The organism is Rufibacter ruber (assembly GCF_014138425.1).
GTDB lineage: Bacteria > Bacteroidota > Bacteroidia > Cytophagales > Hymenobacteraceae > Nibribacter > Nibribacter ruber_C.
On record NZ_JACJIQ010000015.1, the window covers coordinates 1 to 57,671 of the forward strand.

Consider the following 57,671-nt stretch of genomic DNA (forward strand, 5'->3'; position numbering starts at 1 on the left):
ATCGCTTCCATTGAGTTAGGGCTTGGTGAGAAATGTTGTCGCAAACACTTTTACCTCCCTAATTCTTTGGAAGTTATTAAACTCTAAACAGCTTCAGTATAAAAATACAAGCCGAAGCCGCTGAACTTTCTTCTTTTTGCAATAAAACTTATTTTCTTGGATTTGGCCAGCCTTTCCCTTAGTGCATTCTATCTGGCCTTGGCTCCAGGCTAGCGATGATGGTGGCTTCAATTTCCAGCAGTTCTTTCAGGCGGGCATCTACTACCTCTTTGGGCATGTATTCCTTGGCTAATTTCACATAACTCACATAATGGCCTGCTTCTGAGACCATGAGTTCATAATAGAATTTCTGCAGCTCTTCGTCTTTGATGTTCTTCCAGAGCAACTTGAACCGTTCGCAGCTCCTGGCCTCAATGAGGGCGTTAACCAGCAGGTGGTCCATGAGCTGGCGCTCCCGCTTATCCCCTTTCCTGATGTGTTTGCTCAGCTGCACCACGTACTCGTCTGGGCGGTTGCGGCCCAACTCATAGCCGCGTTTTTTGAGCTCGTCCAGCACCCGCTCAAAATGGCTCCACTCCTCTGCCACCAGGGCGGTCATTTCTTCTACCAGCCTGGTTTTGTCTGGGTACTTCACTATGAGTGATATACCAGAAGAAGCCGCCTTCTGCTCACAAAAGGCATGGTCCACCAGAATATCTCTGATGTTCATTTCGGCAATGTTTACCCACCGCGGATCTGTTGGCAGCTCAAGTCTCAGGATAGTTTTGGCCACGATTTCTGGAGAAGTTAAGGGTGAAGGAGAGTTTTTATATGGGAAGAAAATGTCTTTCTGTTTTTGGCCTGTTTTTAAGAAAACAGGCCAAAAACAGAAACTGCACACTGGCTTGTTCTGGGAATTATAGTGAGGTGAAGACCTTAGTCATAGAAATTCCATTTCACCCCAAACTGGAAGCTGAAGGGGTTGGCAGCATAATACGGGGTGGTGAAGTAGCCTTGCTCCCAGCCGCTGGTTATGTTGTTGATGTGGCTTAGCTTCAGGAACAGGTTCACCGTTTTGATATCTGTGTTCAAGAAGACATCAAACGTGGGGTACCGGGTAATCAGGAAGGAGTTCTGCAGATGGAACTGCTGGGTCACGGGCATGTACCCGTCTGCATAGTAATCAGTATGCCAGTTCATCTCAAGGCCGGTCTGCAGGAAGATGGCTTTTTTGAAGAGCGGCCCTTCCCAGTACGCCTTGGCATTCACGTACCACTCCGGCATCCGGATGGCTTTTGGTCCGCTGGAGCTGTTGTAGTAGAGCGTGTTGTCAAACACAAAATGCTTCAGATTGAATTTATGCCGAAGCACCCCCTGCACCAGGTTGATAGCCCCGGACACCTGTTCTGGTTCAGCCCACTTTCCCCCAATAGAATCCTGGTAAAACACGTAATCACGTATGTTGGAGAACTGCAACTCAGCAAAGAAATAATGATTCTTCACCGTAGCCTCTGCGGTTGCGGCTGTCTGGTTCACAGACACGTTTTTAAAGCTGTTAGACCATTCAAAATGGTTGCTGAGCAGCCTCCGCTGCGTGAGTGTGGGTGAGTAAGAGGTACGGGTTTGCCTAAAGGCCAAGTACTTGTATTTTGCCTCGGCATTGATCCGGTAGTCCCCACCGCCAATCTGGAATTCTGCATCTGTGGTGACATAGATGTCATTTCTGAGCCTGAATTGCGCCTGCCCCCCTACAAAGTTATCGGCAATGTCCAGGGTGGATTTATCCTGTTCATACCCCGCAGAATCTGCAGGCAGCCCGTTACGGGTGATGGGAATCAAAATGGCATCCCTTGCCTGGGTTTCATACCGGCCATCCCTTCTTTTGGCATATGCCCTGTAAACGAAAAGCCTGGTTGCCCCCATTACCCCGAAGGTGTTTTCCATCTGCCGGAAGTAGGTATTGTCTTCGGTTTGAGCAGAGTCACGCAAAACGGAAGGATAAAAAATCAACTCTCTTCTTTTAGAGTTTTCAATGGACTGATAGGGAATGCCATTTTCTGAGAAATCATTGCTCTGGCTGCCGTAGTCTAAGGTATGGTACAGTTGCAGACCAGAACCAATTAACCTAAGCCATTGGGTGGCGTGCAGCTGGTACCTTTTCTCCTCAGAGGCCGCCTGCTCCAACCAAACCGATTCATCTTTGTAATCAAAAAGGCTGTCCCGGGTATCCCCTGGTTTCGGCCTGATCCCCCCTAGTTCAATCTGCTCATGACTGGTCTGGGCAAAGTTGGCTACCAGGCGGTACCGTTGGTTCGGGCTGAAGTAATGGGTAAACGCCTGCAAACCGTAATGGCTTAAGAACCCGTCCTGCCCAATACGGAACGCCCCAAACTGGCGCTCGGCGCTCAGCCGCTCATACCCAATGCCCACGTTCCAGTTAGGAGAGATGTTACGGGTGTGCTTTGCCCTGAACACCTGCTCCCCCAGGGTTCCCTGCAGGTAATTCAGATAGGTAAAGGGAGATTTAGTGTCATAGTACTCAATGGTTGCCGGATTCACGGCGTAGGCGTCAAACGCATTTCTCCCTAACCGGGAACCCAAGATGAGAGGCATCTTCCAGAAAAGGGGCTGGGCAGCAGTGCCTACGTTCCCTAAATCCTGTTGCAGGGTTTTGTCATAATACCAGTGCCTCACCACCTGCATATTTGTCAGCAATGTGTCAATGGGCGAAAAAACGGTGTCACCCTTAAAAATATCGCGTTCATAAATGACTTTGACCGTGGCAGAACCATAAATGGCCTTGGTAGAGTCATCTATTACTTGTGCCTCTGAGAAAGAAAAGGTCCCTGCCCAAAGAAGTATGACGGCAGCTATAAATTTTGAGTACTTCACGTCCAAAATTAAAAATTATTATCTGAACCTTCCGGGAAAACCAACTGCTTCATTGTTGGCTCAAAAGAAGGCTTTCTTGAAGTGAACGCCACCTCAATGGGAATATAAAATACCGGCAGATTCTGCCATACAGGAAGAAACGCTGGGGTCTGCCATTTTACGGCATCTTTTTGCGTCATGACAATACTTTCTGCCGGCTGGCCTGACTTGCCAAAAAAAGAAACCACCTCCTCCAGTTTAGAGTGAGTGAGGTCACTGTGGTCCGCCCATTCAAAATGGTGCACCACGTCATGCCCTTGCTTTTTCAGGTAGTCAAGTAATGGTTGGGCATTGGCGATGCCGGTTACTAAAACAAGCTTCTTCCCTAACGTAGCAGCAGCGCCAATTGGTACGGCCGGGGCGTATTGTATGTAAGAAAAGAAAATTGGGGTACTGGAGCGGGTATACCGGGCAATCTGAGCCGTAATCGCCTGCTGTTGTTGGTTTGAAAGAGCAGCAGGGCATTTGGTCACCACTACCGCATCTGCCCGTCCTGCCCCAGCCTTTGGTTCACGCAGAAGCCCCACAGGGAGTAAAAAGTCTTTGGTAAACAAACGGCCATAGTCAGTGAGCAGGAGGTTCACCTTAGCCTTCACCGCCCGGTGCTGAAAGGCGTCATCCAGCAAAATCAGCTCCAGGTCAGGGAACAGTTGCAACAGCTGTTGTATTCCCGCCGCCCGCCGCTCACAGACTGCTACCGCAGCCCAGGGCAGGCTTTGCACGTACTGGAAAGGTTCATCGCCCAGCGTAGCGGCGGTGGCAGAAGCATCTGCCAAAACAAACCCTTTGGTCTTACGCTTGTACCCCCGGCTCAGGATAGCCATTTTTTTACCCTTGAATAGTCTGGCCAGATACTCCACCTGAGGGGTTTTGCCGGTGCCGCCCACAGTCAGGTTGCCTACGCAGACCACCGGAATGGGTGCCGCAAACGTACTATACACCTGCCAGTCATAAAGTTTGTTGCGCAGCCACACCACGCCCCCATAGCCCCAGGCAAAGGGCAGCAACAGGAACCGGAAAGGACGCAATACAGACAGCATACCGTGCAAAAGTAGCTGAATTTTACCTTTCTTTGCGCTTCACGCCCTGAAACTAGCTTATGACGAAAATAAAAGAAGTGGTGCAGGTGCTGGAGCAATACGCTCCGCCTGCCTATCAGGAATCTTATGACAACGCCTCCCTGCAGGTTGGGGACCCGGAAACAAAGGTCACTGGCGTGCTGGTTACGTTAGATTGTACCTTAGAGGTAGTGCAGGAGGCCATTGAGAGAGGCTGCAATGTAATAGTGGCCCACCATCCGGTTATCTTCAAGCCCCTGAAGAGCCTGACGGGGAAAACGCCGGTTGAGAGAATCTTACTGAAAGCCCTGCAGCACCAGATTGCCATTTTTGCCTGCCATACCAACTTAGACCATGTGCACAACGGGGTCAATGCCAGGCTCTGTGAAAAACTGGGCCTCACCAAGACACGTATTCTGGCCCCCAAGACCCAGATCCTGACCAAGCTGGAAACTTACGTACCTCTTGAAGACACAGAGAAAGTACTGACGGCTCTGCACCAAGCCGGGGCCGGACAGATTGGCGAGTACAGTGACTGCAGTTTTAGGGTAACGGGCACCGGACGGTTTACCCCTTCGGCGCAAGCCAACCCGCATACGGGAGAGCCCTGCAAAACCGAGGAAACCAATGAGAACAAGATAGAAGTCATCTTTCCCGGTTTTAAGCAAAACCAGATCATGAAGGCGCTGCTACAGGCCCACCCGTATGAAGAAGTAGCCCATTACCTGGTAACGCTGCAGAACGAGAACCAGGAAGTGGGTGCCGGCATGGTGGGCGAATTGCCTGAACCCATGGCGGCAGAACAATTTGTGCAACACGTGAAAGAAGCCCTGAGCATCAACACCTTCCGCCACACGGCCTGGCCAGAGAAACCTATCAAAAAAGTGGCCGTGTGCGGCGGGGCGGGAAGTTTCTTAACCCGACCCGCCAAAGCCGCCGGCGCCGATGTATTCCTGACCGCCGACCTGAAATACCATGAGTTTTTTGAGGCCAGCAACCAGATGGCGCTGGTAGATGTAGGGCATTATGAAAGCGAAGTTTACACGAAGGAGCTTTTTTATGATATACTTACAAAATCTTTTTCTAATTTTGCAGTCGATTTGTCATATACTAATACAAATCCCGTTAGACACAGCTAAATAATACATGGAAAGTACTGTAGCAAGTAAGTTAGATGCACTTCTAAGACTTCAGAGCTTAGATTCCCAACTGGACAAAATTCTACAAGTGAGAGGCGACCTTCCTGAAGAGGTAAGAGACCTGGAAGATGAAATCGCCGGCTACCAAGTACGCGTAAACAAATTTGACGAGGAAATTGCCGAACTTCAGCAAACCATTGCCAATCGTAAGCAGGGTATCAAAGATGCCGAAAAGCTGATCAAAAAATACGAGGAGCAGCAGGAGAACGTGCGCAACAACCGTGAGTTTGACGCCATCACCAAGGAAATTGAGCTGCAGAAACTGGAGATCCAGATCAATGAGAAGAAAATCAGGGAGGCCAACTTCCAGATTGAGCAGAAGAACCAGGATATCCAGGAAACCAAAAACCGCCTGGAAGAGCGCCAGAAAGACCTGAACACCAAGAATGCAGAACTGCAGGTGATGGTAGACGAGAGCGAGGAAGACGAGCGCAAGCTGAACCAGGAGAAGGAAGAGGCCACCAAGCAGATTGAAGAGCGTCTCCTTTTCGCCTACAACAGAATCAGAAAGAACGTGCGCAACGGGTTAGCCGTGGTAACCGTGAAGCGTGACGCCTGCGGCGGATGTTTCAACACCGTTCCCCCCCAGCGCCAGTCAGACATTGCCGCTAAGAAAAAGATAACGGTTTGCGAGCACTGCGGCCGTATCTTGGCAGACGTTGAGCAGAAAGTGGTTGCGTAACGTACCTTCTATATTTGAATCAGGAAAAGGATGGCCTCAAGCCATCCTTTTTTGTTTAGGCTTTGTGTCTTTCTGTTTTGGGCCTGTTTTCCTGAAAACAGGCCCAAAACAGAAAGCAGATACCTCCCTTCGCGCGTTACAACAAGAACCTCCGGAATATGCCTATCTTTGCAGCCGTTTTTCACAAGCGTATGCAACAGCTCTCAGTGGCATTTGATTCTTTGCCCGTTCCTGTCTCCCTCTGGAAACAGAAAGCCCTGGCTTGGGCAGAAGCACACCATGAGGCGGTGGCTTACTATGAACCTAACCAAATCCCTTACCGCCACCAGGCTTTCCAGAATATATTAGGGGTTAGGGCGCGGGCAGAAGCGACTCCTGGCGTTGATTGCGCCCATTCCTGGCAAGACCTCAGCCTCCTGCTCCAGCAGCAGCAGCAAACGCCGTTGCTGGGCTTTCTGACCTATGATTTAAAAAACGGGCTGGAGCAGCTGCAAAGCCACCACCCAGATTTCATTGGGTTCCCCCCTCTCTACTTTTTCCGTCCAGAGACGTGGTTTGTTTTTGACAAGGCAAAGGTGACCATTTTCTCTACCGTAGCACAGCCTCAAGTCATTTTACAGACAATCAATGCATGGGCGTTTTTGACCTCTTTTTCTGAAAACAGGCTAAAAACGCAAGCCCGGGTATCTAAAGAGAAGTACGTGCAGACCGTGCAGCAACTCAGGCAACATATTCTGGAAGGCGATGTCTACGAGGTTAACTACTGCCAGGAATTTTACGCTGAAAACGCGCAGCTAGAACCCGCTTCGCTGTTCTGGAAACTGAATGCGGCCTCGCCCACTCCTTTTGCCGGTTTTTTAAAACTGCAGCAGAAGTACCTGCTGTGCGCCAGCCCTGAGCGGTTCCTGAAAAAAGAAGGGAACCTGTTGGTCTCGCAGCCCATCAAAGGCACCAGCAAGCGCGGCAGTTCTCCGGCAGAAGACCTGGCCCGGCGCAGGGCCCTGGCCAGTAACGAGAAAGAGCAGGCCGAAAATATGATGATTGTAGACCTGGTACGCAATGACCTTAACCGTGTAGCCGAAACCGGTAGTGTACAGGTTGAAGAGCTCTTCGGGCTGTATGGGTTCAAATATGTCTGGCAGATGATTTCTACCGTCACCGGTACGCTGCCCGCAGAGGTTTCTGCCGTTTCTGCGCTACAAGCGGCTTTTCCTATGGGCAGCATGACCGGAGCCCCCAAAATTAAGGCCCTGGAGTTGATTGAAACCTATGAGCAAACCAAGCGGGGGCTCTATTCCGGCAGCTTCGGGTATTTTTTACCTAACAGAGATTTTGATTTCAATGTGGTCATCCGGAGCCTGCAGTACAATGCAACCTCAGGGTACGTGAGTTTTGAGGTAGGCAGCGCCATTACCTATGACTCTGACCCCGAGCAGGAATACCAGGAGTGCCTGCTCAAGGCGGCTGCCATTCTAAAGATTCTTTCATAAAGGCTTTATCCCGTCCTGTACACTTTTGGGCCTGATGAAAGCGTTGCCTGGAACAGGAGCGCCTGCCTGTATTTCTGTTTTCGGGCTGTTTTTTGAAAAACAGCCCGAAAACAGAACCGGGCCACCCCATAGGCTCACAGGTACGTGCCTGCACCAGATAGGAAAGGACTGCCCTTGATTGCTTTCCCAGCATTGATGAAGAACATTCCTGGGAAAGCAGGAAGATCCCCCTACCCTCCTGTTTCACGGCAGCCATCATTTTATGATCTGCTTTTTATGCAAAGCGCCTGCTGGTCAAGGAACAGGCGCCTTGGATTAAAAAATCAACTGCCATTCTGTCACATTCGGGGAGAATTTGAGTATCTTTGCGTTTTAAAGTGAGAGCAATGCAAGCACCCATTCTGGACTTAGACTTTATAGATAACCGTACCCCTGACCAAGCCGCCGCTTCCTGTGACACCAAGGTGAGCGCAGAAACCAATACCGGCCATCAGCGCAAGCTGTACATTGAGAGCTATGGCTGCCAGATGAACTTCTCAGACAGTGAGATTGTGACCTCCATCCTCTTTGAGGCAGGTTTTGACACCACGGCAGAAGTCACGCAGGCCGACCTGGTTCTGCTCAACACCTGCTCCATCAGAGAAAAGGCAGAGCAGACGGTCCGGCACCGTCTTACCCAGCTGCAGCACCTGAAAAGGAAAAAGCCGCACATGGTGGTGGGGGTACTGGGCTGTATGGCAGAGCGCCTCAAGAAAAACCTGCTGGAAGAGGAGAAAATGGTTGACCTGGTGGTGGGGCCAGATGCTTACCGTGATCTACCCGCGCTTATCAATGAAGTGGACGGCGGCCACAAAGCAGTCAACGTGCTCCTTTCACGGGAGGAAACCTACGCTGACATCAACCCCGTGCGACTGAACAGCAACGGCGTGAGCGCCTTTGTCTCCATTATGCGGGGGTGTGACAACATGTGCTCCTTCTGCGTGGTACCGTTCACCCGCGGCCGTGAACGCAGCCGTGACGCCCACTCAGTGGTGCGTGAGGCGCAGGAACTGGTAAACCAGGGCTATAAAGAGGTGACCCTGCTGGGCCAGAACGTAGACTCGTACAAATGGCAGTCTGAAGACGGTGCCGAGAAGGTGAATTTTGCCCAGCTGCTGGAACGCGTGGCGCTGATCAGCCCAGACCTGCGGGTGCGGTTCTCCACCTCCCACCCCAAAGACATTACAGATGAAGTGTTGTACACCATGAAAAAGTATGACAACATCTGCAAGTACATTCACCTGCCCGCCCAGAGCGGGAACTCCCGTATTCTGGAACTCATGAACCGGACCTATGACCGCACCTGGTACATGGAGCGGGTAGATGCCATCAGGAGAATTTTAGGGGTAGACTGCGGCATTTCCACTGATATGATTGCTGGCTTCTGCTCAGAAACCGAGGAAGAGCACCAGGACACGCTTTCCCTGATTGATTTCGTGCAGTATGACTACGCCTACATGTTCTTCTACTCAGAGCGCCCGGGTACCCTGGCCGCCAGAAAACTGCAGGATGATGTGCCGCTGGAAGTTAAAAAGCGCCGCCTCCAGGAGATCATTGACAAACAGCGGGAATACTCGCACCTCCGGAACCAGCTGGCGGTTGGGCAGGTGCACAAAGTGCTGGTAGAAGGTTTCTCCAAGCGTTCAGAGGAAATGCTCAGTGGCCGCAATGACCAGAACAAGGTGGTCATCTTCCCTAAGATGCATTTCAAGAAAGGCGACTACGTGAACGTTCTGATCAATGAATGTTCAGTGGGCACCTTGTTTGGGGAACCGGTTCTTTAGTGTGCTGCTGAATCAAATCACTCACGGGCTACCAGTAAAACAGCCCTTCAGCACATTTCCACTCTAGCACATCAGAAACATGCGCGAATTTGATATACAGTCAGTAAAGCAGCGGTTTGGGATTATTGGTAATTCCCCGTTGCTGAACCATGCCATACAGGTGGCCGTGCAGGTGGCCCCCACTGAAATGACGGTCCTGATCACCGGGGAGAGTGGCAGCGGAAAAGAATCGTTCTCTAAGATCATTCACCAGCTGAGCCCCCGTAAACACGGCCAATTCATTGCCATTAACTGTGGTGCCATCCCTGAAGGAACCATTGACTCAGAATTGTTCGGCCACGAAAAAGGTTCGTTCACCGGGGCGCAGGAAGCCCGGAAAGGCTATTTTGAAGTCACCAACGGCGGCACCATCTTCCTGGATGAGATTGGTGAGATGCCGCTGGGCACCCAGGCGCGTCTGTTGCGGGTACTGGAGAACGGAGAGTTCATCAAAGTAGGGTCGTCTAAGGTGCAGAAGACAGATGTGCGGGTGGTGGCGGCCACCAATGTGAACCTTTTACAGGCAGTGGAGCGCGGCCAGTTCAGAGAGGACCTGTACTACCGCCTGAACACGGTGCCCATCAATGTTCCGCCGTTGCGGGAACGCGGAGAAGACGTGCACCTGCTGTTCCGGAAGTTTGCCAGTGACTTTGCAGAGCGGTACCACGTGAAGCCCATCATGCTGCAGCCCGAGGCGGTGCAAGAGTTGCTGCGTTACCGGTTCCCGGGCAACATCAGGCAGTTGAAAAACATTGTGGAGCAGATCTCAGTGCTGGAGCATGAGAAGGAAATTGACCGCGATACGCTGCGCAGGTACCTTCCGCAGGAGCAGATGAACCAGCTGCCGGCCCTCTTTCACGCTGCCGGGGCGCCTGATAACGCCAGCGGGATCTCAGAGCGCGACTTGCTCTACAAGGTACTCTTTGACATGCGCAAAGACATGAACGACCTCAAGCAGGTGGTGTTTGACTTATTATCACATCAGCAGGAAGACGCGGAACTCCTCAAGGCCAACCGGCATTTGTTTGATGAGGTAAGGCCGGCGTATGAGCAGCCGCCGGTGTACCGTGCCCCGGAACGCAGAGACGGGTATGTTCTCACGGTTGATGAACATGAACCCGATGAATACGAGGAAAAAGTAGAGGACATCTCCCATGAAACCGAAGAAGAGAGCCTTTCTTTGGAGCATAAAGAAAAGGAAATGATCCTGAAAGCGTTAAAGAAGCACGGGAACAAACGCAAGTATGCCGCCAAAGACCTGGGCATCTCTGAACGCACCCTCTACCGCAAATTAAAACAATATGACCTTGAAGACCTGTAAGCCCTTTTTACGCCTGATCCCCTTGCTTTGCCTGGTGCTGCTGCTAGGCGGCTGCTACTCCTTTACCGGCACCAACATCTCACCAGAGATCAAAACCATCTCCATCACCAACTTCAGCAACGCCTCTGGGCAGGGGCCTTCCAACCTTCAGCAGTTTATCACAGAAGATTTCAAAGACTATTTCCAGCGCAACACGTCTCTGCGTCTGGTGCCTCAGGGCGGTGACTTGCAGATTAACGGCCAGATCACCAGTTACTCATTCAGTCCGGCGGCAATACAACGCACAGACGTGCCCGCCGGAGGGAACATTGGCTTAGACCAGGCGGGAGCCAACCGGTTGACCATTGTGATACAGATCAACTATACAGATACAAAAAACCAGGCCAACAGCTTTGACCGGAGCTTTTCCGGGTTCTTTGACTTCCCCATTTCCCAGGACATCAACCAGATCCAAAGACCACAGATCCAAAGAATCACAGAGCCAATAATTTATAAGGTTTTTACCAGTACTGTGGCCAACTGGTAAGCTCAGAAAAGGCTTTTTTTTAGAGAAAAAGGACTTTCAAGACTTCTCAAATTATACTAATTTCACTTGCCTAAAGAAGGCTTGAGGCAAAGATTACATGAACAAAGCGGCATTTCTAAATATTGTACGGCAGGTGGCCCCCATTCAGGACCAGGAAGTGGAAGACCTGGAGAAACTGGTGGTATCGTTTCCGTATTGTCAGACCGCCCATGTTCTATTGGCCAAAGCCGCGTATGACCGCGGCAGCATGCTGTCTACCCAGAAACTGAGACGGGCAGCGGCGCATGTTTCAAACCGCCAGCTCCTGAAACGCCTGGTTTACTCCCAGCCCCATGTGCAGGAAGTGTTGGTGCCGCCGCCTGCGCCAGACGAAACCGCTGTTCCTGTATTAGAGCTGGTTTCTGAAAAACAGGCCGAAAACAGCTTCGTGCAGGCTGATGTGGAGGACGTGGTATTGGTTGCCGCAGAAACAGAAGAGCAAGCTGACGCGTATTTGCAGGACCCCATACCAACAGCCCCTTTCACAGAAGAGGAACTGCATAGCGAAGAAAAGCTTGCCATAGGCTATGACCCTTCTCTAGCGCCTGAAGCCGCCATTCTGGAGGCCCTTGCCTCTCTGGACGAAGAAGACCTGCAGGAGGTGTTACCCGAAGCACTGGAGGAACCCCAGGAAGCGGCTCCAGAACGTGCAGAGGTGGCAGAGGCAGCACCAGAAGTTACTCTGGTAGAAGACACCTTTCCCCAACATCCAGAATCACCCGACCTTCCTGAAGAGGATGTCTTAGAGGCTGTACCGGAGGGAACCAGTAAGGTTGTCTCTGAAGAACCAGAGACAACCGTTGCTTCAGAAGCAGAGAACATATCTCAGGATACCAGCCAGGAAGATGAAACTGAGCTCTTTGATTTAATCCAGATCAATAGCCTGTTTACCTATACGGCGCCTAAACCTCCCATCGCTTTTACCCATGAGGAGATTGTTTCTGAAATTGTATCTACCTCATTAAAAGCCGAAAACAACGCCTTACCTCCTGCTGCAGTGGAGGTAGATTCTGAGCCGGAGGCAGCGTTCACAGAAAACAGCACTGAGAACACAGCCGCACTTGAGGTTTCGCTTGCGCCCAATGCCTTTGTAACGGAGCAGCAGCCCACAGAACAACAGGCCTACCAGTACCCAACAGTGGCCTTCTCTGCTAACGGCCAGGTGGCAGTTGCCGGTACAGCGGCAGCTGATTCCTATCTGAACATATTCTACCAGAACAGCCTGGCCTACTGGATGGACTCCAGCCGCCTGGGTGAGAGCCTGCAGCTGAAAGATGAGTTAACGTCTGCCAAGCCCTACTACTTCCAGCCTGACCTGATTCTGGAGCATGTAAGGCAGAATGCAACGGAGAAGCGCGTACCTGCCGCTGAGGCCCCGGCTGCTAAACTGGACCAGCAGCTGGACATCATTAACCAGTTCCTGAAATCTAATTCCCGGTTAAAGACGCTGGCCAGTGTGCAGCAGAAGAATGAGCCGCAGGAAGACCTTTCAGCGAAGAGCTCTAAAATTAAGAAGAACCTTGCCTCTGAGAACCTGGCGCAGATTTACATCAAACAAGGCAAAGGCCGGAAAGCCGTTAAAATTTATGAGCAGCTCATTGTAAAGTTTCCCGAAAAAAAGAGTTACTTTGCACAACAAATTGAAAAATTAAGAAACGAACCTTAGTATGTACATTGCCCTGATCAGCGTTATCCTCTTCCTTTGTGTGTTGTTGGTGTTGGTAGTATTGTCTCAGAACTCCAAAGGTGGCGGGTTGTCCAGCCAGTTTGGCGGTGGCGGTACCAGCCAGTTGATGGGGGTGAAACGCACCGGCGACCTTCTAGAGAAACTGACCTGGGGCTTTGCCATTGGTATTATTGTTTTAACCCTTTGCTCCCACATGATTGTTTCTGATGGAGGCGCAGAGGTTCGCAGCGTAAACGAACAGCGCGCCGGGCAAGCACCTGCCCCTGCCCCAGCGGCTCCCGCTATTCCGCAGCAAGGCCCGGGAGCTACCGCTCCTGCCCAAACGCCGGCGGCTGCCCCGGCCACAGACACAGCCCAATAATCAAAACCGTTACTATAGCCCTTTATTGGAATCCGAACCTTTACCGGTTCGGATTTTTTTTTACCCTTTCTGTTTCTGGCCTGTTTTTCTGAAAACAGGCCAGAAACGCCACCTGGCTCACACTTAAACTGACATTTTTAAAGTCGGCGGGGCGGGTGGTGTCAGTACAAGCGTAATCTTGGCAGAGTGGCAGGGGCAGAAAAGCGGCAAAGATGGCAGAAATGCGGAGTTGGCACAGGAATCGCTAGTAGCCTTACCGTCTGTGGCAGGTGTGCTGCAGAACATTATCGTTAACTTAAATAAATCTTATAACAAACCTATGGCCTTAGATCTAAAACCATTGGCAGACAGAGTAATTGTGTTACCTGCTGCGGCTGAAGAAAAAACCAAGTCTGGTATCATCATCCCAGATACTGCCAAAGAAAAACCACAGCGCGGCGAAGTAGTAGCCGTAGGAGAAGGAAAAATCTCCGATCAAGGTGTTTTAGTAAAGTCACAGTTGAAAGTTGGCGACCAAGTATTGTACGGCAAGTATGCCGGTACTGAGATCTCCTTGGAAGGAGCCGACTACCTGATCATGCGGGAGTCTGACATCCTGGCGGTTCTTTAATCTCATCCTGTTAAACACATCAACCACCATAATCTATTTTAAGAAACTATGGCATCTAAAAACATTTCTTTCGACGTAGAAGCGCGCAATAAGATTAAAAAAGGCGTGGATACTCTGGCAAATGCCGTGAAAGTAACCCTTGGCCCTAAAGGCCGCAACGTGATTATTGACAAGAAATTTGGCGCTCCCAGCATCACCAAAGACGGTGTGACTGTTGCCAAAGAAATTGAACTCAAAGACGCCGTGGAAAACATGGGCGCACAGCTGGTGAAAGAGGTTGCCTCTAAAACCGCAGACTCTGCCGGTGACGGTACTACAACTGCCACCGTTCTGGCGCAGGCTATCTACGGTGCCGGTTCTAAGAACGTGGCCGCCGGTGCCAACCCAATGGACCTGAAACGCGGTATTGACAAAGCCGTTCTGAAAGTGGTAGAGAACCTGAAGGCCCAGTCTAAGAAAATTGAAAACTCTTCTGAGATTGCCCAGGTAGGTACCATCTCTGCCAACAATGACGTGGAAATTGGTCAGATGATTGCTGACGCCATGGACAAAGTAGGCAAAGACGGTGTGATCACCGTTGAAGAGGCAAAAGGAACTGAGACCGAAGTAAAAACGGTGGAAGGGATGCAGTTTGACCGCGGTTATCTGTCTCCTTACTTCGTGACCAACCCTGAGAAAATGGAGGCTGAGTTTGACAACCCGTACATCCTGATCTACGACAAGAAAGTTTCTACCATGAAAGAACTGCTTCCAGTATTGGAGCAAGTGGTACAAACCGGTAAGCCGCTGGTGATCATCTCTGAAGATGTAGACGGCGAAGCCCTTGCCACTCTGGTAGTAAACAAACTGCGCGGCTCTCTGAAAATTGCGGCCGTGAAGGCTCCAGGTTTCGGTGACCGCAGAAAAGCCATGCTGGAAGACATCGCCATCCTGACCGGTGGTACGGTGATTTCTGAAGAGCGCGGTTACAAACTGGACAACGCTACCTTAGATTACCTGGGGCAGGCTGAGCGTGTGATCATTGACAAAGACAATACTACCATTGTAAACGGCCGCGGTACCAAAGACGGTATTACTGCCCGTGTGAATGAGATCAAAGCTCAGATTGAGAAAACCACTTCTGACTATGACCGTGAGAAGCTGCAGGAGCGCCTGGCTAAGCTTTCTGGCGGAGTAGCCATCCTTTACATTGGTGCCTCTACTGAGGTGGAGATGAAAGAGAAGAAAGACCGCGTTGATGATGCCTTGCACGCTACCAGAGCTGCCGTAGAAGAAGGTATTGTGGCCGGTGGTGGTGTTGCCCTGATCCGTGCATTAGATGCCCTGGACAGCGTAGAAACCCGTAACGAGGATGAGAAAACCGGAGTGCAGATTATCAGAACTGCCCTGGAAGCTCCTTTGAGAACCATTGTGGCCAACGCCGGTGGTGAAGGTTCTGTGATTGTAAACCAGGTACGTGCCGGTAAGGCAGACTTCGGTTACAACGCCCGTGATGACAAGTTTGAGAACATGTTTGCCGCTGGTATCATTGACCCTACCAAAGTAACGCGCCTTGCCTTAGAGAACGCTGCTTCTGTGGCCAGCCTGCTGCTGACTACTGAGTGCGTGATTGCTGACGAGCCAGAGGAAGCCGGTGCTGGCGCCGGTGCCGGTATGCCAGGTGGCATGGGCGGCATGGGTGGCATGATGTAATCTGTCCCAGCGCACGCTGATAAATAAAAAAGCCCCGGCTGCAAAGCTGGGGCTTTTTTATTGGCTATGATTTCTGTTTTCGGGCTGTTTTGGCTAAAACAGCCCGAAAACAGAAACAGGCTATTTCTTCTCTTTTATCTTGATGTTGATTTTATGAGGGGCTGTCTCATCACCGCCAAAATAAGGGTATAATTGATAGCCGTTGCCCTCACCTGTGCAGCTACGGGAATGTTCCACTGCTTTTTTGCCGTCTACCTTGAACGTGTATTTAGAATCAGACAAAGACAGTTCACAGGAGTACCACTTGTTCAGGTCAATGGCGGTGATGAACGTGGATGTGTTCTTTCCGTCAGCATAAGAATACGCCATCAGCTCCAGCCTGTCTTTATACCATCTCCACCCAAAGCGGGCGCTGTTGGTGTGGTGAAAGCTGCCGCAGTCAGACATGCCGTAAAGCTTGTTGATGTCTGCCTGGTTTGTAGGGTTCTTGGTTTTGTAGATGGCGGTAGAGTCAAACTTCACCTCAAAAACCAGTTTGCTCTGCTTTAAGGTTCTCAGTGGATTGGTTGTCTCATGGTCACCTGACTCAATAACATAATTGACGCCCTCCTCTCCTGCGGCGGGTTCATCTGAAGAGATCAGGTCTTCCAGTGAACAGGCTGAAAACGCCAGACAAAGAGCCAGGAAGGGTAGCTTTTTAATAAAGGGGTACATGTGAATAGTTTTAGGTAGAATGTATGGATACCTAATCAAAAATAGCAGGGGCTTGGTTCCTTAATATCAAGAAGTTACAAAAGAATCTTTATGGAATGGTACCCAGGAAATAAAATTAAAATCTGGCGGGCTCATAGCACATATTGTAGAGGTCTTCCATGGTGCCGTTGAAGACGTTTAGGTCTAGATTGCCACGCACACCTTTCAGTTTTCCGGTGCTGGTATGCTGCCAGAAAACCCAATTGCGGTTGCCTATCTCATGACTCTTTTTAGGATTGTAATGGGCAATCCAGAGGGGATAATCATCAAAGTGCCCGGCCAGGTGCTTTTCATAGAAGGCATAATTGGTATAGATGATGGGCTTGAGGTCATACTCCTCTTCTACCAGGTCCAGCCAAAGCTGTACCCCGGCTACAATCTCCTCATCAGACTGATGGTTGGTCACCTCCACATCCAATACCGGCGGCAGGTCTCCCGCCTCCAGTTTTACTTTGTCCAGAAAGTTCTTCGCCTGCTTTTCAGCGTCTCTTGAGGGTAAAAAGAAATGATATGCCCCGCGCAAAACATCATGCTGCTTCGCCTGCTTCCAATGTCTGGCAAAGTAGCGGTCCTGGTGGGTAATACCCTCGGTGGCTTTAATAAAGGTGAATTTAATCTTTTGCGCCTTAACCTGTTTCCAGTTCACGCTGGGCTGGTGATGGGATATATCCAGGCCCGCCACTTCATAGCCGCTGGGGTGGAACTTGGTCAAGGTATTGGTTTGGGTAGCCTCGTCAATTTTATGTTTCAGGAAAGCCAGCCTCCCCCCCTCTTTGTAGTATTCAAGGGCCAGGCACAGCAGCAGAAAAGCAGCAATACCCGCAAGTATAGGCTTCCAGAGGCTGCCTTCTGCCGCCGCCTTCTTTTTAGAAGTGGATTTTCTGGTGCGGGAGGTGGAAGATGATCTGGCGGCCACTGCAAGTCAACTAAAGGTGAAACGATGGTAGAACCGAAAGATTTTTAGACAGTGCCTACCCCGCTGCAAAATTAAGAATTCTTCTGGCTTGCGGGGTTAAAATAAAAAAAGCCTCTGCCACCTAGGTGGCAGAGGCTTCCCTAAGGAGTGAAGCTAACTATTCAATACCGTGCATTTTTCTTTTCAAGGTTCCGTTCAAACCTAACATTACCAAGCCGGCCAAAATAGGCAGGGCGGTGAAGATCAGGAAGAAGGTTGTGATAGAATACGCCTCGGTGATTTTATCAATATAAGATCCCGTCCAACCGGCCAACGTGTTCGCAACGAAGTTGGCAACAAACCAGATACCGAACATTAAGCCTACCAGACGCGCAGGAGACAGTTTGCTCACATACGATAAACCTACCGGCGAGATGCACAATTCACCCAGGGTATGGAAGAAATAAGCCAGGATTAGCCAAATCATACTCACAGAGGCGGTTTTGGCACCCTGCGGAATATCAAGACCTCCAAATGCCAATATCCCAAAACCTAACCCCAGGAGGAATAAACCAATGGCAAATTTCACGGGAGCAGATGGGTTGTATTTGCTTTCCCAGATTTTGGAGAAGAGCGGGGCACAGGAAATGATAAAGAACGAGTTCAGGATCTGGAACCAGGACGCCGGCACCTCGGTCGCATCAGAGATGAACTCTCTCCTCAGCATCCAGATGATGATACCCCAGATTATGACAAAGCTGGTACCCAGAAAAAGGTTTGAAAAAGGAATACGGCTGTACGTCTCCTTAAAGAGATTACAGAGAACAACAGTCAGAATGAGCATTGGCACTACCACCAGAATAGCATTGGCCCATTTAAAGAGGTTAGCACTGTCTCCCTGCAACAGGCGGTTGGTATAGTCTTTGGCAAAGATGGTCATAGAGCCACCTGCCTGCTCAAAGGCCATCCAGAAGAAGATCACAAAGAAGGCGAGCACAGAGATCACAATCAGCCTGTCCCTAACAATATGAGCGGGTGCTTCTTCTGCTTTGGCAGCTGCGGCACTTCCTGAGTCTAACAGTGTTTTGGGGGATAATCCAATGTTCCCGAATAATTTCTTGGAGAAGGCAAACTGCAACATGCCAAACAGCATAAAGATACCCGCCAAACCGAAGCCCCAGCTCCAGCCTACTTTCTCGCCAATGTACCCGCAAAGAAGAATGCCCAGGAAAGCGCCTGAATTAATCCCCATATAGAAGATGGTATAAGCCGCATCTTTCTTTTCTGGGTTCTTTGTATACAGCTGACCCACCATGGTTGAAATATTTGGCTTAAACAACCCGTTCCCTAAAATGATCAGGACCAAACCAATGTAGAAGAAAACTTCTGTTTCAACAGCTAAGCTGGCATGGCCCAGAGTCATCAGCAATGCGCCCAGAATAATGGCCGTGCGGTAGCCGGTAAACCTGTCTGCAATAAAACCGCCAATAATAGGAGTAAGGTACACCAAGCCTGTATAAATACCGTACAGTTGCAAGGCAGAATCCCTCTCCCATGCCCATCCGCCGTCTGCCAGGGAGGAAGTTAGAAAGAGCACGAATAAGGCCCGCATCCCGTAGTAGCTAAAGCGTTCCCACATCTCTGTAAAAAAAAGTACGAACAATCCGCTGGGGTGCTTTTTCCCAAGATTCATTTCTTGCTCGCCATACGGAATATTATGCTTGCTGACTTGATCAGTAAGTGGATGATCTTTTTCAGACATAAAAAAAGAGTTGTTTGAATAGTAAGTGATGTTACAAAGAAGGTAAATATACCATATTCAGAATAGACACACAAAATTTACCCCCGCCTGTGCAACTTTTGCGTAAAAAAGATAACATGTGTTAGTTTTTTTATAATTTTGTCAGCTGAAAAGGAAAATAACGCTTTCGGTTTAAGAAATTAAAAATAAATACTTCCTTTATGAAAGAATTTGGCAACAAACGGACCGGTATGGATCTTAGTAGTTTAGGGATTACAGAAGCCAAAGAAATTCTTTGGAATTTGACTCCAGCAGAGTTGGTTGAGGCGGCTCTACAGAACGGCGAAGGGTTCTTAACTGACACTGGGGCTTTGATGTGCGATACCGGCAAGTTTACCGGCCGCTCCCCCAAAGACCGCTTTGTGGTGCGGGATGAGAACACCCAGGATTCAGTATGGTGGGGTGATGTGAACATAGCCTTTGAACCAGCCAAATTTGATGCCCTTTACCAGAAGATGGTGGCCCACCTCTCTGGCTGTACCCTTTATGTGCGGGATGCCTATGCCGGCGCCCATCCAGAATACCGGTTGAACCTTCGTATTGTCAATACCCAAGCTTGGCATAACCTCTTCTGCAACAATATGTTCCTGCGGCCTTCCGCCAAAGAACTTGAAACTATCACTCCTGATTTCACCATTATCTGTGCCCCTGAGTTTGAAGCTGATCCAGCCGTAGACGGAACCAGACAGGCCAACTTTGCCATCATAAATTTCAGCCGCAAGATGATCCTGATTGGGGGTACGGGTTATGCCGGTGAAATGAAGAAAGGCATTTTCTCAGTCTTGAATTACCTCTTACCGCATGAGAAAAACACCCTCTCAATGCACTGTTCTGCCAACGTGGGCAAAGACGGTGACACCGCTATTTTCTTCGGATTATCTGGAACGGGCAAAACGACGCTTTCTGCCGACCCTGAACGCGGTCTCATTGGCGATGACGAACACGGCTGGACCAAAGACAGTGTCTTCAACTTTGAAGGCGGCTGTTACGCCAAAGTGATTGACCTGACCCGGGAAAAAGAGCCCCAGATCTGGGATGCCATTAAGTTTGGGGCAATTGTAGAGAACACCCGTTTTATAGAGGGTACCCGTACCGTTGACTACACAAACAAATCAGTCACGGAGAATACCCGTACCGCCTACCCTATTTATCACATTGAGAATGCCGTTGAACCGTCACGGGCCGGTATTCCCAAGAATATCTTCTTCCTGACGGCAGATGCCTTTGGGGTGCTGCCTCCTATCTCCCGCCTGAACAAGTGCCAGGCCATGTACCACTTTATCTCTGGCTATACAGCCAAAGTAGCCGGGACAGAGGTGGGGGTTACAGAACCACAGACTACCTTCTCGGCTTGTTTCGGGGCCGCTTTCCTGCCACTCCACCCTACCCGCTACGCAGAGATGCTGGGCAAGAAAATGACAGAAAACAATGTGAATGTGTGGCTGGTGAATACGGGTTGGACAGGTGGTGCCTACGGAACCGGGTCCCGCATGAAGCTTAGCTATACCCGGGCCATGATCACTGCTGCCCTTAACGGTGCCTTAGACGAGGTTTCTTTTGTCAAACACCCTGTATTTGGCGTGGAGATGCCAGAAAGCTGCCCTCACGTTCCGGCCGACATCCTGAACCCGCGCAACACCTGGTCTGACAAAGAGGCCTATGACCATAAGGCCAATGAATTGGCCCGTTCATTTATTAAAAACTTCAGCAAGTATGCTGATTTCGCAAACGATGAAATACTAGCTGGCGCCCCTGAGGTGGCGGTTGAGGTATAAAGCTTTTTTTAATTACTTCCTTCACTTAATAAAGCCTTCCATTTAGTGGGAGGCTTTTTTTATAAGAAGGCACAACCTTTCTGTTTTTGGCTTATTTTTGGAAAAACGGCCCCAAAACAGCAACCTATGCATCTCTTTTATACACCAGACCTTGCGCCAGACGCCCAGGAATACACCTTGTCTGAAGAGGAATCAAAGCATTGCTCCAGGGTGCTGAGACTGGGAATGGGTGATCAGGTAACGCTTGTAGATGGCAAAGGCGGCTTCTATACCGCTGAGATCACAGAGGCCACTGCCAAAAAGACCAGGCTTCAGGTAGTACATAGACAGATGCAGTTTGGTCAGCGCCCTTACTCTATTCACGTGGCGGTGGCGCCCACCAAGAACATGGACCGCATGGAGTGGTTTGTAGAGAAAGCCGTAGAGATGGGCATTGATGAGATCACTTTCCTGCAGTGTGCCCGCTCTGAAAGGAAAGCACTGAACCTGGACCGGATTGAGAAAATCGCCGTCAGTGCCATGAAGCAGTCCTTGAAGGCTTATCTTCCAAAGCTCAATGGCCTAATACGTTATAAGGAGTTTATCCAGAACAACCACCACGGTGATAAGTTTATTGCCCATTTGGTAGAAGGCCAGGAGCGGCAGGCACTATCAAAACGTATCACAGGGCAGGGTGAATTTCTTGTTCTTATTGGGCCAGAAGGGGACTTCACCACAGAGGAGGTAGAACAGGCTTTACAGGCAGGTTTTGCCCCTGTCACCCTTGGCTCCAGCCGCCTCCGCACTGAGACGGCTGCCCTGGCTGCCTGTCATACCATACATGTACTACTGGACGTTTAACATTGTAGAGCCTTTCTACACTATAGATTTATATGTGACCATTAGGGGCAACATTCACCTGAGGTGTTTTTGGGCCTGGTGACAGCGCTGCATAGGTGGTGATTGGATGAGGGCAGTTATATACCAAACTTTCAGCCTGTAAATTAAAAATGGGAATAGGGTCCCTAGTTTTTTTACTGAATACAATGCACAAACAGCTTATACTTCTTTCGCTACTTTTACTTCTGGGCTGCAGTACCGGGTGGGCGCAACGGTCCAGCTTTGCCATAGCCCGTCTTAAGTATGGCGGCGGCGGCGATTGGTATGCCAATAAAACCGCTTTGCCCAACCTCATTACTTTCTGCAACCGAGAATTGAAGGCCAATATCAAGCCACAGGAAGAAAGTGTAGAGCCCGGCAGCCCTGAGATCTTTGACTACCCTTTTGTGCACATGACGGGCCACGGGAACGTGGTATTCACAGAAGCAGAGGTTCAGAACCTGCGCAAGTACCTCACCAGCGGAGGCTTTCTGCACATTGATGACAACTACGGCCTGGATAAATTTGCCCGGCGGGAAATGAAAAAGATTTTCCCCGATCTTGATTTCATTGAGCTTCCCTTCAACCATCCGGTGTACCACCAGAAATTTGATTTTCCCCGTGGCCTGCCTAAAATACATGAGCATGACAACAAGCCCCCGCAAGGCTTCGGGATCATCTACCAGGGGCGACTCGTGTGCTTCTACTCCTATGAGAGTGATCTGGGAAACGGCTGGGAAGACCAATCTGTGCATAATGATCCCATAGAAAAGCACCAGGCGGCTCTACGCATGGGCGCCAATCTGATATCGTATGCGTTGACTAGCTTTTAGCTTAAAACATGTCCAGAATTCATTTCCAGCTTCTTTAGGTTTAAGCCAACTACTCATAAACCCCATCCATCACTAGGGAGGTTAAAAGTGTAAGAGTCTTCTTCTGCCTCTCAGGCGAAAACCTGTGTTTATGTCCTAAGGCGAAGCGTGTTTCTGTTTTCGGGCTGTTTTTCAGAAAACAGGCTAAAAACGCCTGCATAAACGCGCCTCGCCAGAAACCGTACCTTTAAATCTACCAGGTGGATTTTCTTTAAAGCTATTTCATTGTTGACGCAGTAGACCTCTCCTTCTGTTTTACACCTGATTTCAGAAAAATGGCTCATAAACAGCGTTGCCGGTTGGTTCCTTCTTCAGCTTTTGGGCAGGTCAAAATGAGAATTCTTTCCTTGTTCCTTTGGAGCCGTTAGGAGAGGTCTTAATGTCTCTGCCACCAGTATACGCTTATGCCTTTAGATAAAAGTGTTTCTGTTTTGAGGCTGTTTTCTGGAAAACAGCCTCAAAACAGAAATTATGTCTAAAACCGAAAGTTGGGGCAGGTAGTATCGCTCACGTTAAACATGGATAGAGCTGAAAAAGTATCAGATTCCTGAACGGGGACTCTCTACTTGCATGCTCATGCTGGTGAAACCACATAAAAAAAGCCCAGCAAAAAATGCTGGGCTTTCATATGTATAGTCAGGAAAGTCTATTTCACTTTCTCAACAATTCCGGTGAACGCTTCAGGATGGTTCATTGCTAAATCAGCCAAAACTTTACGGTTCAGGTTGATGTTTGCTTTTTTCAGACCGCCCATCAACTGGGAGTAAGAAAGGCCGTTTATACGGGCAGCAGCGTTGATACGTTGGATCCAAAGCGCACGGAAGTCTCTCTTCTTCACTTTTCTGTCGCGGTACGCGTACAGTAAGCCTTTTTCTACCGCGTTTTTAGCTACGGTCCAAACGTTTTTTCTACGACCAAAGTACCCTTTGGCCAATTTCATGATTCTCTTTCTCTTGTGGCGGGCCGCCACGGTGTTTACCGATCTAGGCATTTCTACTTTTTTTTGGGGCTGGTGATTTCGGTTTAATACTTAGGTACCAGTTCCCGATGAAACAATTTGTTAAAAATTGAATGGGTTAAGACGCAAGCATTCTCAACACATTGGCGTGGTCAGCTTCGCTTACCAGTCCGGTGTGCGTAAGATTTCTCTTCTGCTTGGTGGTCTTCTTGGTTAGGATGTGGCTTTTGAAGGCGTGTTTACGCTTTACTTTGCCAGTTCCTGTCAGGGTGAATCGCTTCTTAGCCCCTGATTTGCTTTTCATTTTTGGCATTTGGGTGTATATAAAGTGTACTGGTTATTTCTTCACTTTCGGGCCCAGGAACAGGAACATCCGTTTCCCTTCCAGCTTAGGCAACTGTTCTACTTTGGCTACTTCTTCCAAGGCCTGGGCAAATTTGAGTAACAGCATCTCACCGCGTTCTTTGAAGACAATGGTACGGCCCACAAAATGTACGTAGGCTTTTACCTTGGCACCCTCTGCCAGGAACTGGCGGGCGTGCTTCAGTTTGAATTCAAAGTCATGGTCATCTGTGTTCGGCCCAAAGCGGATCTCTTTCATCACCACTTTGCTGGTTTTGGCCTTCATCTCCCGCTGTTTCTTCTTCTGCTCGTATTTAAACTTGGAGTAGTCAATAATACGGCAAACCGGAGGATCAGCCTTAGGGGAAATTTCCACCAGGTCCAGGTTTTGCTCCTGCGCCAAACGGCGCGCCTCTTCAATACTGTAAATACCAGGCTCCACGTTCTCGCCCACTACCCTCACTTCTCTTAAACCGGTAATGCGCTGGTTGATTCTGTGCGCTTCTTCAACCTTGCCACGTGGCACGTAGCGTCTATTATTCGTAGAAATAGTTGTACCTCCTTAATTAAGGTTTCACAATCAGGGTGCGAATATCGCATAAAACCCCGTAAAATAAAAGTAATTCTCTATAATTTTTATCCTAACAAGTCTGCCAGCACCGCTTTGAAGTTATCTACAAAGGCATCTACCCGCATATTGCCCATGTCACCCAGGCCGTGCTTACGCACGGAGACAATCTCATTCTCCTGCTCCTTCTCCCCTACAATGAGCATGTACGGCACTTTTCCAACTTCGGCATCCCTGATTTTACGGCCAATCTTCTCGTCACGGGTGTCTACATGGCCTCTTATATCCTGCTCGGCCAGCTGGTCTAACACTTTTTGGGCGTAGTCATGGTATTTCTCAGAGATAGGCAGAATGGCTACCTGCTCTGGGCTCAGCCACAGCGGGAAGTGCCCCCCGCAATGCTCAATCAAAACCGCCACAAAGCGTTCCAGGGAACCAAAAGGTGCGCGGTGAATCATGACCGGACGGTGCTTTTCATTGTCTGAGCCAATATACTCCAACTGGAAACGCTCCGGCAAATTGTAGTCCACCTGAATGGTACCCAACTGCCATTTGCGGCCCAGGGCATCTTTCACCATGAAATCCAGCTTAGGTCCATAGAACGCAGCCTCGCCCAACTCGGTTACGGTGCGCAGGCCTTTCTCTTCGGCGGCTTCAATGATGGCGCGCTCGGCTTTCTCCCATACATCATCTGATCCAATGTATTTGGTTTTGTTCTCAGGGTCCCGCAAGGAGATCTGGGCCGTATAATCTTCAAAGCCCAGCGCCCTGAAGACATAGAACACCAGGTCAATTACTTTCTTGAACTCCTCTTTCACCTGGTCTGGGCGGCAGAAAATGTGGGCGTCATCCTGGGTAAAACCCCGCACCCTGGTCAAGCCATGCAGCTCGCCGCTCTGCTCGTACCGGTACACCGTCCCAAACTCGGCCAGCCGCACCGGAAGCTCTTTGTAGGAGCGCGGGCGGGTCTTATAGATTTCGCAGTGGTGCGGACAGTTCATGGGCTTCAGCAAGAACTCCTCATTTTCATTTGGCGTCTTGATGGGCTGGAACGAGTCTGCCCCATATTTCTCATAGTGACCAGAGGTCACATACAGCTCTTTGCTGCCTATGTGCGGAGTTACCACCGGCTGGTATCCTGCCTTCTGTTGGGCCCGGCGCATGAACTGCTCTAAACGCTCACGCAGCATGGTTCCCTTGGGCAGCCACAGCGGTAACCCCATGCCTACTTTCTCTGAGAAGGCGAACAGCTCCAGTTCTTTGCCCAACTTACGGTGGTCACGGCGTTTTGCCTCCTCCAGACGCTCCAGATACTCAGTGAGTTCCTTCTGCTTAGGAAACGTGATGGCATACACCCGTGTCAGCTGCTTACTTTTCTCATCACCGCGCCAATAGGCTCCGGCCACGTTCATTAATTTGGCTGCCTTGATAAACCCGGTGTTCGGAATATGGGGGCCGCGGCAAAGGTCAGTGAAGTTACCTTGGGTATAAAAGGTTATGGAACCGTCTTCCAGCCCTTCCAGGAGGTCTAGCTTATAAGGATCGTTTTTCTCAGTGAAATAAGCAATGGCCTCATCTTTACTGATAGGTTTGCGCACGAACTCACTTTTCTGACGGGCCAACTCCAGCATTTTCTGCTCAATGGCAGGGAAATCCTCCTGTGAAAGGGTGCGGTCATCTCCCAGGTCAATGTCATAATAGAAGCCGTTGTCTATGGCAGGGCCAATACCCAGCTTAACACCGGGGTACAGCGCCTCCAGCGCCTCTGCCATCAAGTGGGCCGAGGAGTGCCAGTAGGTAGCTTTTCCTTCATCATCATTCCAGGTGAGCAGCTGTACAGAGGCGTCTTGGGTAATGGGGCGCGTCAGGTCCCACACTGATCCATTTACTTTTACTGCCAGCACGTTGCGTGCCAGCCCCTCACTAATGGATGCGGCAATTTCAATGCCGCTTACGCCCTCCTGGTACTCCCTGATGGATCCGTCGGGTAAGGTGATCTTAATCATATGGCAAGTGTATAACTTCTCGTTTTCGGCTTGTTTTTCGCAAAATAGCTAAAAAACAGATTTCGCCGCTATAGTATCAATGAATGTTCTTCTTATGGGGCGGGTGATCCGCTGCAAAGCAGCGGCATACCGGGGGTTCTCCGGGTGCTTTCTCACCAGTAAATGATAGTGCTGCCGGGCTAGTTCGCGTTGCCCTGTCCATTCAAAACAGGTGGCCAGTAGCCAACGGGTGTTGTCATTGAGTTTCAAGCCCAGTTCCTGCGCCTTCAGGAGGTTCTCTAAAGCCAGGCTATACTGCCGTTTCTTATACCAGCCCTCGGCTATACCGGCATACGCCTCTGCGTCTTTAGGTTCCAGGTCAATGGCTTTGGCAAAGGTGGCCATGGCCGTGTCAGTGAGCCGTTGGTTTAACAAAACCTGACCTAACCTGCGCCACCAGAAACCATCCTGGGGCTCCTGCTTTACACCAGCCTGTACCATGGGGTACGCTTCTTCAAACCTGCTCTGGGCGGTATAAATAGAGCTGAGCTCTCTGAACGCCGCCAGGTTGGTAGAATCCCGCTGCAGTGCCCGTTTTAAATTATACAACGCCCTGGTGGTGTCACCAGTTCCCGCCTGCGCGCGTGCGAGCAATACATAATACGTAGGCTCCCCCGGTCTGAGCCTGACCGCCCGGGCGCTTGGGGTTAACGCTTTTTCATAAAGCGCGAGCCCCACGTAGGTCTGCGCCAGTACAGCTTCTGATTCTGGAGTGTAATAGTTGAAGGCCTTGGCCTGCATCATGCTTTTCATGGCCTCCTGATATTCTTTGCGGGCCACCTGTATCTTTGCCTGCAGAAAATAAGCCTCTCCCAGGGAAGGGTTCAAGGCCGTGGCAGTAGACAGGTCCTGAAAAGCTGCCTGCTGGTTGCCACCGGCCAGATATAGCCTGGCCCTTTTCAGGAACCACTCCGGCTCCTCGTTGCCTTTCTCCAGAGCCCTGGATATTTCCTGAATCTGAGTTTTTAAGCTGCTGTCTACCTTGGAAAGCAGAAACATACGTTCCTGCATAGTCTCTTGGGAACAAGAGGCCAGGCCGAGGAAGGAGAAAAGAACCAGCTTTACAGGATAACGCATGCCGCGAGTGAATCTACCAAAGACGTTCGGGCGAAGATACAGGATTAAGGGCTTTTTTTACGTTTTGGGGCTGTTTTTCTCAAAACAGCCCCAAAACGCAGTTATGGATTGACCGCTATTGCCAGTTTCACCCCCCACAGCGGAGCGTCTAAGTTACGGTAGGTAAACCGGTGTATTACGTCTACCCTGATCAACTGGAAGATATTCTTCAGGCCAATGTTCACCTCAGCGTACGGGTCTTTGCCTAGGCCTCTGAATTCTCCCTGCTCCAGCTCGTTGACTACCCCAGCCGATTTGTTTTTATCACTCAGGCTGCCGTATAAGACGGCACCGCCTGCCACCAGGCGCATTCTGGTTTTTTTGAGCAAGGGCAAGCGGTTGGTAAGGGAAAAGGCTCCCTCAAAATGGTGGTCATACCGCAGAGACACGTATTGATCTGTGGCGAAAGCGAAAAAAGGCATCAGGTTGTACCCGTGCAGAATGAAAAATGGGGTCTCATTGCCTGTGGGCACCTGCAGCATTGGCAGCGGCACGCGGTTAAACGTTTTGCCTGCCCTGAAATAATAACGCCCATACCCCAGCACCCCGGCCCGTACCCGCTGGTCTACAGACAGAGTCACTTGCTGGTAGTTCAGGTCAGAATTCAAAACACCGTTTACCCCGGCAGAAACCTCCAGCCCTATAACCGGGGAGTTTGAATTTGAGATAGGGAATTTCTGGTGGTGCCTGATCAGCATTTTCAGATCAGGTGAATAGGTAAGGTTAAGGGTAATGTCTGTGCTTCTGAAGCCGGCAAATTTTGGGTCTACCCCTTCATCCCCCGCCGGGGCTACTTCAAAAACTGGGCGGTAGTTGATATGGCTAAGCGTAAGGCGCTGCCTGAAATTCTGAAACCACTCCCGCTCTGCCCATACCTGAGCCCGCTCCTGCTCATAGGGGAAATTTAACTTACCCCACCTGAAGGCCGAAAAGAAAAGGCTGTTTACCTGGGTGTTGTTCAGGTCCATAGCAGCTGGCCCTACATCATTGAGGTAGCTCATACCCCACTCTGTCCATCTTTCCCGCTCCGCCACGTACCGCACGTTCAAGAGGCTTTTGATTGACTTGTCACGGGTTCCATAAGCGGCGTAACCATTGAGAATCCAGTTCGGGTGAAACTCTTCAGTGGTCCGGCCCCCAAACTGGAACCGGCTTCCCTCCACGTTATTGAACACGTACGCCCCAAACACCGGTCCCCATTCAAACTTTTCGCCAATAGGCATGTGGCCCTCTACAATGACTCTGATTAACTTAACGGTGCTCTGGATTTCTGGCAATCTGTTTATCTGCCTGATCTGCTCTGCCCGCTTTATTTCAGCCACAGAAAAGGCCTGCGGTCTCACTTCCTGCCAGAAAGACTCTTTGTATTTCATGGCAGAGTCTGCAATCTGATGGGTACTGGAGTAAAAATCAGTGGGTTTAGGGTTGTTCAGCTGCAGATCTGAGTAATTGGTGATGGTCTCCACGTAAATGCGTACGTCTGTGCCCGGTAAGCCAGAAATCTGGAATTTACGTTTACTGGACAACGGCAGCATGGTGGGGTTCTTGGCATCCCAGGCCTGCACAATCTGCAGGTCGCTTACAAAGTTAAGCCGTACGTCTTTGTTCATTTTGAGCTCTATGCGGCGTAGCGAAAAAGAGCCGTCAGCAATCCACATATACCCTTCAAACGTCAGATCTTGCGGACGCTTGGGGATAATTTTGAGACGGAAGACTTTTCCATTCTCCGTCTCCACGCTATCCATGAGGTCATAGTCATAATAGTTTGCCCAGCCGTTGGCAATAGGGCTGACAAACTCCTTGTCAAACATGCGCATGTGGTTCTGGTTGAGCGAGAAATGCTCTGCCTGCGCATTCAATAACTGGGAGATCTGGTTCTCTTTCTCAATACCCACCCCCACTACGTTACTGGCCAATAACACTTCTTTTGATTTACGGGGAGCATTGGTATAAAAGGTCTCTTTTATGGTCTCAGACTGAAACACAGGGAGAGACGCCATGCGTTGGGGGGTGTCACTCACAGAAACACTGTCTAAATAGGGGGCATACCGTTTGGAGAAGCCCTTTTTCTTATCTTTTGCCTCCCTCTCCAGAATACTTCCCTTCATAAGGGTATAGGTTCTGAACTGAGCGGCTGGCTGGTTCTCTGGGAGGTGCAGGTGTTTGTTCCGGGCTGCGGCGCGTACAATACGGTAAGCAGGATTTTCCTGGGGCCTGATCACTATTTCCTGAATGGCGTAACTCTGCCGGTCTAAACTAATCAAACCGTTTTTCTGGAGAGCCTTGATGGATCTGGAGACAGGCGTATACCCAAGCAAAGTAAAGATAACAGAGTCAGTGAGGGAATAATTGCGCAACTCATACCGCCCAGCCTCATCTGTGAAAACGGGAACTTTAGCCCCTGAAAGGTGCACTGTCACGTAATCTAAAGGCTGTTTGGTATCAACGTCAATGACCTTGCCGGTAATGGGGGCATTTTGGGCCATAACGGCCTGTATGCCTTGTACCAGCAGGACAAAAAGCAAAATTTTTTTCACTAGGCTTGTTTTGAAACACGAATATAGGAATTAGGAAAACTTTTCCATGTGACGCACTTCTATAATTTGATGAATATCAGCAAATTCATTAGAAGTAAGTAGTGCAAACCTTCCCTTGAATAGTAATTTCCTTTTCAGTAGACAGATGGAAAGCAAAAACCCCTACGTTGGAATGATAATTCAATAAAACAGCAAAGGTGCCCTGTAGGCACCTTTGCTGTTTTATTGACCTGTGCTGAAGATCTAAGAACGTACGTTCATTACTTCTTGAAGCAGTACTTTACATTTCCTGTTCAGTTCCAGGTCTTCTGTGGTGATGAGTTTTTGATCCAGGGCTTTTTGCAAAGTAGTCACGCATTCTGTCTTCTGGTTCACTTCCCGCTGCACCCGGGCTAAGTCATAGTAATATAGCAGATTAGACGGGGCTAGTTCAATTGACTTTTTAATGGCTTCAATGGCTTGTTCATTGGTCTCTACTGGCAACTGTGAGATGTTGAACAACTTGCTGGCGGTACGTTCTGCAAAGGAAAGGTTGGCTAGCTTATATTTCAGGCGGCCAAGCAAATGCCAGGAAGCCGCATGTTCAGGGTCTGAGGCAAGGGCCGCATCTAAATGGTATTTAACTTGCACCATCTGTTCCATACGGACCTTTAGAGAGGCGGTATGGCACAGATAGCTGAGGGCAAGTGCCATAACATAGTTAGGTTCTGCCTTAGCAGGTTCAGCGGCTACAGCACGCTCAGCAAATGCAAACGCTTTCTTAAAATATATGCCTTTAGAAGTGTCATCAGAAAAGCGGTTGCCAATACGGCCGCTCACAAGGCTGGCCTTGCACAGTGCCTCCATCTGTAAAGGGTCATTGGCAAGGACCTGTTCATATTTTTCCAGGGCCTCTGAGTCTTTGTAATCTCTGAATAACTGATTCGCCTCCCATAATAGTTTATCCGAACCTAACCCACCCGCCAGGATGGGCAGGTTCGGTAAACTAATGAGCAAGGCTAGCAATAAAATAACCTTAGTAGTGCTTCGCATGCTCCCCTTCTTATTATTGTTTAATTACAACGTAAGGGTAATCTACGAATTGCAGTTTGCTTTTCCTAGAAAAGGTTCAACTGTTTTTTTCCGGCCTTGGCAGGCGTTGGTAGATCCCCGTTTTGTTCAGTTTCTACGGTTGCAACTGCTTTAGGTTGTGTAGGTTGAATATCTAATTTGATTTCATCTCCACTGGAAAAAGACGGTGCCAGTTGATCAATAACAGGTGGCTCTATCTTTAAAGGTTTTATTGTTTTAGTGCTATTTTTGACTGATAAAACCTCTGTTTGCTCAAGTTTCTGCACCGTTACGCCAAATATCTTGTAGTAATTCAGTTTGTTACCCATGGCGCGCCATCCCTTCACATCAATGAAATCACTCAGCAGCAGAACTTCTGTTTCTTTATCAGATTTCTTGTCCCGCTGAAATTTGATCTCCGCTTTAGGTGCTGGATGCACCGTGGCTGCCAACAATTTAGAACCTTTGGTTTCGCTGATAAACATAAAACGTTTCCCAACGGTGCTCGTCTCCACTACAAAGCGCTTCACGTAAGTGACCTTGGTCTCCCCTTCTGTATAGACAGCAGATACCACCAGTTCTGGTGAATACTTATGAATGGCTTCAATATTCTGCACATCATAGTGGTTTGACAGTTCAAAGGAAGTCAATTCATACGAACCATCTTTGTAGATCACCAATATAGTATCATCTGTGTTGAAAGAGCCCAGATAGCGGCCCCTGCTCTCTGTGTTCAGACGGCCAATCACCTCGTCATAATAGATTTCACGACCGCCGCGGGTAGATTCGCCCAGCGCTTTCTGCACAACTTTCTTGATGGGGTGCTTGGTTACAATATTCCCCTGTGAGCCTTTACCTTTGATGAGCAGTTCGGCAAAATCAAAGTCAAACTGCTTCACCCGGGCGGTGCTGGCGGGTTGCAGCGTAATGCTCACCAACTCTGACTCAGAGTTAGGGTTGGCCGTGAGATATACCACTTTAGAGTTCTTCTCCCCTTTGGTGAGATCATACTCCTTGTCACGGGTAATGGAGGTCACGGCAAAACGCTTGGCAAAGGAGATACCCGTCTTCCCGTCTACATAGATCATGTTGTACACCATGTGCTCGTCGTTCTTGTTGTAGACGCCCACGTGAATAATGTCTTTGCCCATGAAGATCTTGTCACTGATGCGGGACACCATGAACTTGCCGTCTTTCCTGATGGCAATGATGTCATCCATGTCAGAGCAATCGCATACAAATTCGTCTTTTTTGAGGCCATAGCCCACAAAGCCGTCTTTGCGGTTCACATAAAGCTTCTGGTTGGCCACGGCCACTTTCTGGGCAGACACCACATCAAAGGTTCTGATCTGGGTTTTGCGTTCTTTGCCTTTACCGTACTTGGCCAGCAGCCCTTCAAAGTAGCTGATGGCGTAACGGGTCAGGTTAGCCAGGTTATCCAGCACCTCGGCCATTTCGGCTTCCAGCTTCTTGATGTACTCATCTGCCTTGAAAGCATCAAACTTAGAGATACGCTTGATTTTAATCTCTGTGAGGCGAATGATATCGTCTTGCGTCACCTCGCGCCGAAGCAGCGGTTTATATGGATCCAGGCCTTTGTCAATGGCTTCCAGAACGGCCTCCCAGGTTTCGCATTCTTCAATGTCGCGGTAGATCCGGTTCTCAATAAAGATTTTCTCCAGCGAGGACTGGTGCCACCGGTCTTCCAGCTCCCCCATCTTAATCTCCAGCTCGCGCTCCAGCAACCGCACTGTCTTCACCGTTGACATTTGCAGCAAATCATCTACGGTCATAAAGCGGGGCTTATCTTCAATGATCACGCAGGTGTTGGGCGAAATGGAAATCTCACAATCTGTGAAGGCGTACAAGGCGTCAATGGTCAGGTCAGGAGAAATCCCGGGCGGAATATGCACCTGTATCTCCACGTTGGCCGCGGTGTTGTCTACCACCTTTTTGATCTTGATCTTGTTGTTCTCACTGGCCTTCACAATAGAGTCCATGAGCGCCGTGGTAGTGGTACCGTACGGCACGTCTCTAATGATCAGGAGCGATTTGTCAACCTTTTCAATGGTAGCGCGCAGACGTATTTTGCTGCCTTTTGAGCCTCCGTTGTAATTAGTGAAATCACCTAAACCTCCCGTAGGGAAATCTGGTAACAGCTGCGTCTTCCGGCCTTTAAGCACGTCAATAGAACCTTTGATCAGCTCCCTGAAGTTGTGGGGCATGATCTTGGTAGACAGACCTACGGCAATCCCCTCCACCCCTTGCGCGAGCAAGAGCGGGAATTTAACGGGCAGGGTCACCGGCTCATTTTTGCGGCCGTCATAGCTCAGCTGCCACTCGGTGGTCTGCGGGTTGAACACCACATCCAGGGCGAATTTAGTCAAACGGGCCTCAATGTAACGGGCCGCCGCGGCACTGTCGCCGGTGCGTACATCGCCCCAGTTCCCTTGGGTGTCAATGAGCAGGTCTTTTTGCCCCAGGTTGACAATGGCGTCCCCAATAGAGGCATCGCCGTGCGGGTGGTACTGCATGGTCTGGCCAATGATGTTCGCCACTTTGTTGAAACGGCCATCGTCCATTTCCTTCATGGCGTGCATGATGCGGCGCTGAACCGGCTTGAAACCGTCTTCCAGGGCAGGCACGGCCCGCTCCAGAATCACATAAGAGGCATAGTCCAGAAACCAGTTCTCGTACAGACCAGAAACCGAGGCAATGTCATGGATAGTCTCTTCCCCTTCCAATTGCCCTTCCAGTTCCAGGTTGTTCTCGTTTTCCAATTCTTCGTTAAGCATATACCTCCTCTACTATATCTTTTTCAATCTTCAAATTCTCAATAATAAACTGCTGGCGCTCCGGTGTGTTCTTGCCCATGTAGTAAGACAGGATCTTCTGCAGGTTCTGTTCGGTCTTACCCAAAATTACCGGCTCCAGCCTGATGTTATCGCCAATGAACTTCCCGAACTCCTCCGGAGAGATCTCGCCCAAACCTTTGAAACGGGTGATCTCCGGGTTCTTGCCCAGCTTGCGCATGGCGTTCTGCTTCTCCTGCTCATCATAGCAGTAAATGGTTTCCTTCTTATTCCGCACGCGGAACAAAGGCGTTTCCAGAATGTACAGGTGCCCGTTCTTCACCAGGTCAGGGAAAAACTGCAGGAAGAAGGTCATCATGAGCAGCCTGATGTGCATGCCGTCCACGTCGGCATCGGTGGCGATCACTACGCGGTTATAACGCAAGCCTTCCAGCCCTTCTTCAATGTTAAGGGCGTGTTGCAGCAGGTTAAACTCCTCGTTCTCGTACACAATCTTTTTCTTGAGGCCAAAACAGTTCAAAGGCTTTCCACGCAGGCTGAACACCGCCTCTAACTCCACATTTCTGGATTTGGTGATAGACCCAGAGGCCGAGTCCCCCTCGGTAATGAACAGGGTGGTCAAGCCTTCTTTCTCCTGGTCTTTGCTTTCCCCAAAGTGGAAGCGGCAGTCACGCAGTTTCTTGTTGTGCAGGTTCGCCTTCTTGGCGCGCTGGTTGGCCAGTTTCTTAATACCCGCCATGTCTTTGCGCTCGCGCTCGCTCTGCTCAATCCTTTTCTTCAAGGCTTCGGCTACCGCCGGATTTTTGTGCAGGTAATTGTCCAGGTGCTCCTTCACGAAATCGTTCACGAAGTTGCGGACCGTTGGCCCGTCATGGGCTACATTGATGGAACCCAGCTTGGTTTTGGTCTGGCTTTCAAACACCGGCTCCTGCACCCGTATGGCAACCGCGCCTACAATGGAACCCCTGATATCAGTAGCGTCATAGTCCTTTTTGTAAAACTCGCGCACTGTTTTTACCACCGCCTCGCGGAAAGCCGCTAAGTGGGTCCCGCCCTGGGTGGTGTACTGGCCGTTCACAAAGGAATAATATTCCTCGCCATAGTCATTCCCGTGGGTCAGGGCAAACTCTATATCATCCCCCTTCAGGTGAATGATGGGGTACCGCATACTCTCTTCATCAATCTTGCGGCTCAGGAGGTCTTTCAGGCCATTCTCTGAGTAGTACTTCTGCCCGTTAAAGTGGATGGTGAGGCCTGCATTGAGGTACACGTAGTTCCAGATCTGGTTCTCCAGGAACTCCGGAATAAAGTGGTAGTTCTTGAAAATGGTGTCATCTGGCACAAAGGTGGTGGTGGTACCGTTGCGCTGGTTGGTCTCCTGAAGCGGCTCATCATTCACCAGTTCACCGCGCATAAACTCGGCCACTTTGGTCTGCCCGTCACGCACAGACTGGATTCTGAAGTGGGTTGACAAAGCGTTGACCGCTTTCGTACCCACCCCGTTCAGACCCACTGATTTCTGGAAGGCGCGGCTGTCATACTTACCGCCGGTGTTGATCTTGCTTACGCAGTCAATCACCTTGCCTAACGGAATACCGCGGCCGTAGTCACGTACTACTACTTTGTGGTCTGAAATTTTAACTTCTATGGTGCGACCATGCCCCATCATGTGCTCATCAATGGAGTTGTCTATCACCTCTTTCACCAGAATGTAGATACCATCATCAGGAGAGGAGCCATCACCCAGCTTGCCAATATACATACCCGGCCTCAGCCGGATGTGCTCTCGCCAGTCAAGGGAACGGATGCTATCCTCATTGTAAGTAACATTGCTCGGTTCTGCCATGGGGAACGTTTGGGTTTAGTAGAATTCGGTAAAATAAATGAAAATTTGCGTGTACTTTGCTATGCTCTGATCAGTGACAATGATTTTAGAAAGCCGGCGCACAGGTGGCTTTCCAGGAATTTAACCCCTGAAAAGGAGGAGTAGGTGTCTGTTTCATAGCTACTATGTAACCAAATATAGCGGTTTCCAGTTCATTCAGAACAACCTTTTGTGCTTATTTTTTTAGCTAAAATAGATTTTAAAGCCTAAAAAACATTTTTCATACTAATTTTTTTAGCAATTTCTACTCTAATTCCTGCTCCTTTAAGACGTTACGCACCACTACCTATGGAAATTAAATTACCAAACTATGTAAGATATGTTGTGATCCTGATAGGGCTTTACCTGCTGCTCTTTTTCTTGCAGTCGTTCAGCTCCATTCTGATCCCTATCTGTTTTTCAGCTCTGTTTGCGCTGTTGCTGCTGCCCATGGCCCGGGCCCTGGAGAAACACATGCCGCGGGCGCTGTCCATTACTATTTCGCTGGTGGTGGTAATTCTCATATTGGGCCTGCTGGTTTGGTTCCTTTCCTCAAAGATTGCCAGTTTTTCAGCGGAACTGCAGGAGATTAACGCAAAGATTTCACTGCTCATCGCCAAGTTTCAGCAGATGCTGTATGAGCGTTTCGGGATTAAGCCCACCAACAAGAATGAGTTCCTGCAGAAGGCAATGGGCAGCATTACCCAAACGGGAACCGCATTTCTGGGCAGCACCATCTCCCTCACCACCGGGGCCTTGACCGTGCTCACGCTTATCCCCATCTATGTGTTCTGTATGCTCTACTACAGAGACCACCTGCGCCAGTTCATGTTCCAGTTTATCTCAGTTGACCGCCGGGGCAGCCTGATGAGCACCGTTGACAATATTCAGCATGTGGTGCAGGGATATCTCTCCGGTTTGCTGATCGTGATTGTGATTGTGTCTGTGCTCAACTCTACCGGGCTGCTCATCATGGGCGTGAAGTACGCCATCTTCTTTGGGGTATTGGCCTCCATCCTGACCATCATACCTTATATAGGCATTTTGATAGGGGCTCTTTTACCGGCTTTGTTCGTGTTTGTAAGCACGGGTTCTGTGGGGCAAATGCTCATTGTAGTGGGGATATTTGCCTTTGTGCAGTTTCTGGAAGGCAATTTCATTACGCCGTTTGTGGTGGGTTCCCGCGTGAGTATAAACCCGTTTGCCGCCATTGTGGCCCTGATTCTGGGCGGGGAGGTCTGGGGTGCCCCGGGCATGATCCTGTCCATTCCGCTTATTGCTATTCTCAAGGTGCTGTTTGATGCCTCTGAACCGTTGAAGCCGTTCGGGTATCTGCTGGGCGACATACAGGCAGAGGAAAAAGGGAACAAGCTGTTGCAACGGTTTAACCGCCGGAGAAAGAAATAGCCTTTTCCTGTTTTTGGGCTGTTTTTGTAAAAACAGCCCAAAAACAGGAAAAGCGGTTATGGGAACCTTGCCGCACAGAAAAGGCAAATGAAACGAAATGCTAAAAATAATGGTTTAGGTATGGGCGGAGGTACCGCCTTCAAACCCTTTAGATGTAGCGCGTGTACGCCATAGTTGACATAGAAACCACCGGCAGCCAGCCTGCTGAAGACCGCATCACAGAGATAGCGGTTTTCATTCATGACGGAAACCAGGTGGTAGACCAGTTCCATAGCCTCATCAACCCCGGCAGGCCCATTCCTTTCTTTATTTCCCAACTCACCGGCATTACAGATGAGATGGTGAAAGACGCCCCCCGGTTTCATGAGGTGGCCAAGCAGATTGTGCAGATCACAGAAGGCAATGTGTTTGTAGCCCACAATGTGCGCTTTGACTATTCCTTCCTGAAAAAGGAGTTTGCCGACCTTGGCTTTACCTTTCAGCGCAAAACCCTTTGCACGGTTCGGCTTAGCCGTAAACTGATGCCGGGGCTCCCCTCCTACAGCCTGGGCAAGCTTTGCCAGAGCGTGGGCATTCCGTTACAGATGCGCCACCGTGCCATTGGGGACGCAGAGGCGACTTCAGTCCTGTTTGACCGGCTCCTTAAAATAGACGCTGACAAGGTGAATGACCATCAGGAGGAGAAACCAGATACAGCCTCTACTATCTCTTCTGAAATCAAGACCTCTCTCCTGCCGCCCGCTATCTCACGGGAGATGGTGCAGGCGCTTCCGCTGGAGGCGGGGGTGTATTACTTTCATGATGAGCACGGCGAGGTCATCTACGTAGGCAAGAGCAAGAGCATTAGAAAGCGCATCATTCAACACTTCAACATTGACTACAAAAGCAAGAAGTCTGTAGAGTTCAAGAACCGCATAGCCAGCATCACCTATGAGCGCACCGGCAGTGAACTGGTGGCCCTGCTCTTTGAGTCTGATGAGATAAAGAAGCGCAAACCCTACTACAACCGGGCCCAGCGGCGTAGCGTCTACCACTCCGGCATCTACTCCTACTATGACCAGCAGGGCTACCTGCGCCTCACCTACCAGAAAGCCAAGACCGAAGTGGCTCCCATGCTCACCATGGCAAACCAGTTCCAGGCCAAGAACTTCCTGTTCAGCCGCGTGGCCAAGTACAACCTCTGCCAGAAACTCTGCGACCTGTACAAGTCAAACGGAGCCTGTTTTGACTACCAGGTGCACCAGTGCAAAGGCGCCTGCATAGGCAAGGAGTCGCCAGAGGAATACAATCAGCGGGTGCTGGAGGCGGTAGAGGCTTTTAAGTATGACCATGACTCGTTTGTGATCATCGGCCGCGGCCGAAACCAGGAGGAGAAGTCTGTGGTGGTGGTAGACAACGGCTGCTACCTGGGGTTTGGGTACGTAGATGAAACCTTCACGGCCACCGGTCTGGAAGATTTTAAAGGGGCCATCAAGCCCTACAATGACAACAAAGACACCCAGCAGATCATCAGGGGTTATCTGCGCACCAAACACAATGACAAGGTGCTGGTGTTTTCTTAAGCGGCGGTTTCTGTTTTCGGCTTGTTTTTGAAAAAACAGCCCGAAAACGGAGTTTCTAATGCAAACGGTGGCGCAGGAGCCAGCCTTCTACGGTAAATTCATTGGCTTTGGGAGAATAACCCCTGTAGTGGATGCGCTTGTGGGCAGGGTATTCATTCCCGTCTTCCTCATCCAGCACTTTTATTTTTTTGCCAGAGAGATCAAAAGAGTCTGCCAGGGAGATCTTGTCTGTGTCTTCGCCGCCGTACCAGGAAATTTTCATCTGGCTTTTACCTTTTCCGGTGAGCTTTAACTCATCTTCCTCCCCCAGCCCGTAGATCGCTAAAGACCTGGTTTCTGCCGGATAAAACGTTTTCTGGTGCCACAACTGCCGCTCCCCGCCCTTGGGCTGTGACCAGTGCTGCACGGTCAAGCTCCCGTCTGGGCGGAACTCCAGCTGGAACAGGTCCCGCTCTGCCGTTCCCGCCAGTTTTACGTGCCTGTTGAGCTGCCTGTAAAAGGCGGTGGCTGCCTCTGGCAGGTCTTGCCTGCGGTCTTTCAGCTTTTTGGTGAATTCAGCCTGGGTGAGTTCTTTTATCTGGGGCGGCCAGTTTTGCAGCGCCCCCACAATGACCTGGTCATTCAATTTTTGCTGTAAGGCAAGGGCTTCCTGCGTGAATTCCTGCTCAGAGAGGTAGGCCAGCAGGTAAGAGTCCATCTGCTTTGAGGCCATTATCAACCCCGCTACATTACTGCCCACAATGCTGCCGTCAAAACTCTGGTAATTTTTCTTGAACAGCGAGACCAGTTTGGTCAATACCCCGTCATTGAACTTGAAAAAAGCGTGGTCCCGGTCCCGGGGTATGGGTGCATACGTCACGGTTTCGTTCTCCCCGCCCACTCCCCAGCGCCACTGGTCTTCGCGGCGGCTCCAGTCACTGAGCCACATGTCAAACAACCGGGACCGCAGATACCGCCGGGCGTCTACCTGGTGCTCCGGGTGCTTCAACAGTTCCCCAAATGCCTTTCTGGAGCTGACAATCAGGGAAGGGTTCCCAAAGCTGTTCAGGTTTTCCCAGTTGCCGTCTGGTCGCTCTTCCAGAAGGGCCAGCATGTTGGCAAAATCTTTCCGGAAGGGCCCTAACCCAGCATCATCTGCTATGACGACCAACCTGGGGTTGGTGTGGTAAACATTGGCTGCGGAAGCCAGGGCGGGTACAATAAACGCCCCGTACGGGTGAATCACACTGGTCTGGTCCCGCATAAGCCGCGCTACAAAGGTCTTCTGCAGAAACTCAGGCAAAGCCCCGGAGGGGTCTTTGTCAATGGAGCGCAGCACGTATTCATGCCCCACAGAATCTACCAGCCGCAGGTTTTTGGTCTGAAAGCTGCCTCCTTCTTTAACCGGCTTCACCCCTCCCTGAAAAGTACTGACCCAGAGCAGCGGCGCCTGCACGGGCTGTGCCCATACTTTTCTATAATGGCTCCCCCACCAGAACCGGTGGAACCCGCTCCGCAGATAGTGCTTTCCGGCGGCCATGGTCACGGTGGAGTCTGGAGACTGGGCGCTGCCAAAAGACGGGGTGAGCAGCAGAAAAAGCAGGGACAGCCATAAACAGTTGCACCTCATCTTCCTGAAATCCGTATTCATCTCCATCATAGCCGTACTTATACTGAGAAGGAAGGGCTCATGTTCTTCTTTTCCTGATTTCGTGCCTTACCCCCAATCCAAAACCAGGCTCACCGGGAAAGTAAAACCTTTGGCTTCGGCTTTCTGTATGGCAAAAGGTGAATATTAAAATATGCGAAGATATCTATTCCTTTTTATCTGTACTATTCTCCTGTTAGAAGGATGCGCCCGCAAAAACTTTTTTCAGGAGTCTGCCCTGGTGGGCACCATTGAACAGGAGAACAATGCCCAATGGGATTCTGCCACAGTGGTGGCCGGGAAACACTATGACCGCAGCTGGTGGCACAACCTCTGGTGGGGCAAACACTACCGTGATGTCTGGGCCCAGCCGGTGAGGCTCCCCGTGCTGGACCTGCAGCGAATGCACGGCGGGCTTTCGCCCGAAAAACTTGGCGGCGGCATGCAAACCACCAGCCTGACCCTGGAAGACGACAACGGCAAGCAGTTTGCCTTGCGCTCAGTTGACAAAGATCCGCAGGAAATCCTGCCCAAGGGGTTCCGTAAGACCTTTCTCACCAACCTGCTGCGCGACCAGACCTCAGCGGCCCACCCGTATGGGGCGGTAGTGGTGTCTCAGTTGGCCACAGGCGCCAGAATCTACCACAGCCACCCCCGCTTTGTGTACATCAGGAAGAACGCCAAAGGGTTGGGCGACAGCGCCAGCGCGTTTCAGGACAAAGTGTTTCTGCTGGAAGAGAAAAACGAAGGGAAGGAAGCCCTCACCCGCTACTTTGGGAAAGCCAAAGACCTGGTTGACTCAGAAGATTTCCTGAAAAACCGGTTCACCCGGCACTCCCATCTGCCCAACCAGCAGGCCTTTGCCAAAGCCCGCCTCTTTGATGTGTTCATAGGTGACTGGGACCGGCATGAAGGGCAATGGCAGTGGGCGGTGTATGACACGGGCCGGGTCACTTCCTACTCCCCCGTGCCCAAAGACCGGGATCAGGCTTTCTTTAAATTTGATGACGGCTTTTTCCCGTGGCTGCTCTCCCGCCGGTGGGCCCCCCTGCGTAAAATGAAAAGCTTCCATACCAATATTTCCTCTGTCAAAGGCTACCTGGAGAATGCCCAGTTCATTGATGCCCGCGTACTCAATGAAGTCACCGCTGAGCAATGGCAACAGGCGGCACTGGAACTCCAGCGCCAGCTCACAGACAGTGTTTTAGAAGCCTCGGTAGCCGCCCTCCCTGCCGCGGTGTATGACCTCTCCGGGAAAAAAATCCTGGCCAAGCTGAAGTCACGCCGGCAACATCTGCCTAAAGCCGCCGCGCACCTATACCGGCGCCTGGCCTCAGAGGTACTCATTGCAGGCACAGACCAGCAGGAGAAATTTATAGTAGAACGCCAACCCAACGGAAACACCCTGGTGCAAGTGTTCCAGGTGCCGGAAGATGAAAAACAGAAACCGCTCAAAGTCTATGAGCGGCTGCTTGAAAAAGACCACACCCGCTCTGTTAATCTCTACGGATTGGGCGAGGAAGACGAATTTGAACTGACCGGCAAAGCCAGCAAAGGCATTAGGGTGAACATCTACGGCGGCATGGGCGAAGATGAGGTGAAAGACAAATCAGAGGTGAGGGGCTGGGGCCGGAAAACCAGAGTCTATGACACCAGACAAGGCATTGAGGTAGAAAAAAGCAAAGAAACCAGAGTCAAAAAGTCAAAAGACGTAGCCATTCATGCCTTTGACCGCGAAGGGTTGTAAGGCAAGGAAGGTTACAAAGGAAAGTGCTAATTTTACCCATGCATAATTTTCTGTTTTCGGGCTGTTTTAGCCAAAACAGCCCGAAAACAGAAAACACTCACTCACTCACTCACTCACTCACTCACTCACTCACTCACTCATTCACTCACTCATTCACTCACTACTACCTCAACAGTTTTTTAAGTTGTTTCCCTACTTTATCCGCCAGGCGGGTGAAGCCTACATCAGTGAGGTGGCTCCCGTCCAGGGTGGCCTCATGGTCATGGCCAATCAAGTCTTTGGTGGGCAGGTAATACAGGTTGGCAAACTTTTCCTTTTTAAGCTGGTCAAAAGCTTTTCTGAACTCCTGGTTCTGACGGGTCACCGTCACTTTCTTCTCCTGGTCCCAGTGCGCGTTTTCCCTGAAGATGCTTTCCACCATGAGAATGGGCGTGTTAGGTCTGAGCTCCCGCAGCCGTTTGATAAAGGGCACCGCCCGTTCCTTTATCTGCTCCGGTGAGGGGTTGGGCACGCAGTCCAGCACGTACACATCGGCCTCCATTTGACCTAGAATATCTGCCAGGGGCAGCTCCATTTTGCCGCTTCCGCTGAAACCCAGATTAAACGTCTCCAGGTTGAGCTGGCGGCTGAGAATAGCCGGATACGCCATACCGGGCCGGCTGGCAGATGCCCCCTGGGTAATGCTGGAGCCGTAAATCACCACTTTCTTACGGGGAATAAAATCCTGGTAGGCTTTTTCAAGGGTGGCGCTCTCCTCCACCCCTACCTGCACCTGTTCAGCGGCCGCATACAGCGGGAGGTGCACCCGGTAATGGCGCAGCTGTCCGTCCAGGTTGCTCACCACCAGGTCTTCGTTCTGGAGGGCGGTGGGACGGGCGGTGGCCACATATTGCCAGTTTTTGCCGTTCCAGCCGTACAAGTCCAGCCCGTTGATGGCCGCAGGGGTCATGTTCCAGAGGGTGTTGAACTTGGCCAATGCCCACTTCAGCTTGATTGCCTTGGAGTTGGTCTGAAACTGCACCATTATCCCCGCCGAATTGGTGGCCAACCCCGCCACGGCCTTGGGCACGTCTTTGCGCTGCGGCTCATTGATACGGTGGTACCCGCTGTCCTGCACCGTGGCAGGTTTGCCCAGCAGGGTGAGCTCCCGTGCATCCTTGTATTTGAAAGCAGTTTTTAAGGTGTCTTGCGCCGCGGCGGAGAACAAAGGAAGCAATATGCAAAGAATCAGCAGGGAAAGACGGGGTTTCATAGGGTAAAGGAGAAGGGTTTTGCGTGAAACAGGTTTTCTGTTTCGGGGCTGTTTTTCCAAAAACAGCCCTAAAACAGAAAGTTTAAATTAGGGATCCAGGTGGTCAAGGGGATCAATGTGCCGGGACGCGGGTACAGAGTAGTATTCAGTCTCCACCTCAGAGAGCTTTTTCAGGTTGGCGAAAGGGGCGTATCCCAGCTCCTGGATCGCCTTTTTCTCGAACCTCAGAATATAGCTGCTCTGGCTTTCATCTGTCACCACCAGAATGGGTTTCTCCAGCGGCAACTGGAGCAGGTACAGCAGCCGGTTGGTGTTGCGCAGGTTGGTGGTGGTGTGGCGGGCGTGCGGTTCAATGATCACCACTTCTTCGGCTACCCCCAGGCTGTCTACCATGTACTTTTTCATTTCCACGGCTTCATTGTAAGGAGTCTTGTTGGGGTGCACGTTCCCGCCAGAAACTACAATAAACGGGGCCAGTCCTCTTTTAAACCGCTCCAGTGCCATGCGGCAGCGCACTTTGGCTTTCTCTTCCAGCACAATGGCCGGGTCCTCCGGCCCGAAACCGGGCACCAGAATCACACTGTATGTATACTTCTTCCAGGGGGTGGTTTTGGCCTGTCTGAATGGGGCGGCATTCATCCCTTCCTGCAGCGGCTCATAACGCGCCGCTTCGTCGCGGCCGTTAATAGCCAGCGCCTGGAGCGCCGCATGAAGCGGAATTTCAAAGAACAGCCCTTTGCCGTGGTCATTGGCAACCTTCTCCAGGGTTTGCCGCACCGTCTGCTGAAAAGCGGGATCTGTCCCTTCAAAACTGATGGCGTCAATCTTGGGGTAGCGTGGTTTCTTTCCTTTGAGATACACATCGGTGGCGTGGTTCATGGCCTGGGCGGCGTGCTGCCAGGCGCTGCGCAGAAAGGCGGTATCTGGCTGGCTGGCGTAGAGGGCATAGGCCCCGCTCTCGCGCAATGGTTGAATGGCTTCTTTCAGGGCCGGGCTGCCGGCATAGGCTTTTACCAGGGCGTTGCCGGCTTCCTGCACATCTGCAGAACTCCATTGCACGGCATTGGCCAGACAGGGCACATCCTGGCAGTTCTGGGTGGCCTGCCGAACCCGCTGCGCGCGCTGCCGGGCCAACCCCTGTAGCACCGCGTTCTTCTGTAGCTCATTTCTGAGGCGGTCTTCCTGCAAAGCCACCAGCACCGGATAAATTTTCTGCTGCAGGATCTGCTGAGTGTTATTTGGGGCAGCGGCAGGGTCGGTTGCCGGAACTTTGGAGGTACAGGACCACAGGAGGCCCAGGCCCACCAGCCCGGCAGCCAGCAGATTTTTTTTATAGATATGAAAATTTGTTCTGTTCGTCATGGGTGAGGGAAAGGAATCTGTCAAGATCTAAAGATAAAGGTAAACGTTGAACAAAAAGGTGAATTAAGAAACTTCCAGCAGGAAAACTGAGGAGCACTTTCTGGTGTAGCCGTGGCGCAAGCGTTTGCTCAGGTTAATTGGAACTCCCTGTTTCTGGGCTGTTTTCTGAAAAACAGGCCAGAAACGGCGGCATAAGCAAACGCCGGAACTTTAGGAGAAGCCCTCAACAGGAGCTTTGTTTTGGGGCCAATTTCAGAAAAACAGCTCCAAAACGTAAAAGACAAGCAAATGGTGGTTAAGCCTTTGGCAGCGTGTTACTGTTTAATTTGCTGCCGTTGGGCCAAGTAGGCTGAGTACAAAGAAAGGTAACATTCCTTCAGCTCTTTCTCGTCTTTGTATGCGCTTTCAAACAGGAAAGGCCCACGGTAGCCGACTTCTTCCAGGGCCGCCAGAATAGCCGGCCAGTTATTGCTTCCCTGGCCGGAGCAGGGGAAATAATGGTTTTCTTTCTCACCGTGCCCATCTGCGGCATGAATGGATTTCACTCTACCGCCCAGCGCTCTGATGAGCAGCTCCGGATGCTTAATGTGGTTCATGTCTACCGCCGAGTAAATGTCTTTGGGCAGGCGGTTCATGATTTCCAACGTCTCTTCTACCGAGCGGCAAAGCGGGCGTTCACGCTTGGCATCGGCCATCAGCTCAGGGCCCAGCATGTTCTCTATGACCATGGTGGCGTTGATGGCTTTCACCGCGGGCAACAGCTCCAGGCTGGAGGTGATCAGCTGCTTTTTGCGCTGTTCCCGCTCGCCCGGCGTGAGGTAGTAGCTGGGGTGGAACAGAATGACCTGGGGTTCCAGTATTTGGCAGAACGCCAGCACTTTCTTGTGCAGCCCCACTACCTTCTGCCGCTCGGTTTCATCTGTGAGCGAGAGGTCAATCTTCTGGTTGTACGGCATGTGCACCGACCAGAATCTGATACCGGCCTTGTCAGCGGCGGCTTTCACCTTCTGCACCTCCTCCGTTATTTCGGCCTCGCTTTTTTTTAAGTTCAGGTCTTTGTCAATATAGGCCTGAAACGAGGTTTCCAGATAATCAATGCCCACAGATTTAGCGTAAGCCAGCTTTTCTGGCGTAATGTTTACCAGGGCCACTGAGTAGCCTATTTTTAAGGGCGCGGGTATTTTTGCCTGCGGCGCTTTGATGGCGCAGGCAGCCAGAAGCAAGCAAGACAGTACCACCAGCAAGGGTAAGTTTATCGTTTTTCTCATGCATACAAGAAGTAGGAAATTCCGCTGGAATTAAGGAAACTTATTTACCAGTTTCACGGCGCGGAAAGATAATGAGTCAAGAAAAAGCGGCTTCTGTTTTCGGGCTGTTTTTCTGAAAACAGCCCGAAAACAGAAAATCAGAAAACCTTACAACGGCCTGATAACCCGGATGCGGTTGTTGCCTAGATCCGCCACGTACACATAGCCGTCTGGCCCCACGGTAACATCAGTGGGTTGGTTGAAACGGGCGCTGGCCCCGGGACCGTCCCCAAAGCCCGACGATGTGCCGCCCATGGTGGTCACCGCGCCCGCCGTAGAGATTTTCCTGATTTTGTGGTTACCCAAATCTGCCACTACAATATTGCCCTGTTTGTCTACCGCCACGCCATAAGGCTGGCTGAAGCGGGCGGTGGCCGCCGCGCCGTCTACTGAACCCACAGTGCCGGTGCCGGCCACGGTGCTGGTCTGGCCTTGGGGCGTTACCAGCCGTATGCGGTGGTTGTTACGGTCTGCCACTACAATATTGCCGTTCAGATCCAGGGTGAGGCCAGACGGATTCCGGAACGCGGCGGTGGCGGCATCTCCATCCCCAAAACTGGCCTGTCCGTTTCCGGCCACGGTGCTCACGGTGCCATCTGTGCTGATTTTCCTGATGCGATGGTTCAGGTTGTCGGCTACGTAAATATTGCCGTCTTTGTCTACCGCCACGTCTAGCGGCTGGTTGAAACGGGCGGTAGCCACCGGACCATCTGCGTAGCCGGCGGTACCCGTTCCGGCAATGGTGGTCATGACGCCCGCCGGTGAGACTTTCCTGATTTTGTGGTTGTCTCGGTCAGCAATGATGATGTTGCCTTGGCCGTCAACGGTAGATTTCCAGGGCAGGTTCAGCTGCGCCACCGCCAACGGACCGTCTACGTTTCCGGCAGCCCCGCCCATGAGTGTAGACACCAGTCCCGCCGGGGTAATGCGCCGAATGCCATTGTTGCCCCGGTCAATCACAATTACATTTCCCTGTAGGTCAAACGCCACCCCTTCCGGACTCCGGAAAGAAGCCTCTTCGGCCATGCCGTCTACCAGGCCAGCGGTACCGCTTCCTGCAAAGGTGCTGACCATAAATTCTTCTTGTGGTTCAGCATACGTAAAGGCAGGTCCTGTCAATTCTTGGCCGGCAACGGTTACCGTCACGTTTCCGGTGGTGCCGTTCTCGGGTACCACCACCTGCAGCTCCCCTTCAGAAGCTTCAATGACCACGGCTGCTGTTCCGTTAAACTTCACCACGTTGTTGGAGCGCACTGGGCTGAAATGGCGGCCCATGATGGTGACAATGGTAGAGGGTGTGCCCGTTTCAGGCGAAAGGGAGACAATTACAGGAGTTGCGTTGGTGGTGGGGTCGTTGTCTTCATCACAGGCGGCCAGAAACAGGACCGCCAGAAGAAACACCACATATTTATTTATTTTCAATAACATAGTTCTGTTTTTTGAAGGTGTATGGTCTGCCCGGCTCCCGCCGAAATACCTTTCCTGAAAGAAATTTCTGGCAGAACCCGGGGTTCTGTTTTGGGGCTGTTTTTCTGAAAACAGCCCCAAAACAGAAAACAAACCTATTTTATCTAAACATGCTCTTGCTTAAGGCAAATCTGCCACAATAGTCCAACCGTTGGCCACTGCCCGCGGCTTGCCGTCTGACGACCAGTTGCGCACTTGCCACACGTCTGCCAGCGGGTGCTTGATGAGAAACGTGTTGGAACCGCCGCCGTCCAGGTTGAGCGCTTCCTTTGCGCCCAGTGCCAGCAGGAACCGGCCCATGTTTTCAATGGTGCTCCCGTTGGCGTAATCAAACCGGCGGCCGTCAATCATCACAAAGTAGACCACCTTGTCCTCGGTGTAGCCCACGGCCGTTCTGGGTTCTATGGACACGTCTGTCTGGCTGACCACCTGGTAATTGTTCAGGAGGCGGTGGTGGCCGCCCAGAGCGTGTAGAAGGTTGTCTTTCTGGGCATCATAGGTTTCCAGATTCCCAATTAAGGGGTTGCCTTGTTTGTCCACGCCAAAGTAGCCGCGGCCGCCCGCCTGTATGGCGATCTTTACCGCTTTGCCATTGATAAACACCAGGCTGCGGGGCTCCCCGGTGCTGGTATTGAAGAAGTCTGAGTTCACAGCGGCCATTACCCTTCTGCCCGCTTTGTCAATATACTTCACCATGTCTGGAATGGTCTGCATGGCAAAGCTGGTGCCGCCGTAGGGAGTGGCAGGGAACAAGGAGACGCCGGGCTGCTTCAAATCTACCTTTAAGATAAAGGCGCGGTTGGTATAGCCGTCAGCAGTCAGATAGTGCATATCGGTTTCCTCTACGCCAGGGTGCAGCTGAAACGTGGTGTCATAGAAGACGCGGGCCACCAGGCTGGATTTCTCAACCAATTGCTGGGCAACTTGCGTGACCGGCGCTCGCTCTACCGTAACGGGGGCATCATCCTCTTCACATCCGCTGAAGACGGTCACCCCGCCCACCAAGCTGAGAAGAAGTATATATTTTTTAAAGGTCTGTAACATGTCTGGTCTGGTTAAAGGATTAATAATCTTTGTTTTGCTCCAGCAAATCATTCAGAATCAACTCGTTTTCGGGCAACGGTAATTTGAGTTGATACTCCTTCAGGCCCAGCGTAGCAACAGCCCTCCCGGTTCTCACCAGATCATACCACCTGAAGCCCTCACCCAGAAACTCGCGGCGCCTTTCTTCCAGCACAGCATCTACCATTTCTTCCGGCGTGGTGGGGTTGACAGGTCCTAAGTTGCGGGCAGCGCGTAGCTCATTCAACCGGGGCAGACCGGCCAGTCCCTGCGCCTCGGCGCTGATGAGGTACATTTCCGCAAGGCGGAGAACCACAAACGGGTCGGTGCCGGCCTGGCCGCTGGGGTATTTGTTCACCACGTTCAGGCCCTGGTAGGTGTCAATGGAAATGGCTCGCCGGTTGTCATTGGCCTCATACATCTGCATGGCGGCATCTGTGGGCTTGTACACGTAAGAACCTTTTACCGGGTGGGCATAGGTATAAAACAAAGTGCTCAGCGTGATGCTGGACTCCTCGGTGTTGTTCTCAAAAGCGAAGATGACCTCGCGGTTCTGCTGCTTCCGGAAGATTTTCTCAAAACTGTCCAGCTGGTAACGGCCAGACGTGATGAAGCCTTCGGCCAGGGCCGCCGCCTCCTGCATTTTGTTCTGCGCCAGCTTTACGCGGGCAGACAGCGCCTGCACCGCGTCTTTGTTCACGTAGTAGTAATTGTTGACCACGTAGACCGGCGCATCTGGCAAGGCCAGCGTGAGTTCCTTCTCAATGAAGGCCCAGGTTTCAGCCTCAGAGTTGCGGGCTACTTTCTCAGTGGTGTTTACTTCCAGCACCGGCACACCGCCCCAGCGGGTGACCATGTTGTAGTACAGGTACGCCCTGAAAAAGTGGGCGGTACCCAGAATCTCACGCTTCTTCTGGGAGTCTGGGAATTTCCCTACCGTTTCCAGCACGTTGTTCACCTGATACAGGGCGCGGAAATACCCGTTCCAGGAGGCGCTGATCATGGAGTATTCAGGACGCAGAATGTTGCTGATGAAGGCCTGCACATTTCCGCCAGAGGCGGCGAAGAGGTCACCGCCCAACAAGTCAAACGTAATGTAAGCTTCTCTGCCCGGGGCATTCTGCATGGTGTTGTACATGCCGTAGAGCAGCGCGTCCATATCCTTCTCAGTGGTATTGTCTGGTGACACCGAGGAGTGCGGATAGAAGTCTAACTGGTCATTGCAGGACGTGAACAGCAGCGCGCCTGCCATCACTATGTATTTAAGAATATTTTTCATGGGAAGGGCTTTAAAATCTAAGGTTCACACCCAGGTTCACGGTTCTCAGCTGAGGCAGGATTAAGTTGTCCTCCCCAATGAACTGCGGGTCAAAGTCACTGGTCACCTCTGGGTCCATGCCAGAATAGTTGGTCCAGAGGAAAAGGTTGTCTGCCTGCACATATACCCGTAGCCGATCAAGGCGCACTTTTGACACCAGGTTCTTAGGCAGGGTATACCCCAGAATGATGGAGCGCAGACGCAGGAAAGAGCCGTCTTCTAAAAAGCGGGTGGAGTTCTGGGTGTTCCAGCCGGTGCCATAAATGGCACGGGGCACGGTATTGCTGGTGCCGGGGCCGGTCCAGCGGGTGAGGGCAATTTCTTCGCGCATGTTGAAGAAGTTGTTGGCCAGCCGCTCTATGGTGATTCGGCCGGAAGAGTACACCTCTGCCCCTTGGCTGTAGTTCAGGAACACGCTCAAGTCAAAGTTCTTGTACCGGAACGTGTTGTTCCAGCCCCCAAAGAAGTTGGGGTTGGAGGTGCCTACAATCTGGCGGTCATCCACGTTAATGAGGCCGTCATTGTTTAGGTCTTCATATTGCACATCACCTGCCCTAACCCCTTGGTTAAAGAAGGCTGCCGGCACTTCTTCATCGGTCTGGTAAATGCCCAGCATTTTGTACATATAGAAACTGCCTACTTCCTCCCCTACTTTCAATGTGCGGTTGGCACCAATGAGCAAGGCATCATCACCCAGCAACGAGGTGAGTTTGTTCTTGATGAACGAGATGTTGAAGTCTGAGCTCCAGGTCAAATCCCCAAAGGTGAGGTTAGACCCCAGCAGGAATTCCCACCCCCAGTTGCGCATGGAGCCAATGTTACTGGTAATGCTGGTGAACCCGGTGGTAGCCGGCGTTGGGCGGCTGTAAAGCAGGTTGTTGGTGTTCTTTACAAAGTAGTCTACCGTAAAATGGAACATGCCCCGCTTAAAGCTGAAGTCTGCCCCCACGTCAAACTGATCGGCGGTTTCCCAGGTAAGATCACGGTTGCCGTTGGTGCTCACGCCTATCCCGCTTTTATACCCGTAGTTCCGCCCCCCGCTCATCTGGGCCTGGTAGGCATAAGAACTGATGCCGTCCTGGTTACCCGTAGAGCCGTAGCTGGCGCGCACTTTCAGGTCCAGCAGCGAGACCGGCCAGAATTCCTCCCGCGAAATATGCCAGCCTGTTGACACTGACGGGAAATACCCGAACCTGTTCTCTGGGGCAAACTTAGAGGAGCCGTCTACGCGGTAAGACAGGTTGAGCAGGTATTTGTCTTTAAAGGTGAAACTGGTTCTGCCAAAGTAAGAGGCAATGGCACTTTCAGTTAAACCGGTTCCGGCCTCGGTGATCTCAGCGGCCACCGACAGCACATCAAAAGAGGGCGAAGGGAAACCACGCCCATCAATGCTGATGCTGGAGTTGTTCACTTTCTGGTAAGACTGCCCAGCCAGGGCCGAAAACGAAAGCTCCCCAAACTGTTTGTTGTACGTGAGGGTGTTTTCTATCAGTAAGTTGGAAATGCTGCGGCGGCTGTCAATCAGGCGGCCTACGCCGGTGCCGTACGGGTGGTCTTCATTGTAATAGACTTTGTCTACCGTATAAATCTGGTCAAGGCCCAATGAGGTTTTGAAATCAAGCCCTTTGAACAAGTGGAACGTGGCAAAGAAATTACCCAGGTAACGATAATTCTCAATGTCTGCGTCTTCCTCATTCAGGATATGGAGCGGATTGTGGTACAGCAGGTCAGGCGTTCCGCCCATGTAGTAGTCACCGTTGGGTTTGTAGGGACGGTCAAAAGGCCGCTGCGGAATGCTGCGCGCCATTACGGTAGCCCCCGAGTTAGAACCTGGAACGCGCGAATTGTGGGTGTAGCTCAAGTTTGAGTTAGTGCCTACCTCCAGCCAGTCAAACATCTGGTGCGAAAGATTGATCTTACCGGTGTACTTTTTGTACTCACTGGTAATGATGGCCCCCTCTTGGGTTAAGTAGTTCCCTGAAATAAATACGCGTGTTTTATCAGTGCCTCCGGAGAAGGACAGATTGTAACTGGAGGTTCTCGCGGTTTGGGTTACCAAATCAAACCAGTCTGTGTCTGGCATGCCCGGGTATGGGTTCAGCTTGCGCAACATGTAGTTGGTATCACCGGGCTTATACCCAAATTGCTGGTTGTAATTGTCAATGCCTTCATTTATCACCTCCAGGTACAGGTCTGAGTCGGCCATTTTTACCTTGTCTGTATTAGGCACGTCCTGCACGCCGGTGTAGAAGTCAAAGTTGAGGTTGGTCTTGCCTTTCTTCCCGGTTTTGGTGGTGATGATGATGACGCCGTTGGTGGCCCGTGACCCGTAAATAGCCGAGGAAGCCGCGTCTTTCAACACCTCAATAGATTCAATGTCATTGGGGTTGAGCTGCGAAAGCGGGTTCATGTTTTCGCCCAGGTTGAAGAGCGCGGCGTTGTGCGGTACTACCGGAATTCCGTCAATGACGTAGAGCGGCTCATTGCTGGCGCTCAAGGACCCAATACCGCGTATACTCACCCGGTTAGAGGAGCCGGGCGCCCCTGACCCCGCTGACACGTTCACACCGGGCATGCGGCCTTGAATCAACTGGTCTGGCCCTAATACCGGCCGGCTTGTTTCTTCACTGGGTTTAAAGGAACTGATGGCGCTGGTCACATCTTCGCGCTCCTGCTGGCCATAGCCCACCACCACAATTTCCTTCAGGGCCTGGTTGTCTTCCAGTAAATCTACGGTGAGTTCGGCGGGGCCGTTAAAAGGGAGTTCTTTGTTTTGAAACCCGATGAAGGAAAAAACCAGCACCCCCTGGTCTACCGGTACTGGCAGACTAAAATTCCCGTTCCCGTCTGTAGAGGTGGCTACGGTAGTGCCTTTCAAGGTAATGGTCACCCCGGGCATGGGTTCGCCTTTGCTGTCCCGCACCCTGCCTTTTACCAGGGTGGGCGGCGCCACCGCCGCCCGCGTACTTTCTTTCCTTTTGACCACCACCGTTTTCTGGTTCAGGGTATAGGTGAGCGGTTGGTCGGCAAAGCTGCGCTCCAAGGCTTCCTCCAAAGAGGCATCTGCCAGGTGGAGCGTGACCGGTTTGGCTTCTTTCAGCATTTGCACGTTGTAGAGAAAATTGTAGCCACTCTGCTTTTTCACTTCTTTGAGAACCTGCTCCAGCGGGGCGTTTCGGTAAGAAAGCGAAATGCTTTGGCTATGACTGGCGGCACTCACCTGCAAGAGGGCGGCCACCATTAAAAAAACGGTAAGTTTCATACCCAAGATTAGCTTTTGCGGTATACTCCCTGGAAACCTACTCTTAGAAAGAGTATAAATTTTCATACATTTGTTTGTTTGGGTTTTAGAAAATAGATGTGACACATGTATTGCCTCTAGTAGCCCAACTATAGCCAGGGGCGCTGCAACGCCCCTGGTTCTTTTTTTGGCTCCGGGCATATTTTTTTCCTGTTATGCCTTTACATAGAGCCTCCTTCCTTTTTGTTCAAAATGCACCGTTCCTGTTAACTCCAGCATCTCCAGCACATCTTCAATTTTTTCAAACCGGGAAATGGTGCCGGTAAAGCTTTTCTCGCCTATTTCACTCTGGTACACCACGTCTACGTCATACCAGCGGGCAATTTTGCGCATTACGCTTTTGAGGTCTTCTTCATGAAAGAGGAACTGGCCGTTTTTCCAGGCGATGCTCTCAGAAGCATCTACCTGGTGCACTTGCAAGGCGTGGGAATTCTTTTGCAGCACGGCCTCCTGGTTAGGTTGGAGCACCACCTGTTTCTGAGTGCTGCTTACTCTCACGGAGCCTTCCAGCAATGAAGTGCGCAGGCGGTCTTCGTCTTCATAGGCCATGAGGTTGAAATGGGTACCCAATACTTCCACCTCCATTTCACTGGCCACTACTTTGAAAGGCATGTGCTTATTTTTGGCTACTTCAAAGTACGCCTCGCCCTGTAGCTGCACCACCCGCTCCTTGCCCGCAAACGCCGCCGGAAAACGCAGGCTGGAGGTGGCATTTAACCATACCTTGGTACCGTCTGACAAGGTGATTTGGTACTGTCCGCCGCGCGGGGTAGACAAGGTGTTATAGAGCGCCAGCTGCTGACCATTGTTTGGTCCCTGGTAAGACAGCCGCCCGTTTACCTTGATGATCTTGACAGCCCCCTGTTGGGTTACATTGCCGTTTTGGGTTTCGTCTAAGTCTACCACCGTACCGTCTGCCAGTGTGAGATAGGCTCTGTCACGGCCCGGGGTGACTTCTGCCTCAGGAGCGCTTTTCTGTACCAAGGCCTGAGGCGGTGTGGCTTCGCCTCTGTTCAACCAGAAGAACACGCCCGTAGAAAGCAGGAGAACGGCCACTGCGGCCGCAACAGAATAGGAGAAGGCAAAGCCTGGCCGCTTCTCTGACTGTTGCCGCGCCATATCTTCCTGCAGCCGGGCCAAAAGCGCATGTTTCACGTCATGCTGCGCCCCCATCTGCTGATCATTCCAGGGGAGTTCTTCCAGCTCAAACTCATCCTGGTGCTCTTCCAGTTGCTGCATCTCCTCTGGGGTACAGGAGCCGTTCAGGTTTTTCTGATATAAATGGAGATATTCTTCTCTGGTCATGGATGAGGTGCCTTATACCTTACAAGAGACAAGTGTAGGCTGGCACACACATTCTTTTACAATTTTTTTTTCGAAAGGGGAAATGGAGCCAGGAACGGCAGATGCGCACACCGGTGGCTGGGGGGAGAAGAAAATCCTGTTTTGGGGCTGTTTTTCTAAAAACAGGCCTAAAACGCACAGCAAAACCAATTACCCGCGTTTCACCCGTTAGGCTGACGGCCTTCCCGTGCAGGCTCTGTACTCGCCCTGGGGGCGGGGGAAATTTTTACAAGAATTTTTCTTTATATTGCTCAGGCCTGAATAGAAGGCAAAGGAAAGACTTCGTAATCAAAAGATAACCTGGCCGTAACATTGGCTTGACGAAGTTTCCCGTGTTTTGTGGCCAGAGAAGGTCAGGTGAAGAGTAACCAGTAGTGGCGTTTCCCTCTTAGGGCATGATTGAATATGCTCAAATCTGAGTTCAAAGAAGCAGTATGTATCAGCAACAACCAGATGCAGAAGTATGGCAGGCCATCCAGCAGGATGACACTAAAGCCTTTACTGCCTTGTTTGAACGTTACTGGTCCCGTATTTTCACCACGGCCTTTGCCCACCTGAAAGACCGCGAAGCCTGTGAGGATATTGTGCACGCCATTTTCCTGAACCTCTGGAACAAACGCCACCAGCTGCAGATAGAGTCTTTCCCGGCCTACCTCAAAGCAGCCGCCCGCTACCACGTGTACCGCCAGATGAAGCAAGCCAGGGTGATCCCGCTGTACTATACAGACCAGCTGGAGTCCCTTCCCCCCCTCACCCAGGCCAACACCGGCGAAGAGGCTCTTCGCGTGCAGGAACTGGACCATCAGTTAGACTATGAACTGGAGAAACTTCCCAAACGGTGCCAGGAGATTTTCCTGCTCAGCAGAAAAGAACAGCTGTCAAACGAGGAGATTGCGCAGCAGCTGGGCATTTCCAAGCGCAGCGTAGAAAACCAGATTACCGTAGCCCTGCGCCATCTCAGACTCTTCCTGAAGAATGCGGCCATGCTGCTTCCTTTCATATTCTAATAGAAAGGGGTTACCTCATGCTGTTTTGGGGCTGTTTTTCAGAAAACAGCCCCAAAACAGCATGAGGGGCAGCGGCAATTCTCTGCTACACCGCCCCCTTCACCTCCTGCAGCATTTTGATCACAAACGCCTCTGTGCGGGACAGGAACGGGTTCTCTTTCCGTTTCTTGGCGTCATGCCTGCGCAGGTAGTCAATTAACTTGTCTTGTTTGAACAGGTTCACCACCTCTGGGTGAATGTAGTACTTGCTGCAGACAGTGGGCGTGTTGCCCAGCTCATGCGCCACCATCTTGGCGGCTTCTTTCACAGACTTCTCCTTCTCAATCTCAGGGTTCTCGTCTATCAGCTGTTCAAGGCATTCTACCATCATCACGGTGCCGCCCCAGGTTCTGAAATCTTTGGCGGTGAACTCCTCGGCACTCAGGCTGCGCAGGTAGTCGTTCACGTCTCCAGATTCTATGGGCTGGCGGTTGCCGTCTTCATCATAGTACTGGAACAGGTCATACCCGGGAATATCCTGGCACTGCTTCACCAGCTTGGCCAGCCGCCGGTCTTTGATGGTGATTTCATGCTGAATGCCTTTCTTGCCCACAAACTCCAGCTTAAGGTTACTGCCCTCAATCTTCACGTGCCGGTCCCGCAGCGTGGTGAGCCCGTAAGACTTGTTCTCTTTGGCGTAGGCCTTGTTGCCAATCCTGATAAAGGAATTGTCCAGCAGTTCTACCACAATGGCCAGGATCTTGCGTTTCTCCAGCTTCTTCCGCTTCAGGTCTTTCTCCACCTGCTTCCTGATCTCGGGCAAGGCTTTGCCAAACGCAATCATGCGGCCAAACTTGTTCAGGCTGCGCACTTCCTTCCACTGGGCGTGGTAGAGGTACTGTTTGCGCCCCTTGTCATCCCGGCCGGTGGCTTGTATGTGGCCGTTGGCCGAAGGGCAGATCCATACCTCTGTCCAGGCGGGCGGAATCACCAGACGGTTGATCCGGTCCAGGGTCTTCCCGTCTTCCACCGGCTCCCCTTTCGGGGTGAAATACGCTACCTTCTTGCCGTTGCTGCGGCGCGTGATTCCGGGTTTGGTGTCTGGATAATAGCGCAAGCCGGCTTGCTGGGCAGAGGCGGCCACATCAGCGTAAACAGCAGCGGGTGAAAGTTCTTGTTCCATGGGTGGTTCTTGGTCTGGGTATGTCCTTTAACTGCCAGGGAGGGTAAAAGTTTCTTTTTCTGTTTTGGGGCCGTTTTCTCAAAAACAGCCCCAAAACAGGAGCCCTTGGCCTTTGCTCTAAATATATTTTCTTTGCCCCCTGATCTACCTGCCCCAGGTCTGCGTAGTAGGCGGAGACCTGATACTTTCTGACCAATTTGTATGCGACTTTCACCTGAACCATTCTCCCGTTATTCCTTTGTTATTCTCCTGGCGCTTCTGCTGGGAACCGGCGCCTGCAGCACAGATAAGAACGGTGACCGGGTTTTGTTCGCCATTGAGGAAGACCTGAAACTGGGCGAGCAGGTAGCCCTGCAGGTAGACTCCACGTACCGTGCCAAGGGCCAGCTGTTGGAACGGTCAAACCCGCGCTACAGAACCGCCTACGCCTTCCTGGACAACATTGTAGAACGTATCTTAAGCAGCGGCGAAGTAAGCTACCGCGAAGAATTCCCCTGGAAGGTGACCATCATCAACGACCCGGAAACCCAGAACGCCTTTGCCACCCCCGGCGGGCATATCTATGTGTTTACCGGCCTGATCAAAACCTTAGACAATGAAGACCAGCTGGCGGGCGTGCTGGGCCATGAGATTGCCCACGCAGACCAGCGGCACACAGTGAAGCAGCTGCAGAAGCAGTACGGCATTTCGTTTGTACTCTCCCTGTTCCTTGATGAGAACTCTGGCGACCTGCAGCGCACGGTGGCGCAGATTGCCGGACAAATGGCCGGCCTGAAGTTCAGCCGGGATTATGAGCGGGAGTCAGACGCGTTTTCAGTGGTGTACCTGGCGGGTACCAACTACTACGCCTGTGACGGCGCGGCCGGCTTTTTCCAGAAGATGCAGGCGTTGGAACAGAGCGGAAACATGCCTGAGTTCATCAGCACCCACCCGTCGCCGGGCAACCGCATACATGACATTGAGCAAAAGGCGCAGCAGGTGGGCTGCAGCACTGAGCAGAAACCAACTTCGGGCTATGCCCAGTTTAAAAGCTCGCTGGGGCTGTAGCGCCCTCTATATCTG

43 protein-coding genes are annotated in these 57,671 nt (G+C 51.1%); 18 read left to right on the forward strand and 25 right to left on the reverse strand.

Features of this window, described 5'->3' with window-relative positions:
• Positions 1–178: 178 nt before the first annotated feature.
• The 3 genes from FHS90_RS16140 to lpxK all read right to left on the reverse strand — a co-directional run bounded on the left by FHS90_RS16140 (position 179) and on the right by lpxK (position 3,950).
• The gene (locus FHS90_RS16140) at positions 179–772 is read right to left on the reverse strand and encodes a tRNA isopentenyl-2-thiomethyl-A-37 hydroxylase MiaE (RefSeq protein WP_182513823.1); all 594 of its coding nucleotides are present in this window, start codon (positions 770–772) and stop codon (positions 179–181) included.
• A 143-nt stretch (positions 773–915) separates the two neighbouring features.
• Complete coding sequence (locus FHS90_RS16145) at positions 916–2,871, reverse strand: putative porin (protein ID WP_182513824.1); 1,956 nt, start codon at positions 2,869–2,871, stop codon at positions 916–918.
• Between the two features lie 8 nt (positions 2,872–2,879).
• Positions 2,880–3,950, reverse strand: coding sequence for a tetraacyldisaccharide 4'-kinase (gene lpxK / locus FHS90_RS16150; protein WP_246387097.1), 1,071 nt, complete (start codon positions 3,948–3,950; stop codon positions 2,880–2,882).
• 59 nt (positions 3,951–4,009) lie between these two features.
• On the opposite strand from lpxK, the gene FHS90_RS16155 reads away from it, so the two are divergent.
• From FHS90_RS16155 to groL, 10 genes are all read left to right on the forward strand, one after another.
• The gene (locus FHS90_RS16155; protein ID WP_182513825.1) at positions 4,010–5,107 is read left to right on the forward strand and encodes a Nif3-like dinuclear metal center hexameric protein; all 1,098 of its coding nucleotides are present in this window, start codon (positions 4,010–4,012) and stop codon (positions 5,105–5,107) included.
• A gap of 7 nt (positions 5,108–5,114) precedes the next feature.
• On the forward strand, positions 5,115–5,849 hold the full coding sequence (locus tag FHS90_RS16160; RefSeq protein ID WP_066831178.1) for a zinc ribbon domain-containing protein: 735 nt from the start codon (positions 5,115–5,117) through the stop codon (positions 5,847–5,849).
• 158 nt (positions 5,850–6,007) lie between these two features.
• Positions 6,008–7,339, forward strand: a complete 1,332-nt coding sequence (locus FHS90_RS16165; protein WP_246387100.1) for an anthranilate synthase component I family protein — start codon at positions 6,008–6,010, stop codon at positions 7,337–7,339.
• A 386-nt stretch (positions 7,340–7,725) separates the two neighbouring features.
• A complete protein-coding gene (gene miaB, locus FHS90_RS16170) occupies positions 7,726–9,162 on the forward strand; it encodes a tRNA (N6-isopentenyl adenosine(37)-C2)-methylthiotransferase MiaB (protein WP_066831184.1) in 1,437 nt (478 codons plus the stop codon).
• Between the two features lie 79 nt (positions 9,163–9,241).
• Positions 9,242–10,522, forward strand: coding sequence for a sigma-54 interaction domain-containing protein (locus tag FHS90_RS16175; RefSeq protein WP_066831187.1), 1,281 nt, complete (start codon positions 9,242–9,244; stop codon positions 10,520–10,522).
• Entirely contained in the window at positions 10,503–11,048 is a 546-nt protein-coding gene (locus FHS90_RS16180) for an LptE family protein (RefSeq protein ID WP_066831189.1), read from the forward strand. Before FHS90_RS16175 ends, FHS90_RS16180 begins: the two co-directional genes overlap by 20 nt.
• A 97-nt stretch (positions 11,049–11,145) precedes the next feature.
• Positions 11,146–12,753 (forward strand): DUF8458 domain-containing protein, encoded by a 1,608-nt coding sequence (locus FHS90_RS16185; protein WP_182513826.1) that lies wholly within the window; start codon positions 11,146–11,148, stop codon positions 12,751–12,753.
• Position 12,754: 1 nt separating this feature from the next.
• The gene (secG, locus tag FHS90_RS16190; RefSeq protein WP_066831195.1) at positions 12,755–13,135 is read left to right on the forward strand and encodes a preprotein translocase subunit SecG; all 381 of its coding nucleotides are present in this window, start codon (positions 12,755–12,757) and stop codon (positions 13,133–13,135) included.
• Positions 13,136–13,454: 319 nt separating this feature from the next.
• A complete protein-coding gene (gene groES / locus FHS90_RS16195; protein WP_066831331.1) occupies positions 13,455–13,745 on the forward strand; it encodes a co-chaperone GroES in 291 nt (96 codons plus the stop codon).
• A 48-nt stretch (positions 13,746–13,793) separates the two neighbouring features.
• Positions 13,794–15,437, forward strand: a complete 1,644-nt coding sequence (gene groL / locus FHS90_RS16200) for a chaperonin GroEL (protein WP_182513827.1) — start codon at positions 13,794–13,796, stop codon at positions 15,435–15,437.
• 120 nt (positions 15,438–15,557) lie between these two features.
• On the opposite strand, the gene FHS90_RS16205 is transcribed toward groL, so the two are convergent.
• The 3 genes from FHS90_RS16205 to FHS90_RS16215 form a co-directional block, all read right to left on the reverse strand.
• Positions 15,558–16,151: a hypothetical protein gene (locus FHS90_RS16205; protein ID WP_066831201.1), complete on the reverse strand. Its 594-nt coding sequence runs from the start codon at positions 16,149–16,151 to the stop codon at positions 15,558–15,560.
• A 115-nt stretch (positions 16,152–16,266) separates the two neighbouring features.
• Positions 16,267–17,106 carry a glycoside hydrolase family 25 protein gene (locus tag FHS90_RS16210; protein ID WP_082893427.1) on the reverse strand — a complete coding sequence of 280 codons (840 nt, stop codon included), beginning with the start codon at positions 17,104–17,106 and terminating at the stop codon, positions 16,267–16,269.
• Positions 17,107–17,263: 157 nt separating this feature from the next.
• Positions 17,264–18,778: a peptide MFS transporter gene (locus tag FHS90_RS16215; RefSeq protein WP_281367927.1), complete on the reverse strand. Its 1,515-nt coding sequence runs from the start codon at positions 18,776–18,778 to the stop codon at positions 17,264–17,266.
• 269 nt (positions 18,779–19,047) lie between these two features.
• Here FHS90_RS16215 and pckA point away from each other — a divergent pair, with 269 nt between their 5' ends.
• The 3 genes from pckA to FHS90_RS16230 all read left to right on the forward strand — a co-directional run bounded on the left by pckA (position 19,048) and on the right by FHS90_RS16230 (position 22,352).
• A complete protein-coding gene (gene pckA, locus FHS90_RS16220) occupies positions 19,048–20,661 on the forward strand; it encodes a phosphoenolpyruvate carboxykinase (ATP) (protein WP_182513829.1) in 1,614 nt (537 codons plus the stop codon).
• Positions 20,662–20,787: 126 nt separating this feature from the next.
• On the forward strand, positions 20,788–21,501 hold the full coding sequence (locus tag FHS90_RS16225) for a 16S rRNA (uracil(1498)-N(3))-methyltransferase (protein ID WP_182513830.1): 714 nt from the start codon (positions 20,788–20,790) through the stop codon (positions 21,499–21,501).
• Between the two features lie 185 nt (positions 21,502–21,686).
• Positions 21,687–22,352: a DUF4159 domain-containing protein gene (locus FHS90_RS16230; protein ID WP_066831339.1), complete on the forward strand. Its 666-nt coding sequence runs from the start codon at positions 21,687–21,689 to the stop codon at positions 22,350–22,352.
• A gap of 685 nt (positions 22,353–23,037) precedes the next feature.
• On the opposite strand, the gene rplT is transcribed toward FHS90_RS16230, so the two are convergent.
• The 9 genes from rplT to FHS90_RS16275 form a co-directional block, all read right to left on the reverse strand.
• A complete protein-coding gene (rplT, locus tag FHS90_RS16235; protein ID WP_066831209.1) occupies positions 23,038–23,382 on the reverse strand; it encodes a 50S ribosomal protein L20 in 345 nt (114 codons plus the stop codon).
• Between the two features lie 85 nt (positions 23,383–23,467).
• A complete protein-coding gene (gene rpmI / locus FHS90_RS16240) occupies positions 23,468–23,662 on the reverse strand; it encodes a 50S ribosomal protein L35 (protein WP_066831211.1) in 195 nt (64 codons plus the stop codon).
• Between the two features lie 24 nt (positions 23,663–23,686).
• Positions 23,687–24,217 carry a translation initiation factor IF-3 gene (infC, locus tag FHS90_RS16245; RefSeq protein ID WP_241498926.1) on the reverse strand — a complete coding sequence of 177 codons (531 nt, stop codon included), beginning with the start codon at positions 24,215–24,217 and terminating at the stop codon, positions 23,687–23,689.
• Between the two features lie 110 nt (positions 24,218–24,327).
• Complete coding sequence (thrS, locus tag FHS90_RS16250; RefSeq protein WP_066831217.1) at positions 24,328–26,265, reverse strand: threonine--tRNA ligase; 1,938 nt, start codon at positions 26,263–26,265, stop codon at positions 24,328–24,330.
• Positions 26,266–26,313: 48 nt separating this feature from the next.
• Positions 26,314–27,315 (reverse strand): tetratricopeptide repeat protein, encoded by a 1,002-nt coding sequence (locus tag FHS90_RS16255; RefSeq protein WP_182513831.1) that lies wholly within the window; start codon positions 27,313–27,315, stop codon positions 26,314–26,316.
• A gap of 167 nt (positions 27,316–27,482) precedes the next feature.
• Entirely contained in the window at positions 27,483–29,957 is a 2,475-nt protein-coding gene (locus FHS90_RS16260; protein ID WP_182513832.1) for a DUF5686 family protein, read from the reverse strand.
• Positions 29,958–30,200: 243 nt separating this feature from the next.
• The gene (locus FHS90_RS16265) at positions 30,201–30,953 is read right to left on the reverse strand and encodes a hypothetical protein (RefSeq protein WP_161947690.1); all 753 of its coding nucleotides are present in this window, start codon (positions 30,951–30,953) and stop codon (positions 30,201–30,203) included.
• 101 nt (positions 30,954–31,054) lie between these two features.
• Entirely contained in the window at positions 31,055–33,802 is a 2,748-nt protein-coding gene (locus tag FHS90_RS16270; protein WP_182513833.1) for a DNA gyrase/topoisomerase IV subunit A, read from the reverse strand.
• A complete protein-coding gene (locus tag FHS90_RS16275) occupies positions 33,795–35,666 on the reverse strand; it encodes a DNA topoisomerase IV subunit B (RefSeq protein ID WP_182513834.1) in 1,872 nt (623 codons plus the stop codon). Before FHS90_RS16275 ends, FHS90_RS16270 begins: the two co-directional genes overlap by 8 nt.
• 327 nt (positions 35,667–35,993) lie before the next feature.
• Here FHS90_RS16275 and FHS90_RS16280 point away from each other — a divergent pair, with 327 nt between their 5' ends.
• Both FHS90_RS16280 and FHS90_RS22795 read left to right on the forward strand, forming a co-directional pair.
• The gene (locus tag FHS90_RS16280; RefSeq protein WP_182513835.1) at positions 35,994–37,091 is read left to right on the forward strand and encodes an AI-2E family transporter; all 1,098 of its coding nucleotides are present in this window, start codon (positions 35,994–35,996) and stop codon (positions 37,089–37,091) included.
• A gap of 161 nt (positions 37,092–37,252) precedes the next feature.
• On the forward strand, positions 37,253–38,653 hold the full coding sequence (locus FHS90_RS22795) for an exonuclease domain-containing protein (protein ID WP_182513836.1): 1,401 nt from the start codon (positions 37,253–37,255) through the stop codon (positions 38,651–38,653).
• Between the two features lie 55 nt (positions 38,654–38,708).
• Here the strand turns inward: FHS90_RS22795 and FHS90_RS16290 are convergent, their stop codons facing one another.
• A complete protein-coding gene (locus FHS90_RS16290) occupies positions 38,709–40,292 on the reverse strand; it encodes a hypothetical protein (protein WP_182513837.1) in 1,584 nt (527 codons plus the stop codon).
• Positions 40,293–40,434: 142 nt separating this feature from the next.
• Between FHS90_RS16290 and FHS90_RS16295 the strand changes: the two genes are divergently transcribed.
• Entirely contained in the window at positions 40,435–42,027 is a 1,593-nt protein-coding gene (locus tag FHS90_RS16295; RefSeq protein ID WP_182513838.1) for a hypothetical protein, read from the forward strand.
• Between the two features lie 163 nt (positions 42,028–42,190).
• On the opposite strand, the gene FHS90_RS16300 is transcribed toward FHS90_RS16295, so the two are convergent.
• The 8 genes from FHS90_RS16300 to FHS90_RS16335 all read right to left on the reverse strand — a co-directional run bounded on the left by FHS90_RS16300 (position 42,191) and on the right by FHS90_RS16335 (position 54,401).
• Entirely contained in the window at positions 42,191–43,279 is a 1,089-nt protein-coding gene (locus FHS90_RS16300; RefSeq protein WP_182513839.1) for an SGNH/GDSL hydrolase family protein, read from the reverse strand.
• 87 nt (positions 43,280–43,366) lie between these two features.
• Positions 43,367–44,641, reverse strand: coding sequence for a YdcF family protein (locus FHS90_RS16305; protein ID WP_182513840.1), 1,275 nt, complete (start codon positions 44,639–44,641; stop codon positions 43,367–43,369).
• A gap of 314 nt (positions 44,642–44,955) precedes the next feature.
• Positions 44,956–45,909 carry a sugar phosphate isomerase/epimerase family protein gene (locus FHS90_RS16310; RefSeq protein ID WP_182513841.1) on the reverse strand — a complete coding sequence of 318 codons (954 nt, stop codon included), beginning with the start codon at positions 45,907–45,909 and terminating at the stop codon, positions 44,956–44,958.
• A gap of 147 nt (positions 45,910–46,056) precedes the next feature.
• Complete coding sequence (locus FHS90_RS16315; protein ID WP_182513842.1) at positions 46,057–47,376, reverse strand: IPT/TIG domain-containing protein; 1,320 nt, start codon at positions 47,374–47,376, stop codon at positions 46,057–46,059.
• A 159-nt stretch (positions 47,377–47,535) separates the two neighbouring features.
• Positions 47,536–48,459, reverse strand: coding sequence for a phosphodiester glycosidase family protein (locus FHS90_RS16320; RefSeq protein WP_182513843.1), 924 nt, complete (start codon positions 48,457–48,459; stop codon positions 47,536–47,538).
• A gap of 19 nt (positions 48,460–48,478) precedes the next feature.
• Complete coding sequence (locus FHS90_RS16325; protein ID WP_182513844.1) at positions 48,479–49,756, reverse strand: RagB/SusD family nutrient uptake outer membrane protein; 1,278 nt, start codon at positions 49,754–49,756, stop codon at positions 48,479–48,481.
• A gap of 10 nt (positions 49,757–49,766) precedes the next feature.
• A complete protein-coding gene (locus tag FHS90_RS16330) occupies positions 49,767–53,057 on the reverse strand; it encodes a TonB-dependent receptor (RefSeq protein WP_246387104.1) in 3,291 nt (1,096 codons plus the stop codon).
• Between the two features lie 192 nt (positions 53,058–53,249).
• Positions 53,250–54,401 carry a FecR family protein gene (locus FHS90_RS16335; RefSeq protein ID WP_182513846.1) on the reverse strand — a complete coding sequence of 384 codons (1,152 nt, stop codon included), beginning with the start codon at positions 54,399–54,401 and terminating at the stop codon, positions 53,250–53,252.
• Between the two features lie 473 nt (positions 54,402–54,874).
• Between FHS90_RS16335 and FHS90_RS16340 the strand changes: the two genes are divergently transcribed.
• A complete protein-coding gene (locus FHS90_RS16340) occupies positions 54,875–55,447 on the forward strand; it encodes an RNA polymerase sigma factor (RefSeq protein WP_182513847.1) in 573 nt (190 codons plus the stop codon).
• Positions 55,448–55,532: 85 nt separating this feature from the next.
• On the opposite strand, the gene FHS90_RS16345 is transcribed toward FHS90_RS16340, so the two are convergent.
• Positions 55,533–56,609 carry a DNA topoisomerase IB gene (locus tag FHS90_RS16345; protein WP_182513848.1) on the reverse strand — a complete coding sequence of 359 codons (1,077 nt, stop codon included), beginning with the start codon at positions 56,607–56,609 and terminating at the stop codon, positions 55,533–55,535.
• A 201-nt stretch (positions 56,610–56,810) separates the two neighbouring features.
• Between FHS90_RS16345 and FHS90_RS16350 the strand changes: the two genes are divergently transcribed.
• Entirely contained in the window at positions 56,811–57,656 is an 846-nt protein-coding gene (locus FHS90_RS16350) for a M48 family metalloprotease (protein ID WP_066831258.1), read from the forward strand.
• Positions 57,657–57,671: the final 15 nt, after the last annotated feature.

Excerpts from the sequence above, each read along its gene's own strand:
- groES (WP_066831331.1), top strand. The coding sequence starts at position 13,455 with ATGGCCTTAGATCTAAAACCATTGGCAGACAGAGTAATTGTGTTACCT.
- FHS90_RS16280 (WP_182513835.1), top strand. The coding sequence starts at position 35,994 with ATGGAAATTAAATTACCAAACTATGTAAGATATGTTGTGATCCTGATA.
- FHS90_RS16295 (WP_182513838.1), top strand. The coding sequence starts at position 40,435 with ATGCGAAGATATCTATTCCTTTTTATCTGTACTATTCTCCTGTTAGAA.
- FHS90_RS16230 (WP_066831339.1), top strand. The coding sequence starts at position 21,687 with ATGCACAAACAGCTTATACTTCTTTCGCTACTTTTACTTCTGGGCTGC.
- FHS90_RS16305 (WP_182513840.1), bottom strand. The coding sequence starts at position 44,641 with ATGACGAACAGAACAAATTTTCATATCTATAAAAAAAATCTGCTGGCT.
- lpxK (WP_246387097.1), bottom strand. The coding sequence starts at position 3,950 with ATGCTGTCTGTATTGCGTCCTTTCCGGTTCCTGTTGCTGCCCTTTGCC.
- FHS90_RS16335 (WP_182513846.1), bottom strand. The coding sequence starts at position 54,401 with ATGACCAGAGAAGAATATCTCCATTTATATCAGAAAAACCTGAACGGC.
- FHS90_RS16325 (WP_182513844.1), bottom strand. The coding sequence starts at position 49,756 with ATGAAAAATATTCTTAAATACATAGTGATGGCAGGCGCGCTGCTGTTC.
- FHS90_RS16300 (WP_182513839.1), bottom strand. The coding sequence starts at position 43,279 with ATGAAACCCCGTCTTTCCCTGCTGATTCTTTGCATATTGCTTCCTTTG.
- FHS90_RS16255 (WP_182513831.1), bottom strand. The coding sequence starts at position 27,315 with ATGCAGGAACGTATGTTTCTGCTTTCCAAGGTAGACAGCAGCTTAAAA.
- FHS90_RS16225 (WP_182513830.1), top strand. The coding sequence starts at position 20,788 with ATGCATCTCTTTTATACACCAGACCTTGCGCCAGACGCCCAGGAATAC.
- FHS90_RS16165 (WP_246387100.1), top strand. The coding sequence starts at position 6,008 with ATGCCTATCTTTGCAGCCGTTTTTCACAAGCGTATGCAACAGCTCTCA.
- FHS90_RS16290 (WP_182513837.1), bottom strand. The coding sequence starts at position 40,292 with ATGATGGAGATGAATACGGATTTCAGGAAGATGAGGTGCAACTGTTTA.
- secG (WP_066831195.1), top strand. The coding sequence starts at position 12,755 with ATGTACATTGCCCTGATCAGCGTTATCCTCTTCCTTTGTGTGTTGTTG.
- FHS90_RS16330 (WP_246387104.1), bottom strand. The coding sequence starts at position 53,057 with ATGAAACTTACCGTTTTTTTAATGGTGGCCGCCCTCTTGCAGGTGAGT.
- groL (WP_182513827.1), top strand. The coding sequence starts at position 13,794 with ATGGCATCTAAAAACATTTCTTTCGACGTAGAAGCGCGCAATAAGATT.
- FHS90_RS16270 (WP_182513833.1), bottom strand. The coding sequence starts at position 33,802 with ATGCTTAACGAAGAATTGGAAAACGAGAACAACCTGGAACTGGAAGGG.
- rpmI (WP_066831211.1), bottom strand. The coding sequence starts at position 23,662 with ATGCCAAAAATGAAAAGCAAATCAGGGGCTAAGAAGCGATTCACCCTG.
- FHS90_RS16160 (WP_066831178.1), top strand. The coding sequence starts at position 5,115 with ATGGAAAGTACTGTAGCAAGTAAGTTAGATGCACTTCTAAGACTTCAG.
- FHS90_RS16345 (WP_182513848.1), bottom strand. The coding sequence starts at position 56,609 with ATGGAACAAGAACTTTCACCCGCTGCTGTTTACGCTGATGTGGCCGCC.
- FHS90_RS16340 (WP_182513847.1), top strand. The coding sequence starts at position 54,875 with ATGTATCAGCAACAACCAGATGCAGAAGTATGGCAGGCCATCCAGCAG.
- FHS90_RS16155 (WP_182513825.1), top strand. The coding sequence starts at position 4,010 with ATGACGAAAATAAAAGAAGTGGTGCAGGTGCTGGAGCAATACGCTCCG.
- FHS90_RS16215 (WP_281367927.1), bottom strand. The coding sequence starts at position 18,778 with ATGAATCTTGGGAAAAAGCACCCCAGCGGATTGTTCGTACTTTTTTTT.
- FHS90_RS16185 (WP_182513826.1), top strand. The coding sequence starts at position 11,146 with ATGAACAAAGCGGCATTTCTAAATATTGTACGGCAGGTGGCCCCCATT.
- FHS90_RS16175 (WP_066831187.1), top strand. The coding sequence starts at position 9,242 with ATGCGCGAATTTGATATACAGTCAGTAAAGCAGCGGTTTGGGATTATT.
- miaB (WP_066831184.1), top strand. The coding sequence starts at position 7,726 with ATGCAAGCACCCATTCTGGACTTAGACTTTATAGATAACCGTACCCCT.
- FHS90_RS16350 (WP_066831258.1), top strand. The coding sequence starts at position 56,811 with ATGCGACTTTCACCTGAACCATTCTCCCGTTATTCCTTTGTTATTCTC.
- FHS90_RS16275 (WP_182513834.1), bottom strand. The coding sequence starts at position 35,666 with ATGGCAGAACCGAGCAATGTTACTTACAATGAGGATAGCATCCGTTCC.
- FHS90_RS16315 (WP_182513842.1), bottom strand. The coding sequence starts at position 47,376 with ATGTTATTGAAAATAAATAAATATGTGGTGTTTCTTCTGGCGGTCCTG.
- FHS90_RS16205 (WP_066831201.1), bottom strand. The coding sequence starts at position 16,151 with ATGTACCCCTTTATTAAAAAGCTACCCTTCCTGGCTCTTTGTCTGGCG.
- thrS (WP_066831217.1), bottom strand. The coding sequence starts at position 26,265 with ATGATTAAGATCACCTTACCCGACGGATCCATCAGGGAGTACCAGGAG.
- FHS90_RS16180 (WP_066831189.1), top strand. The coding sequence starts at position 10,503 with ATGACCTTGAAGACCTGTAAGCCCTTTTTACGCCTGATCCCCTTGCTT.
- pckA (WP_182513829.1), top strand. The coding sequence starts at position 19,048 with ATGAAAGAATTTGGCAACAAACGGACCGGTATGGATCTTAGTAGTTTA.
- FHS90_RS16320 (WP_182513843.1), bottom strand. The coding sequence starts at position 48,459 with ATGTTACAGACCTTTAAAAAATATATACTTCTTCTCAGCTTGGTGGGC.
- rplT (WP_066831209.1), bottom strand. The coding sequence starts at position 23,382 with ATGCCTAGATCGGTAAACACCGTGGCGGCCCGCCACAAGAGAAAGAGA.
- FHS90_RS16310 (WP_182513841.1), bottom strand. The coding sequence starts at position 45,909 with ATGAGAAAAACGATAAACTTACCCTTGCTGGTGGTACTGTCTTGCTTG.